Source organism: Pseudoalteromonas rubra (assembly GCF_000967655.1).
Classification (GTDB): Bacteria; Pseudomonadota; Gammaproteobacteria; order Enterobacterales; family Alteromonadaceae; genus Pseudoalteromonas; species Pseudoalteromonas rubra_A.
The window spans coordinates 57,672-115,342 of sequence record NZ_JXYA01000016.1; the positions used below are offsets into that span (position 1 = coordinate 57,672).

Consider the following 57,671-nt stretch of genomic DNA (forward strand, 5'->3'; position numbering starts at 1 on the left):
ATAAACAGAGCCTACAAACTTAGAAGTAACCACGAACACCCAGTTTGAAGTTACGACCCGGCAGTGGCGCCTGCTCTTTGATAAACGAGCTGTGTACAAAGCCAAGTTCATCTGTGATGTTGTCGACATTCACATAACCAACCAGGTCAACGCCGGACACGCTGAAGTCATAACTAAAGCTGGCATTGAGTAAAGTATAGCTGTCGGTCTTAGTTTCAGACTGTGCTAACTTGTCCTGCGTCATATAATGTATGGCGCTCAGCTCAGTGGCGAAATCTTCCAGTTCAAAACGGTAGCTTGTACCCAGCTTGTTAGCCGGAATACGTGGCAAGTATTCGCCAGAATCAAGCTCAGCTCTCAGGTGATCACCAAACACCTTGATGCGATTACGGGCGTCAATCTGATAGTGGGCATCAAATTCAAAGCCATATAGTTCAGCATCTGCACTTTCGAACTGATAAACAGGTAAAGCACCATCGTGATGATGATCAGCCAGCTCTACACCGTGCTCGCCTGTGTACATATAACCCGTGTTACGCTGGTAATAGTAGTTTGAAACATCATTGTAGAAAAAGTTTACTGTGTAACCAAAGTCGCCAATAAAGCGTCTAAAGCTGATATCCAGGTTCGTCGATCTTTCCTGTTCGATGTTTTCTGGCTCAAAGTGTACTTCATCGCCTTCAATGTGGTAACCAAGACCCAGCTCGTATGTAGAAGTGGCAATATGCAGGCCGTTTGATAGCAGCTCGGCAGTCAGAGGCGCACGCTCAGAGCGAGACAGGTTAATGGCAACATTGTGGCCTTCAGTATAATCATATACCGCACCAATTGAGGCGCTGAAGTTCGTGGTATCCAGCGTATAGTCGATTACCTCGGCCATGTGCTCATCGTCATGACTTTCATGCTCGTGGTCATGCTCGTCGTGACCGTGGTCATCATGATCGTGTTCGTGGTGCTCATCGTGGCCTGACGTAAAGTTGCTAGACAATGCGAAGTCTTCAACACGTGCACCCAGCTCTAACGTTACATCACCAAAACGACGCTCTTCAAGCACGTAAAGGGCGTGCGTTTTTGTATTGGTTGCTGGAGTGAACGCTTCCGCGCCCTCTGCGGCGTAGTCACTGTCAGAGAAGTGATAACCGATAATACCGTGCCACTCGCCCAATCTGTGCTCGATATTAGTTCTCAGCTCAGTGGTTTCGTTGCTGAAGCGCGTGCCTACCGCACCATGTTCAATCTCAGAGTGTTCATAATCGGTGAAACCTGCGCGTACCTGAATAGATTCAATCCAGTTGTTGTGCATTGCATAGGTAAACAGTGCTTGCCATCTGTCTTGTTTAACACGCGCGAAGACTGATTCTTCTTCTGCGCCATGTGCATGATCGTGCTCGTCTTCACTATGCTCATCATGGTCGTCATGAGCATGTTCGTCGTGGTCATGGTCATGCTCGTCGCCATGGTCGTGATGTTCATGAGAGTGGGCAGGGATCCCATAGTCTGTTTCAATGCGACCGTAAGATAAGCCAACCGTCAGGTGATCGCCAACGAAGCTGGTACCAATATTAAATTGCTCAGAGTCGATGAAGGTATTAGCTACACGCTCTGCGTATTCAGTCTCGCCATGTGACTCTTCACCATGTTCTTCTTCTGCATGCTCATCGTGACCGTGTTCCTCATGCTCATCATGATGCGCTTCATCGTGGTCATGATCTTCATGGTCTTCGCCCGGCAGAGCAAAGCGCGGTGTGTCATAGTCGCCACCTTTACGCGTTACGCCATCAAAGTGGAAGTTGAAACCGTTGTTACCGGCTTCAAATAACGCGGCCACTGTATTGGTGTTTGAGTTAGTGTCGTGGCTGAATTCAGCTGCGCCCTGAACTCCCTCGATCACATCAGTGGGGATGCGGTTATCAACCACATTAACAACACCACCAATGGCGCCTGAGCCATAAAGCAAAGTAGCAGGGCCACGTAGTACTTCAATTTGCTGTGCTGCCAGAGAGTCATTGGTATTCGCATGATCAGGACCAACACGAGAAGCATCACTGCTGTCCAGACCGTTTTGGGTGACCTTAACGCGCGGACCGTCTAAACCACGAATGATCGGGCTAGAGGAAACAGGTCCAAAGTAGCTGGCGTTAATACCTGGCAGTTGTTTTAGCGTTTCACCAAGCGTAGGCTTGGCACTGTTTTTCAGCTCATCACCACCGAGTACGGCTACAGGTGATGCCATTTCGATGTTACTCTTGTGCAGCGCAGAGGCATACACAACAACGCTTTCAACCGAGCTGGGTGCCAGCTTTACGGTAACGTATGGAGAGTCCGGGGAGACGTCAATACGCTCATTGATAAAGTTGTCTTTGCTGACATGCAGCTGTGAATCCTGATCGACATTAATGCTAAACTGACCGTTAATATCGGTTTTAACGGACTGCGACTTACCGTGTAAATGTACGGTGGCATTAGGAACAGGTTGATTATTGGTATCCAGCACTTTACCTTTCAGTTGTGCGGCAGAGGCGTGAGAGGAAAAAATTGCGCTGGTAATGGCAAATGTGATTAAAGACTGCTTAAACATAACACTCATTCTGGATTGTTTATACTTGCAATAATATAACACTGCATTATTGCGGTTTCAATGATGTTATACTATCTCTTTAAGTTTGCATTATTTTGACGGCTTCATATAGTTAAAGTAATAGGTTCAGGTACACATATCATGGCTGATCTCTTTGTTTTTAAAGTGCGGATGAACATTGCAGACTTGTTTCATCATGCGCATCATCAGGAAGTGTTCACCGCAGCGTTGCAAAAAGCCGAAACGCTGGAGCACTTTGTGTTGAAGCTAATCGGTTTCTGTGGCTTATCGTACCTGGATAACGTGCACTGGCTGGGGGTGAGAGAGAAAAATCAGCCCGATGTCTGGCTTGAAAATGCGCTCGGGCAAATCGACGTTGCGCTGTATGTTGGGGAGCCTAGCCTGAGTGAGCTGCAAAAGTATCGTAAGCATGCCAATAAAGTGGTCTGTCTGGTGGCCGACGCAGACGCTTGGTACAAAGACCTTGCCCCCCACCTGATAGCGATGCAGGACATCCGTATTTTTTCTTTATCGGCGGACTTTGTGAGTCAGCTGGCTGGTGCACTGTCACGCAGTCTGCACTGGGATGTGGTGATTGATAATGGCGTGATAAGCGTCAGTGATAAAGCAGACTACTATCAAAGTGAGATCATTAAACTACACTAGCTTAATGATCACATCGGTCACGGGCTTGCTGCAACAAAGTAAAATTTCTCCGTCACGCACAAACGCGAGTGGTTCCTGATTGTAGGCTATCTTTCCCCGGCAAAGCTTGGCACGGCAGGCACCACAAAACCCCTCGCGGCATTGATAGGCAACTTCAACTTGATTCGCTTCTAGTGTAGCAAGGAGTGAAGGGGAGTGAGCCGCATGTAACAGCGGCTCCTTTTCTGGGTCAAGAAAGATTTTTTTGACTGGCCTGTCCGTCATTACAGGTCAAAATCACCAAAGTCTGAGGCATCGACTTCTGAGTCAATCTGACCAACCAGATATGAACTAATCTCGGCTTCTTGTGGGGCAACCTGAACATTGTCAGACACCAGCCAGGCATTGATCCAGGGGATAGGGTTGCTGTTACTTTCAAATTGCGCCGGCAAACCCACCGCGGTCATACGGACATTGGTAATGTATTCAACATACTGACACAGGATGTCTTTGTTAAGGCCAATCATAGAACCGTCTTTGAACAGGTATTCCGCCCATTCCTTTTCCTGCTCTGCGGCTTCGACAAACATCTGAATTGCCTGCTCCTGACATTGCGCGGCAACGATGGCCATTTCTGGATCGTCTTTGCCGTCTTGCATAATGTTCAGGATGTGCTGAGTACCAGACAAGTGCAGTGCTTCATCGCGGGCGATCAGCTTGATGATTTTAGCATTACCTTCCATCAGCTCACGCTCAGCGAACGCAAATGAACAGGCAAAGCTGACATAAAAGCGAATGGCTTCCAGAATGTTCACTGACATAATGCACAGATAAAGCATTTTTTTCAGCTCAAACAGGTTAATGTGCACTGTCTCGCCGTTGATTTCGTGCTTACCTTCACCGTACAGATTGTACAGAGAAACCTTCTCGATTAACTCGTCATAGTGCTTAGTCACGGCCTCTGCACGCTCACTGATCTTGTCGTTCTCGACGATATCATCGAAAATAAGCTCAGGGGATTTTGTCACATTACGAATAATGTGAGTGTATGAGCGACTGTGAATGGTTTCACTGAATGCCCAGGTCTCAATCCAGGTTTCCAGCTCAGGGATCGATACGATTGGCAACAAAGCCACGTTTGGAGAACGGCCCTGAACACTGTCTAACAGAGTTTGGTACTTCAGGTTACTCAGGAAAATGTGCTTTTCGTGCTCTGGTAGTGCCTGGAAATCCAATCTGTCTTTGCTGACATCGACTTCTTCGGGACGCCAGAAAAAAGACAGTTGCTTTTCGATCAGTTTTTCAAAAATAGGGTATTTTTGCTGATCATAACGGGACACATTAACAGACTGACCGAAAAACATCGGCTCCTGTAATTGATTGTTGTGGGTTCTGTTAAACGTAGAATACGACATAGATAATTCTCGACACCAAAAAAGAGCGGGTAAAATACCCGCTAACCAAGATTAGATTTTACAAGCGCCGCCTGCACAATCATCGTCTTCAGCCTCAGGCTTCATTTCGTCCTGAGCGTCCGATGCACCGTCACGGGTGTTGTGGTAATACAGGGTTTTTACGCCCAGTTTATATGCAGTAAGCAGATCTTTGAGCAACAGCTTCATTGGTACTTTACCGCCTTCAAACTTAGTCGGATCGTAGTTGGTGTTGGCAGAAATTGTTTGGTCAACAAATTTTTGCATAATACCTACCAGACCCAGATAACCATCGTTTGACGGGATATCCCATAATAGCTCGTAGTTATTCTTCAATCGCTCGTACTCAGGTACGACTTGTTTAAGGATACCATCTTTACTGGCCTTAACGCTAATGTGACCACGCGGTGGTTCAATACCATTGGTTGCATTTGAGATCTGAGAAGAGGTCTCAGACGGCATCAGTGCAGACAAGGTTGAGTTACGCATACCGTATTGCATGATGTCCTGACGCAGTGCATCCCAGTCCAAGTGTAGTGGTTCACTACAGATAGTATCGACATCTTTTTTGTAGGTGTCGATTGGCATAATGCCTTTTGCGTAAGTCGTCTCATTAAATTTAGGACATGCACCACGTTCCTGAGCCAGCTTGTTAGACGCTTTCATCAGGTAATACTGGATGGCTTCAAACGTTCTGTGCGTCAGGCCGTTGGCACTGCCATCTGAATATTTCACGCCATTCTTAGCCAGGTAGTAGGCAAAGTTAATGACACCAATACCCAGTGTACGGCGTCCCATAGTGGCATTTTTTGCCGCAGGGACAGGGTAGTCCTGGAAGTCTAGCAGGTTGTCTAGGGCACGAACGGCCAGCTCAGCTAACTCTTCGAGTTCATCCAGGCTGCTGATGGCACCCAGGTTAAATGCAGACAGGGTACACAGTGCAATTTCGCCTTCTTCGTCATTAACATGACTCAGTGGCTTAGTCGGCAACGCAATTTCCAGACACAGGTTAGACTGGCGGATAGGCGCAACTTTGGCATCAAACGGGCTGTGCGTGTTGCAGTGGTCTACGTTTTGCAGATAAATACGACCTGTGCTGGCACGCTCCTGCGCGAACATAGAGAACAGCTCAAGTGCTTTAATGCGTTTCTTACGGATTGACTCGTCCTGCTCGTACTGTACGTACAGGCGCTCAAATTTGTCCTGATCTTCAAAGAAGGCATCATACAGGCCCGGTACATCTGACGGACTGAATAGGGTAATGTAATCATCTTTGATCAGACGCGTGTACATGGTTTTGTTGAACTGTACACCGTAGTCAAGGTGTCTTACCCGGTTCTCTTCAACACCACGGTTATTTTTCAGTACCAGCAGGTTTTCAACTTCCAGGTGCCAAAGCGGGTAAAACAGCGTTGCTGCTCCGCCACGTACGCCACCCTGAGAGCAGCTCTTTACAGCTGTCTGGAAGTGTTTATAAAAAGGAATACATCCTGTGTGGAATGCTTCGCCATTGCGAATAGGGCTACCCAGCGCACGAATTCGACCTGCATTGACACCAATCCCGGCACGCTGACTGACGTATTTTACGATGGCAGACGAGGTGGCGTTAATCGAATCCAGGCTATCTGCCGTTTCGATTAATACACATGAGCTAAACTGACGCGTTGGTGTACGTACGCCCGACATAATAGGTGTCGGTAACGAGATCTTGAACTGAGACACCGCGTCGTAAAAACGCTTGATGTAGTCAAGGCGCGTTTCTTTTGGATAATCAGAGAACAGGCTGGCCGCAACCAGAATATACAAAAACTGTGCACTTTCGTAGATTTCGCCAGTAACGCGGTTCTGAACCAGGTATTTACCTTCCAGCTGTTTTACCGCAGCATAGCTGAACGACATATCACGGTCATGATCAAGGAAGTCGTTTAGTTGCTCATACTCTTCGCGGGTATAATCGGTCAACAGACCGGCATCGTAGCGCTTGTCTTCAACCAATTTAGTCACGTGGTCGTAAAGATGAGGTGGCTCAAACTGGCCATAGGCCTTCTTACGCAAATGGAATACAGCAAGACGCGCCGCAAGATATTGGTAGTCTGGTGTATCTTTTGAGATCAGATCGGCAGCTGCTTTGATGATAGTCTCATGAATGTCTTCTGTGCGAATACCATCATAAAACTGAATGTGAGACTTAAGCTCTACCTGAGAAACCGACACATTATTCAGGCCTTCGGCAGCCCAGTTTATCACTCGATGAATTTTATCTAAATCAAGCGGCTCTTTACGGCCGTTACGTTTACTGACAGATAATTGTTGGTTCATAGCTACGCCTGTATTCCCCCGGAATGCGGTAATTGTCATCGCATATTCATAATTGCTTAGCATTTCACCACTATATATGGTGTCCGCTAGAAAGAGGATCACAAGATAGTGGGGTTATCACCATTTTGCAATAGAACAACTTTCCATGGATTGTGGATAACATAGGGATAATATTTTTATGTTAGCAAACACTAACCTTCTGCTATCCAACATCGCAGTAAGCAAAAAAAAATCAACTCGCGTCAGCCGATTTTTCGCTTTTTTTAAGAAATTTTCGCAAACTGCGCGACTGTTTTTTTTCTGCGCAAGTTTGTTCTCAATATAGTATAAAGCACAACATATAGTGGTGTTTTATTATCATAGGCACTAAATATGAGAAAATAGCGATTCTGGGTTAGTAAGATCCAGATCCGCAGACCAGCTTTGTGCCTCTTTAAGGGATGGAATGAATCCCCATAAGGCTGCCGCTGAGCGCATACCCGCCGCTTTCGCCGCGGTAATATCGCGTGCAGCGTCCCCCACATAAATACAGTGCTCGGGATCCACGCCCAATTTCTCGGCGACGAGTAGCAAAGGTTCTGGGTGTGGTTTGGCAACACTTAAGGTATCGCCGCAGACAACGACCTCAATGTCACTCAGTGCCTCTATCTGTGCCAGCAAAGGCAGAGTCAGAAAAGTCGGCTTGTTGGTCATAATGCCCGTTTTTATCCCTTTATGTGCAAGTGTCTCTAAGAGTGATTCAACGCCTGAAAAACAGCGAGAGTGCACCGCCAGATTTTGCGCATAGTAGTCGAGTACTTGCTGTTTAAGCGTTTCGAAGTCGAATTCGGTCAGCTTATCACCAAAGCCAACTTCCAATAGCGCTTTCACACCATTTGAGATAGCAGGACTATAAACAGCAGGCTCTACTTGTGGCATGCCATGTCTTTGCAGTACATCGTTAAGTGCGGCGCCCAGGTCAGCACGGGTATCGAGCAAGGTACCGTCGAGATCAAAAATTACGGCCTGTGTCATGCGAGTTTCTCGAAGTGGAGGAGGTAATTCACACTGACGTCATTGCTCAGCGTAAAGGTTTTGCCGAAAGGGTTGTAGTTGATCCCGGCAGCGCGGCGTATCTTCAGCCCTTCGGCTTCGGCCCAGCCAATTAAAGTAGAAGGGCGAATGAATTTATTGTGGTCATGGGTACCCGGCGGCACCATCTTCAGTACACGCTCAGCGGCAACAACGGCCAGCAAAAAAGCTTTGTGGGTCTTATTCAGTGTGGAGAAGAACACATCGGCGCCGGGTTTAGCTGCTTTTGCTACTGCGGCCACAATAGAGGCCGGGTCGGGTACGTGCTCAAGCATTTCCATGCAGGTGACGACATCAAATTGTTCACTATGGTGCGCTGCGAACTCTTCGGCTGATACTTTGCGATAGTCAATTGAGACTCCGGCTTCAAGTGCGTGCAATTTGGCTACATTGAGTGGCTCCTGGCCGAGGTCGATACCATGTGCTTTGGCACCCATTTTGGCCATGCTTTCTGTCAGAATGCCGCCGCCACAGCCCACATCCAGTACTTTTTTTTCAAATAAGCCACCACAACGGTCATTGATAAAGTCTAAGCGTAGCGGATTGATGTCATGCAAAGGTTTAAATTCACCGTCGCGGTCCCACCAGCGCTCAGCTATCTCTTCAAACTTGGCAATTTCACTTAAATCTACATTTTGATGTTCGGTCATAAAAAACTTCCTCGTTGAACTGAGGGCATTCTATCGGTATTGGATGAAATTTCCGAGTCATTTAGCCACTGCATTAACCCAGAAACTATGATAGTATCCCCAGTCGAACTAATAATAATTGAGCCTTTTGATGTCCATAGTGTGACACAAAAGGGAAAGACTCTGAAGGAAAGTGGTATTAAATGACTGATCTTGCCAATGAAATCCTCCCGGTCAATATCGAAGACGAATTGAAAAATTCCTACCTTGATTACGCGATGAGCGTTATCGTTGGACGTGCGTTACCGGATGTCCGCGATGGCCTGAAGCCTGTACACCGTCGCGTGTTATTCGCAATGAACGAGTTGCGTAACGACTGGAACAAACCTTATAAAAAATCGGCCCGTGTTGTGGGCGACGTGATCGGTAAATACCACCCGCATGGTGACAGTGCGGTTTACGATACCATTGTTCGTATGGCACAACCGTTTTCACTGCGTTACATGCTGGTAGATGGCCAGGGTAACTTCGGTTCAGTCGATGGTGACTCGGCGGCGGCAATGCGTTATACCGAAGTGCGTATGGCGAAAATGTCTCACGAGCTGTTGGCAGACCTGGAAAAAGAAACCGTTGATTACGTGCCAAACTACGATGGCACAGAACAAATTCCTGATGTGTTACCAACAAAAGTACCTAACCTGTTGGTGAATGGTTCGTCTGGTATCGCGGTTGGTATGGCAACAAACATTCCGCCTCACAACCTGACTGAAGTAATCAACGGCTGTCTGGCTGTGATCCAAAACCCGGATATCACCATCGATGAGCTGATTGATTATATTCCGGGTCCGGATTTCCCGACTGCAGCCATCATCAATGGCAAAAAAGGAATCGAGCAGGCTTATAAAACCGGCCGTGGTAAAGTCTATATCCGTGCCCGTGCTGAAATCGAAACAGATGAGAGAACCGGCAAAGAGACCATCATTGTCAATGAGATCCCATATCAGGTTAACAAAGCGCGTTTGATTGAGAAAATCGCCGAGCTGGTTAAAGACAAAAAGGTAGAAGGGATCAGCGCACTGCGTGACGAATCTGACAAAGACGGTATGCGTATCGTTATTGAGATCAAACGTGGTGAAGTGGGCGAAGTTGTTCTGAACAACCTGTATGCTCAAACTCAGCTACAAACTGTGTTTGGTATCAACATGGTTGCGCTGGATAACAACCAGCCTAAGTGTTTCAACCTTAAAGAAATGCTTGAAGCCTTTATTGTTCACCGCCGTGAAGTGGTAACGCGTCGTACCGTTTATGACTTGCGTAAAGCACGTGATCGTGCTCACACGCTTGAAGGTTTAGCGATTGCGCTGGCGAACATCGACCCTATCATTGAGCTTATCCGCAAGTCACCGACACCAGCAGAAGCCAAAGCGGCGCTGACAGCGCGCCCGTGGGAGCTGGGTTCAGTACGTTCTATGCTGGAGCGTGCTGGCGAAGAGAACGTGGCACGTCCAGACTGGCTTGATGCCGAGCTGGGGATCCGTGATGGCCAGTACTATCTGTCAGAGCAACAGGCTCAGGCCATTCTTGATTTACGCTTACACAAGCTAACAGGCCTTGAGCATGAAAAGATCCTGGCTGAATATCAGGAGCTACTGGATTTAATCGCAGAGCTGTTGTTGATTTTGTCTTCACCTGATCGTCTGATGGAAGTGATCCGTGACGAGCTGGCGGAAATTAAAGAAAACTATGGCGATGAGCGTCGTACTGAGATTTCTGCAGCGGCGCACGACATTAGCCTGGAAGATCTGATAAACGAAGAAGATGTGGTTGTGACCCTGTCTCACGAAGGCTATGTGAAATATCAGCCTCTGTCTGATTACGAAGCGCAGCGTCGTGGTGGTAAAGGTAAAGCCGCTACTAAGATGAAAGATGAAGACTTCATTGAGCGTCTGCTGGTAGCCAACACCCACGATACAATTTTGTGCTTCTCTACCTCTGGTCGTCTTTACTGGTTGAAAGTGTACCAGTTGCCACTGGCATCACGTGCCGCGCGTGGCAAGCCGATTGTTAACTTACTGCCGTTGGAAGCGGATGAGCGAATCACCACGATATTGCCGGTTAAGCAATATGAAGACGATAAGTTTGTCTTGATGGCCACGGCCAATGGTGTGGTGAAGAAGACGCCATTAACTGCATATAGCCGCCAGCGTGCAAGTGGTATTATTGCCATCAACCTCAATGACGGTGATAGCCTGATTGGTGCGGATATCACAGATGGCACTAACGACATCATGCTGTTCACCGATCACGGTAAAGTTGTACGCTTTAACGAGAAGCTGCGCGACGCTGAAACCGGCGAAGTGAAGATTGACGCGGAAACCGGTGAAGAAATGCTGGCATTGCGTCCAATGGGTCGTACTGCGACTGGTGTACGCGGCATTAAGATGCCGGATGACGTTAAAGTGGTTTCACTGATTGTGCCTAAGAACGATGGTGCGATTCTGACCGTCACCGAAAATGGTTATGGTAAGCGCACTCCACTTGACGAGTACCCGGCTAAGAGCCGTGCAACGCAAGGGGTGGTTTCAATCAAGGTAACTGAACGTAACGGCCGTGTAGTGGGTGCTGTTCAGGTTCAGGACAACGACGAGATCATGCTGATTTCGAACCGAGGCACGCTGGTACGCACCCGCGTGAACGAAGTATCGACAGTGGGGCGTAATACTCAGGGCGTTATTCTGATCAGAACGGTTGACGACGAGCAGGTAGTTGGTTTACAACGTATTGAAGAGATCGAAATCGACGACACCCTGGAAGGGGAAGCAGAGCTTGTTGAAACGCCTGACACTGACGAGCAGGCACCGGAGTAATCTGGTTCAAGACAAAAAAGCGGCTTAGGCCGCTTTTTTATTATTTCGACACATATAATTCGGGCGTACAGGCATCACATCCTGTGCGTTCACAAAAATAAGTAAGCACACTGCCTGTGGCAGTATAAAAACTGGAATGAGGAAACTATGCGCGTTTATAACTTTTGTGCGGGCCCGGCGATGTTGCCACCTGCTGTTATGAAAAAAGCCCAACAAGAATTTATTAACTGGCAAAACCTGGGGGTCTCTGTGATGGAGATCAGCCACCGTTCGGCACCGTTTTTAGAACTGGCGCGTGAATGCGAAGCAAGCCTGCGTCGTCTGATGAATATTTCGGATGAATTCGAGGTGCTGTTTATGCACGGTGGTGGTCGCGGCCATTTTGCAGCGGTCCCCCTTAACCTGCACCAGGACGATGCACCTGGGGTATATATCGAAAACGGGATCTGGTCTTGTGGTGCGACCAAAGAAGGTCAAAAGTTCACTCAGGTTGAGGCTATCGATATCCGCCGTGATCAGGATGGCGTGTTCGACGTGTTACCTGTTTCTCAGTGGGCACTACCTGACAACGCCGCATACATTCATTACTGCCCGAATGAAACCATCGACGGGATTGAGTTATTCGATGTGCCAAAACATCCGACGGCGCCAATCGTCGCGGATATGTCGTCCAACATTCTGTCTCGCGAAATGAATGTGGATGATTTTGACTTAATTTACGCAGGTGCACAGAAAAACATTGGTCCATCGGGTTTAAGCATAGCGATTGTGCGCAAAACGCTACTTGAGCGCAAAGGCCTACCGAGACCTGCTATTTTGGATTACGCAATCGAAGCGCAGCAACAAAGCATGTATAACACGCCACCGACGTTTGCCTGGTACCTGGCCGCCGAGGTATTCAAATACCTTGAGTCCATTGGTGGCGTTAAGGCGATGGAAGCACACAATAAAGAAAAAGCCGCGCTGCTGTACGATTACATCGATAGTTCTTCTTTCTACCTTAATAAGGTAGCCAAGCATTGTCGTTCACTGATGAATGTCCCATTTTGGTTGCATGATGAGTCTTTGAATGAGCAATTCCTGGCACAGGCGCAGGAACATGGTCTGATAGCACTGGAAGGCCACCGCTTCGTTGGTGGTATGCGTGCGAGCATTTACAACGCGATGCCCATTGAAGGCATCAAAGCACTGATCGCATTTATGGAAAAATTTGCGCAGGAGAACAGCTGATGGAACAACTGAGGTTAAACGCCATAGACAAGGTTAATGGCAGTGTCACGCTGCCAGGTTCAAAGAGCTTATCAAACCGAGTGTTACTGCTGGCTGCGTTGTGTGACGGCGTCACGCAAGTGAATAATCTACTCGACAGTGATGATATTCATCACATGCTTCAGGCACTTGCTCAGATGGGGGTGGAAGTAGAGCTCAATGAAGATAAAACCTCAGCCCGAGTCTTTGGGCAAGGCGGGCGCTTCAAAACGCCCTCAGAAGCCTTATTCTTGGGCAATGCGGGCACAGCATTCAGGCCGCTGACGGCTGTATTGGCAGCGAGTCAGGGCCAGTTTACGCTGATCGGCGAGCCGCGTATGGAAGAACGGCCCATTGGTCACCTGGTGGATGCTTTACATGCGCTGGGTGCGGACATCCAATATTTGAAAAACCAAGACTACCCGCCGCTACAGGTTAATGGTTGTGCAATTGAAGGGGGTGAAGTTGAAATTGATGGCAGCATATCAAGCCAGTTTCTGACGGCATTGTTGATGGCTGCCCCTTTGTTTGTCAAAGACACCACAATAAGAATAAAAGGGGAGCTGGTTTCCAAACCTTATATTGATATTACTTTGGGCGTGATGGCACAGTTTGGTGTCACCGTCAGCCATGATAATTATCAGGTGTTTCATGTTAAAGGTCAGCAAGGTTATGTGTCTCCGGGCGCCATCATGGTAGAAGGGGATGCATCCTCTGCTTCTTACTTTATTGCCGCCGCTGCCATCGCGGGTGGTGAGATAGAAATTAATGGCGTTGGACGCAAGAGCGTACAGGGCGATATTGGTTTTGCCAAGGTGATGGAGCAGGTGGGCGCAGTGATTGACTGGCATGATGAAAAGCTGGTTGTCCGCAAAGGCGAGCTGAAAGGGGTCGACATTGACGCAAACGCCATACCGGACGCGGCCATGACGCTGGCAACTGTGGCTTTGTTTGCCACAGGTAAAACTGCTATTCGTAATATCTATAACTGGCGCGTGAAAGAAACCGATCGCCTGTATGCCATGGCAACTGAGCTCAGGAAAGTCGGTGCTGAAGTAACTGAAGGGCACGATTTCATCGAAATCACCCCGCCTGATACGTTTAATCTGGCACAGATAGACACCTACAATGACCACCGTATTGCGATGTGCTTTTCCATGGTTGCCGTTGGTGGGGTTGATGTGATCATCAATGACCCTGGTTGTACGGCGAAAACTTTCCCGACTTATTTTGAGGTCTTATCTTCAGTAAGTCAGTAATACCTGTCCGGTTATATCTGTTGTCCTGAACACATCAGTTTAACCGGCTTTGGGCAGTCAGTTTTAATTACTGACTGCCTACCTGGCCCCATATTCCCGCCAACTCACTGTCGTAAATTTAAAATCAAACAAAAAGTTACATGTCAATAAGGATCTATTCAGCAAACTTGCGTATAATACCGGCGTTAATTTTTGGTGTGCATTTCGGGAGGTTTAAATGCAGGCTGTCATGCCAGTAATCACCGTGGACGGTCCAAGCGGCTCGGGTAAAGGAACGGTTTGTCGTTTGTTAGCTGAGAAGCTCGATTGGGACGTTTTGGATAGTGGCGCTATTTATCGCGTATTGTCTTTGGCCGCTATTCATCATCATATTGCACTCGATAACGAAGAGGCCTTAGTGCCGCTTGCCGCGAATTTGGATGTTCAGTTTCCAATCGATGGCGCTACAAAAAAAATAAAAGTGATCCTTGAAGGTGAGGACGTAACACATACGATCCGCAATGAGGAAGTGGGCGCAGCAGCGTCAAAAATCGCCGCATTACCTCGGGTTCGCGAAGCATTACTGCGTCGTCAAAGAGCCTTTCGAAGTGAAAGTGGTCTGATTGCCGATGGCAGAGATATGGGCACGGTTGTTTTCCCAAATGCTGAGTTGAAAATTTATTTAACAGCCAGCGCACAAGAGCGTGCAAAGCGTCGTTATCTGGAGTTGAAGGATAAGGGCCTGGATGTTACACTAGATGGTCTTTTAAGCGAGATTGAAGCTCGTGATGACCGCGATATGAACCGCAAAGTAGCGCCTTTGGTGCCTGCGGACGATGCTGTCGTGGTCGATACGACTGAATTAGATGCAGAACAAGTGTTTGCGAAAGTCATCACTTTAGTTCAAGAGGCGATTGCCGCAGGCAAGTTACCCGCATCAAGCTAAATTTTTTTAACGCGTTGGCAGGAAGCCGACGTTATATTAACCACCCCATGCAGCATGGTTGCTAATTGGAATGTTTATTTATGAGACGTATTTAGTATGTCAGAAAATTTTGCGCAGTTATTTGAAGAAAGCCTAAAGGGTTTTGAAGCAGAGCAAGGCTCTATCGTTAAAGGTACAGTTATCTCTATCGAGAACAACATCGTTCTTGTTGATGCTGGCCTTAAGTCTGAAAGTGCAATCCCTGCAGAGCAATTCAAAAATGCTGCTGGTGAACTAGAAGTTGCTGTTGGCGACGAAGTAGATGTTGCACTAGACGCTATCGAAGATGGTTTCGGTGAAACTATCCTTTCTCGTGAGAAAGCGAAGCGTCACGAAGCTTGGATCCGCCTTGAGAAAGCTTGTGAAGAACAAGAGACTGTTGTTGGTATCATCAACGGTAAAGTTAAAGGTGGTTTCACAGTTGAAGTTGATTCAATCCGTGCATTCCTACCTGGTTCACTTGTTGACGTTCGTCCAGTACGTGACACAACACACCTTGAAGGTAAAGAGCTTGAGTTCAAAGTAATCAAGCTTGACCAGAAGCGTAACAACGTAGTTGTTTCTCGTCGTGCTGTTATCGAGTCTGAAAACTCACAAGAGCGTGAAGAGCTGCTGGCTAACCTTGTTGAAGGTCAAGAAGTTAAAGGTATCGTTAAGAACCTAACAGACTACGGTGCGTTCGTAGATCTGGGCGGTGTTGACGGCCTACTTCACATCACTGACATGGCTTGGAAGCGCGTTAAGCACCCAAGTGAAATCGTAAATGTTGGTGACGAGATCGCAGTTAAAGTACTTAAGTTCGACAAAGAGAAGACACGTGTTTCTCTAGGTCTTAAGCAACTTGGCGAAGATCCTTGGGCAGCTATCGCTGGTCGTTACCCAGAAGGCGCTAAGCTAACTGGTCGTGTTACTAACCTAACTGACTACGGTTGTTTCGTTGAAATCGAAGAAGGCGTAGAAGGTCTGGTACACGTATCTGAAATGGACTGGACTAACAAGAACATCCACCCTTCAAAAGTTGTTTCACTAGGTGACACTGTTGAAGTTATGGTTCTTGAAATCGACGAAGAGCGTCGTCGTATTTCTCTTGGTCTTAAGCAGTGTAAAGCTAACCCTTGGCAGGAATTTGCTCGTCTACAGAACAAAGGCGACCAAGTTACTGGTAAGATCAAGTCTATCACTGATTTCGGTATCTTCATCGGTCTTGACGGTGGTATCGACGGTCTTGTACACCTGTCTGACATTTCTTGGAACACGCCTGGCGAAGAAGCTGTACGTGAATACAAGAAAGGCGACGAGATCTCTGCAATCGTTCTTCAGGTTGACCCAGAGCGTGAGCGTATCTCACTAGGCGTTAAGCAAATCGAAGCTGATCCTTTCAATAACTACCTAGACGCAAACAAAAAAGGTGCTATTGTTAAAGGTAAAGTGACAGACGTTGACGCGAAAGGCGCAACTGTTGAGCTTATCGAAGGCGTTGAAGGCTACATCCGTGTTGCTGACATCGCACAAGAGCGCATCGAAGACGCAACTAGCGTTGTTTCTGCAGGCGACGAAATTGAAGCTAAATTTGTAGGTGTTGATCGTAAGAACCGTACTATCAGCCTATCTGTTAAAGCTATCTTCGAAGCTGAAGAGAAAGAAGCGCTTGAGAAGCTGAAGAAAGAAGAGCCAGCATTTGAAAATGCAATGGCTGCAGCTTTCAAAAACGCTCAAAAAGACTAATATTCAGTCTTGAATAGAAGGGCACTTTTGCCCTTCTTTTTTATCTAAAGGAAACGCTATGACAAAGTCAGAACTAATCGAAAAACTTGCTGAGCAACATATTCACGTTCCAGTCAAAGACGTTGAAAATGCGGTAAAAGAGATTTTAGAGCAAATGGCAGGGTCACTTTCAAGCTCGGATCGCATCGAAATCCGCGGCTTTGGCAGCTTTTCACTCCACTACCGTTCACCCCGTACGGGCCGTAACCCTAAAACTGGTGAAACAGTTGAGTTGGATGGAAAGTACGTACCTCACTTTAAGCCTGGTAAAGAGCTTCGCGATCGCGTCAACGCCAGTCTAGAAAGCTGATTATAGAGGTAACGCTTGATCCAGGTAGTTAGAAAAGGACTATTTTTGATACTGGTGGTAATCGCTTTTGTGCTGGGAACACAAAACCCGGCGTTGGTAAAAGTTGACTATATCATTGCCAGTTCAGAAGTGCCGTTGGCCAGCTTAATGAGCCTATGCGTGGTATTTGGTTTGGTATTAGGGTTGTTGTTGGGCATTGGCAAAATAACGCAGTTAAAAAGGCAAATTCGCCAGCAACAGAGAGTTAATCAATCGACACAGCGCACAGCCGTAAATGATTGAACTACTTTTCCTATTGCTTCCCGTCGCAGCTGCTTATGGCTACGTTATGGGAAAAAACAGCGCCAAGAATCAAGCCCATGAACAAAACCGAAAAATTACCTCGGAGTACAGTAAAGGATTAAAGTTTCTTTTAGATAGAGAAGAAGATCAGGGCCTTGAGCACCTGATAAAATTATTAGAGGTCAGTGCTGACTCCGTTGAGCACTACCTCATACTCGCCACCTTATTCCGCAAAAGAGGTGAGCTCGACCGGGCCATCCGCATTCACGAACTACTTCTAAAGCAGCCAAGTCTGGACATTCAGGTGATTCAATCTTGTAAACTGGCGCTTGCAGAAGATTACATTATGGCTGGTTTACTAGACAGCGCCGAGGAACATCTGGTTGAGCTGGTTAAGGCTGACTATGAAGAGGCATTGATGCCTATTATTCAGCTGTATTCGCAAACCCGGGATTGGCAAAAAGGCGTGAGCATGTACGAAAGCCACGCAGAACTCTTTACCGAGCAAGTCTACTGCGCCGCCATTGCTAATTTTTACTGTGAAGCCGCACTGGAGTATCAGGCTTCAGAAAATCAAAGTACAGATCATTTCACCGATTACCTGGAGCGTGCACTTAAGCTGCCCAAAACGACGATCAGACCCCTCTATGAATTAGGCCATGATGCGCTTGGTAAAGAAGATAACGTGAAAGCCATTTACTATTGGCGTAAATTGGTGTCTCAGTTTCCTTGCGCCATTCCGCTTGTACTGCAAGATCTGCAGGTGTGCTATCAGCGCCTTAGTATTGAGCATGAGTTTCATGCACTGGTCAATGACTTGCTAAAAACCAGTGGTGTACTGGTAAAAATAAAACACTGCGAGGGGCTGGTTGAAGCTGGGCATGCTCAACAGGCGGTAGAGTACCTTACTGACAGCCTGAAACGCGAGCCTTCTATTCGGGGGTTCAGTTTTCTGCTCAAGCTACTGGCCACTAAGCAGGATAAGTTTCAGTCCGTATTAAATGAAGTAGACAATCTGGTATCTGCTTATGTTGCAACTAAGCCAGATTACCAGTGTCGAAATTGTGGCTTTACCAGCCACAAACTCTATTGGTTATGTCCCTCCTGTAAGTCTTGGGAGTCAATCTTGCCAAGTCAGGGCGTGGACGGGTATTAAAATATCGACATTTTACAAGGCGAAATAGGTCAACTATGTCAAATACTGAAATGAAAAAGGTGCTGATCGCACTGGATTACGACAATGAAGCTGCTGCGCTGGCGTTTGTATCCCAGCTTTCTCCGAATGAATGTCGACTCAAGGTCGGAAAGGAAATGTTCACCTACTTTGGCCCTCAGTTTGTCTCTAAACTGATTGATAAAGGGTTTGATGTATTCCTAGATTTAAAGTTTCACGACATTCCAAACACAGTTGCAAAAGCTGTCACAGCAGCAGCTGAGTTGGGTGTATGGATGGTCAACGTGCACGCCAGTGGCGGCACTGAGATGATGAGCAAAGCTAAGCAGGCACTAGAAGCTTACGGCGATAAAGCCCCGTTGCTGATTGCGGTTACAGTGTTGACCAGTATGGATCAGGCGCAGCTCAGCAAGCTGGGCGTAGACAAAACACCGCAAGAACAGGTGCTTTACTTAGCAAAGCTGGCAAAAGAATCCGGGCTGGATGGTGTCGTGTGCTCAGCTCAGGAAGCGCAGTCCCTTAAAGCAGAATTAGGTGACGACTTTTGTTTGGTTACTCCGGGGATCCGTCCTGCCGGAAGTGATGCCGGAGATCAGAAACGTATCATGACGCCTGAGCTGGCAATAAAGTCGGGCAGCGATTACCTTGTAGTGGGCAGACCTATCACCCAGGCGGCCGATCCGGTTCAGGCCCTCGGCGCCATCAACGAGTCAATTAAGGGTCTTTAAACCCAAACCGAATACCACTTTTCAGACCGGCTAACTTCAGGTAGCTGGTCTTGTTGCGCTAACTCAATGGGCTAGAGCGACTATCGCACCTCCTATTACACCAATTTTACTTTATACCCGTTCAATTTATATGTAGATGTCTCTGCGGTAGCATGACGCGTTGAGCATATTTTATCGCCTTTAAAGCGCACATTGAATAGGCAATTCGCTATCAACCCGTGCCCACATTAAGTTGGTTGCTCAGTTAAGTTTAGAAAAAACGACCCAATATCTATTAGCCTGCTACACTAATATTGTTACAGGAAGTTTATATTATGGCATCAGTATCACTATCAAGGAGCAGATATGGACCAACAACAAGTGGCCAGCATAGTGCATGGCCTGGCTAATGGCATTGACCCCATCACCGGAGAAATCCTGCCCGAACACTCGCCCTATAACCACCCTGATGTGATCAGGGCGCTTTTCCAGTCGTTACAATGGCAGCCAAAAGTGAAAAAAGTAAAGAAAACCCAGGCTCAAAAGCAGCAGGAAAACCTCGAGAAAGGGTTGCCGAAAAATTACGGTTTACCCTGGTCAGACACAGATATAGAACAGGTTATAGCGCTGTATAAAGGCAATACAGAGATTGACAGGATAGCAGGGGAGCTCGCTCGAAAGCCCGGTTCAATTATTGCCGTTTTAAACAAGCAAGGGTTTATCGACGATATACAGGCCCAGCAACTTAACCAGCAGTACAGATATCAGGCGCAGCGCTGAGCCATTTATTTACTGGCGTTAGAAGCATATTCGTCCTAATTAGATTATTCTTATTTTGTCCTCAATTGCGTGCTAGTTTGAACGCAATTGAGGATACAGGGTCTTCAATATGCAGTAATCAATATCAGGAGTGCAACCATGGATAAGTTTTTAGCCGCGGCGATTGACGAAGCGAAAAAAGGGCTCGATGAAGGCGGGATCCCGATTGGATCTGTACTGGTCCACAAAGGAGAAATAATCGGCCGGGGTCATAACCAGAGAGTGCAAAAGGGCAGTACGGTTTTACATGGCGAAATGGATGCACTGGAAAATGCCGGGCGCCTGAGTGCTTCAGTATACAAAGAGTGTACTTTATATACCACGCTGTCTCCTTGTCCTATGTGTTCCGGAACCATTATGTTATACGGCATTCCCAATGTGGTAATCGGCGAAAACAAGAACTTTATGGGCAGCGAGGCATTACTTCGCGAGCACGGCGTCAATCTGGAAGTGCGTCAGGACGCAGAGTGTATCTCCATGATGGATGAGTTTATTAAATCTCGCCCTGATCTGTGGAATGAGGACATTGGCGAGTAGGCTTGTACATACCTCTATTGTTTTGCCCTCAAGGGGTTGCCATTATTGTTGAGCTGAGTGTCGACGGCTATAACTTAGTGCTCAGTAATTAAAATAGGAACTTGGTCCTGGAATTATTCGTTCTACGGTTGTTTTGTGACCTGATTGTTTGTTAGGCTAAAGCTTAGCAGTCTCAGAGCACAATTATAAGAAGAATAGTCATGGGCAATCTATTTTTAAAAGAGCGGGAGAATTGGTGGACCTGGATTGTCTGGGGTGTATTAGGGTGTATTTCAACGGGCGTTATACTGCCGCATATCAGTGAGGCTTGGTTGGCACTCGTATCACCAGTGTGTTTCTTACTCGTGTTAACCAGCTGGATGAATTACAGTCGACGGTTTGATTTCAGCCGGGCGTTTAAGGTACTCAGTTGCGTTGCCGTCATGTCCGTTATCCCAGTATTGTTAGAACAACTGTACCCAGCGATGGACCCCAAGCAGGGGATCATTGATATGGCGTTGGTGGTTGTTATGTGTATTGTGTTGAGCATTATCGGTGCCTGGGTTGCAAGAAGACCTAAACAGTATTACTAGCGCTGCGTTATTATGTGAGCACAGGATCGTTTAAAGTTTGCCCATTCAGGCAAAGAGTTTTGCAAAAAACTGAATTAGGGCTTTACTTTCGTTCCTCGTCACCATAAAATGCGCGCCAACAACGGAGAGATGGCTGAGTGGTTGAAAGCACCGGTCTTGAAAACCGGCATACGTTAATAGCGTATCTAGGGTTCAAATCCCTATCTCTCCGCCACCTCATTCCCAAAACCGCCTATACGGCGGTTTTTTTCGTTCGGAGGCAGTGATGACTAAGCAAGTTGTTATTCATAGTTCGTTATGGGTGATTTTTAGTTTCTTTTATTTGAGTGGTCTGCAGGCTGCTTTAGTATTGGCAATTGACGGGCAGGCGTACCCCAGTATCGGTATCACCTTGCTATACACTTTCATATTCAACTTGCTTGTCGGACACATCATCACTAAGTATGAAAAGCTGTTTCCTATGATTGCCAGTGTGGTCATTGCTACGTTTGGCGTCGTTGGCTTCGGCTGTTATTTTACTGAGCGCCTGGCGGGGTACAGTAACGAGTTAATCATAGGTTTGACGCTCAGTTTGCCATTTGCCACTTTCATCGTCAGAGAGTTCAAACAGAAAAGTTACAGCAAAACGCAATAGGCGCAAGCCACTCACAAGATTCGCAGGCAGGCAGTCAGGCTGCCTGCACATTACCTCAATCCAGCGGTTTCTATAAAGTTACCCGCCTCCCTGTTAGTCATCTGTGTGCTGTGATACACTGCCGCTTCTTTTAAACTGATAAATAAGTGGATCTAATATGTCAGATTTATTCAACACAGATGCTGAAAAGGCAAGTTATGGTATTGGTTTGCAAATGGGTGAGCAGCTTAAGTCTAACCCGTTTGAAGGTTTGAACCTGAACTCGGTATTTGAAGGTATGAAAGATGCCTACGCCGGTGAAGCATTCCGTGTCGAGATCCCTGAGATCCAGGCTGCATTCGAAAAAATCAATGCAGAAATTCAACAGCGTCGTGAAGAAGAAGCTAAAGTATTGGCTGCTGAAGGCACTGCATTCCTGGAAGAAAATGCCAAGCGCGCTGAAATCACAGTAACTGAGTCTGGTCTGCAGTACGAAGTAATCGAAACAGGTGAAGGCGACAAGCCAGCAGCTGATTCAACTGTTCGTGTTCATTACCACGGTACTCTGATCAACGGTAACGTATTCGACAGCTCTTACGAGCGTGGTCAGCCTGCTGAATTCCCAGTAAACGGCGTTATCAAAGGCTGGACTGAAGCACTACAGCTTATGCCTGCTGGCTCTAAATGGCGTCTGTATGTACCGCATGACCTTGCCTACGGTGAGCGTGGTGCCGGTGCATCAATCGCACCTTTCTCAACATTGATCTTCGATGTTGAGCTGTTAGAAGTACTATAATCTAACACCAGAGGCCGTTTAGCGTAAGCGGCCTTACCATTTCTTGTCACCTCAAGCTTGCAAACTATTCATCAAAAAATGCATATAACTGGTTCAGTACTCGCTCTTGTTCTGTGTTGCTAATGGTAAATTCCAACCCATAGTAGGCATGCTCGTCTGTACGATCTTCTCTACGAATAACTCTGGCGGCCAGCTCAAGTGGGGTCTGTTCCATGTACTCAGAGTAATTTTTCTTGGGCCTGAATAAAGTCAGAGTAACTGTGCTGTTAATATCCAGCTCCTGATTCAATTGCTGACTTAAAATCACGCCACAGCCGACACAACTGAGTTCTCTTGTGATGGTAGAATAGATCTGATCACCGGTATCTATGTTCATCTTTATTTTTGCTTCTACTCGGTCAGAGCGCCTTTGTTCATGCTGTTGTTGAATGTACGTGTCTTTGTCTTCATCGAAGAAAAAGCCGTCCATCAGATTGTTCACAAGCTCTGAGGTCTGATATAAATCGCCTCCAATCATGGAGACCATCTGGGCTTTTTCTGCGTTTTGTTGAAGAGACGCAAATAAGTGCTGGAGCTTGAGCTGCATTTCTACCATCTGTTCACTTTGGTGATTTGAACGCTCGGCGATCTGCTCGTTGGCAGATACTATCCGGTCAATGGTTTGAGTCATGGCTTTGAGTGCCTGACCACTTTCGTCAGAACGCACCTTACTAATATTAACTTGGTCAATGATATTGCTCATTAAACTGATGACATCAGAAACCTTCGAAATTAACTGTGTAATAACCAGTCTGATCTCATCGGTTGACGCCGCGGTGCGCTTAGCCAGGCTTCTGACTTCGTCTGCAACCACAGCGAAGCCTCTGCCTTGTTCTCCTGCTCTGGCTGCTTCAATAGCGGCATTCAGTGCTATCAAAGCTGTCTGATCTGCGACTGTAGATATTGCATCTGTTACGGTCTCGATTTGTTCACTTGCCGCTTGCAACTCCTGGACTTCTTTGGAGGCGGCTTCGACAACTTCAACGGTTCTGTTCATTTCCTCCAGATTACTGTTAACGGCTGCGATACCTGAATCGGCTTCTAGTCTGGCCTGATTGAGAACGCCCTTACTTTGGTCAATTGCATTACTGGATTCATGCAGCAAATCCATAAAGCAATCAATAACCAGCATGACTTCGCTGTAACTGTCATTTTCACTTTTAGCGACGGAACTGATCTCAGTGGCAATGGCTGCCACCTGATGTGCTGAATGTCCAACTTGCCGCGACTGTCTTCTTACCGTAGAGATAGTTGCGGAAAGAGACAGGGTCATGTGATTGAAACTTTCAGACAGTTGGTTCAGTTCGTCCCTGTGACCTATCGAGAAGTAGCTTTCTTCAGTTTGAAAATTGCCAACGGAAATATTCTTTGCCCGATTGAGTAAAAGTTGAACACGTTGCTTGAGTTTGTTGCTGAAAAGCAGGCTGATTGAGCTAGCTATAGTCACCGTGATCAGAGAGGCTACAATAATCACGATAAACATATCGCTAAGTGAATTTTCCACCATTGAAATCCCATCAGCAGAAACTTGGCCAACATGCACATTTAACTCACTGAGCAGACTAAAGATTTGTTTGGTCAAGGGTGAAATAACCTCTCGCAGGTGTTTGGTGGCGAAATTCGCATCCGGACTTGCTTGTTTTTCAAAGGCTAAAATCGTTAGTGGCGCTATTTTCTCCCGCTCTTCACTATAGGACGCCCATAGTGTCATTTGCTCATCGCTGAACAGTTCCTCGTAATCATCCAAGATAGCAACAAAGGCGTCACTATTAGCAAACCAGGCTTGATCAAAGCCGTCGATGTTCTTTTGCTCTCTCGTCAACAAGTATGCGCGTAGTTCAGAAATTGCTGTGGCAAAACTTATCTTTGAATCTACCAGCAACTTGAACAACTCTATACGCTCTTCATCCGAGTCCTGTTCGAGTTCCGCATCTATGAGTTCTGACAAAAGTCTGACCATAGACTCGGCTAACGGAATAGCCTGGGTTACAAGTATTTTCACGGCAGGTTCGTTATCGACTGTATTACTGATGTCAGACACCACTTGTTGTTCGGACTTCAGTTGGTCTAAGTGTTGTTCAATGGTATTCAAAGTGTGATTATCAAAGCCTGTTTTCTGAGCTAGCTGCTGCAGCTGGGTAAAGTGTCTGTTGATGTCATCCCAAGCTGCAAGTCTGGCTGAAATAGAGTTGAGCCTTTCTTGCGGGTTGTTCCCTGTAATGATTTGTTCTTTTAAAGATATTTGGGTCTCGAGTATGGCCATTCTTAAGTCTGAGTTTGCTTTCACCAGCGGTAAGGAAACGGATGAGTATTGGGTGAAGCTTTGCCCAATAGAACCTGTATTTAGGTAGACAAAAAAATTACTGAAGATACCAAGAGAAGTAATGATACCAAAAGCGATTAACATTTGTATGGCGATACTTGGAGCGATACGTGATATATCCATCTGTTCTCACTTAATAAACTAGCACGGAAGAACCGCCTAAGCTGGTAAGGCAGTATTTATTTAACAAGTTGTATGTCGACGTAATTTATTTTTTGCATTATCGAAAAATATAGTCAATCCTTGCAGTAGGTCAAAAAACAATCCGGTTTTTGTCATTGAAGGGGGTAAAATGAAGATAGTGCGACTGTTGGCTGTATTTGCACTGTATGCTTTGAGTATGCAGATATTGGCTAACAGCACGAGCGACTTGGGGAGTTTGGGTACGCCGGATATAGACGATATTGAATACCCTGATGATGAGGAGCCAAGTGAAAGAGAACTAGAGCTTGGCAAAATCTTGTTTTTTGACACACGCCTTTCAAGACACCAAAATCAGTCATGTGCCACTTGCCATAATCCGGAGCTTGGATTTAGTGACGGGCTTGCCAATGGCATCGGTAGTGGCGGGGCAATCTTAGGCCGAAATGCACCGCATCTTTATAATCTGGCCTGGTCAGTTTCTTTTTTCTGGGATGGCCGAGCTGGCTCACTGGAAGAACAAGCTTTGGGGCCGCTAGTCTCTGAATTAGAAATGCAGATGACACCCAAGGATGTGGTTAAACGGTTAGAAGAAGTCAAATTCTATAGAGATGAATTTACTCATATATACGGCGAAATTTCATTCGAAAATGTAGGCAAGGCCATCGCGGCTTTTGAAAGAACAATTGTCAGCGATAACTCTGCATTTGACCAGTATCTTGCGGGCAATAAATCAGCCATGTCTCCGTCAGCAATACGCGGCTTAAACGTGTTTGTTGGCAAAGGGAGGTGCACAAAATGCCATGATGGTGCAAACTTTACAGATGACAGTTTTCACAATATTGGCATTGATAATCAGGATGATGGCCGATTCGAGTTTGATAAAAGTGTACAGTTTAAAGGGGCTTTCAAAACACCTGGATTGAGAAACATCATTATGAGTGCACCTTATATGCATGATGGTTCACTTGGCACACTTGAAGAGGTGGTAGAACACTATAACCAGGGTGCTGCCGGTGTTAAAAATGTAAGCCCGCTGATTGTCCCGCTTAATTTATCAATTCAGGAAAAGGCTGATTTGGTTGCCTTTATGGCAGCCCTGACTGACCCCGTTGTTGTCCAACGGCCAAGCATTCCAAAATAGAGGTAATACCATGATTAAACGCACGCTACTCACGTTCGGCCTTTGCATGGTTTTCGATGTACAAGCCGCAACACTAACGGGGGAGTTATCCTTTGTGAAAAAGCCACCCTTTGTAGGTATTCTTTATGCAAAAGGAGGTCAAGGGCCTAAAGCCGCAGAACTAGATCAGGCGAATAAGGTCTTCGATAAAAAAGTGGTTATTGTTGGTCAGAATGGAGAAATTACGTTCAAGAATTCAGACGAATTTCAGCATAATATTTTTGCTAATGACCCGAACTCAGGCGTTAAGTTTGATGTGGGTTTGATGAATCAGGGGCAGACAACGAAAATAGCGGCTAATTGGTCCGAAAATACGCTGACCCGCATTGGGTGCAAAATTCACCCTAAAATGCGCAGCTATATTGCCAATGTAAATTCAGATGCCTATCAGGTTTTGCCTTTTACGAAAAAACAAAAATCTTATTCAATCGAATTAGATGCAGGGTCTGCCACCACATTTGTCCTACAAATCCCTAAGTATGATCCCGTTGAAGTAACGCTGTCACCCGGAGAGGTAAAGTCAGTAGAGGTATTGTATAAAGGAAAGCTAAGAGCAAATCTATCTTTGACTCTAAAATAAGGCGCAGTGTATGAAACGGGTATTGCTATCGATGGCGGGAAGTCTGATCGCTATTTCGAGTCAAGTTACAGCAGATCCATTTGGCGTATATCCATTTAAAATCCCAGAGCAGTATCGGGCAGAGCTGAAAGGGTATCGCACACAATGGAAACGTGTAACAGGGTTTGAACACTCTGGGTTACATTGGCAACAATTTATCGTTGTATTTCTTAATAAGGACGCGCGAGTATACGAAAGCAACTATCTGGAGTACCTGCGACTCTATCAGGATTATGATGAGGATGAAGACGAAGAAGAGCCTGTGCCTAATTTTAAGTCATACTCTGAAGGCACGATTGTGTTGAAGGAAAACTTTTCCGCGCAGTCAGGTTCTCCTCACGAGGCCCTGACCATTACTATGATGATTAAGCGCCAGCCTGGTTATTCACCCACACATGGAGATTGGGAATACGTGCAGTTTGATAATCAAGGGAAAGTGCTACTGGCTGGCAAGGGCTCAGACAGTGCAATCCAAAAAGTCTGTGCCAGCTGTCACGAAAGCATCAAAGAGCGGGATTATATCTTTGCCAATTTCTATTCAAAAAGTAAATAAGGATTCGAATCTTTTATTTTCAGGGGTATAGAAAAGAGTGAGCATAGCAGGCGCTATGCGACACTATTATAAATCTTCAATTTTAAATTTTTTGTTAACGTGATATTTGTTGTGTTTAATATTTATACAACATGGAGCGCGTTATGTTTAAGAAAACCTGTCTTACTTTAGCTGTGGCTATATCCGGCCTGTCAATGCAGTCGGCATGGGCACAAGATGCCTATTGTCCACGAGTTGAAGGCTTTTATTCTACCTGGGATCACCCGGCGGGTGGTCAACTGGATGTTCAGGACCTGGCTACCGATAAACTCACCCATATTATAGTGGCATTTGCCTATCCCAATGCCGATGGCACGCTGAATACACTTGAAGCTGATCGCTATATCGATGACATTGTGGCACATGCTCATGCTAACAACACAGGCGTCATGATCTCAGTGGGCGGTGCCGGCGTCGATTTTCTGTCTATGGATGAGCAGGCACGGACCAATCTGGTAAAAAACCTGGTTGCTTATGCCGAGTTACACAAGTTAGACGGTATTGATGTCGACTGGGAAGACTGGAGCACATACAACCAGCCAAACCCAGTGGAAAGTGGTTATCTGCTGGACCTGGTAAAAGATTTGAGAGCAGCTTTACCTGCGCACCTGGAGGTGAGTGTTGATGTTCAGGCAGGTGGCTGGTCCGGGATTAACTTCCACCCGGACTTAGATGAGCATGCCGATTACATACGTTTCATGGCCTATGACTATACCGGCGGCTGGGGTGGCTCACCGAAAAACCACCATGCTGCCTGGTCTTATATCCACGATGGCTTGGTTAATCCTGCCCAATGGAGCCAGAGCATGATCACTAAGTATGACGTGCGCAAAACCAGCTTAGGTATTCCTTTTTACAATAAGTCCTTCCCGGATGGGGTGAGTGGCCCTGTGATGACTTATACGGCGCGAGACATTGTAGAAACCTTTGTTGACGGGCTCGGCGTAGATTACAACGCGGGCTTTTATGAGCTGGATAACTACCTGCATTTTTGGGAGACACCGGAGCTGGTGCGTACCAAGTCACAGTTTGTTGCCGACAATGGTTATCCGGGCATTTTTATCTGGGAGCTGCATCAGGACGCGCGCGGTGAGAATAAGTTGCTGGATGCCATTGGTGAAGTCTTACCTAAATGTCAGCCTTGTGCCGAGTCCTGGCAAGCTTATCCGAGTGTGTATCACACAGGGGACGTCGTGAGCTTTGCTGGAAAAAACTGGCACGTTAATGGAGGGCCTTTGCATGGGGTTGCGCCTATGACCGAAGGACATGCGCACAGATACAGCGAATTGGGTGCGTGCCAGAATTATGTTGCAGCGCAATAAATAAGTCCAACAGGCATAAAAAAAGCCCCAAAACGGGGCTTTTCAAAACTAAATTAGATTAGTAAGTTGCACTACCTTTGGTGCGCGGGAAGGCGATAACGTCACGGACGTTGCCCATACCGGTTACATATGCAACCAGGCGCTCAAAGCCCAGACCGAAGCCTGAGTGCGGTACGGTGCCGTATTTACGCAGGTCGCGGTACCAGCTGTAGTCTTCTTTATCCAGACCCATTTCTTCCAGTCGCTTATCAAGCACATCCAGACGCTCTTCACGCTGAGAGCCACCGATGATCTCACCGATGCCCGGTGCAACAACGTCCATTGCGGCAACGGTTTTGCCGTCTTCGTTCTGGCGCATGTAGAAAGCTTTGATGTCACGCGGGTAGTTTTTGATAACAACCGGCGCATTAAAGTGCTCTTCTGCCAGGTAACGCTCGTGCTCGGATTGCAGATCTACGCCCCAGTCAACCGGGAATTCAAACTTCTTACCACAGTTTTTCAGGATCTCGACGGCATCGGTGTAATCAACCTGTGCGAAGTCTTTGTCGATAAAGGACTCCAGACGCGTGATTGCCTGTTTTTCGATGCGTTGTGCGAAGAACTCCATGTCGTCACGGCGCTCTTCCAATACCGCTTTAAAGGCATATTTCAGCATGTCTTCAGCAAGGGCCGCAATGTCGTCCAGATCGGCAAACGCTACTTCCGGCTCAACCATCCAGAATTCCGCCAGGTGACGCGAGGTATTCGAGTTTTCTGCGCGGAATGTTGGGCCAAACGTATAGATTTTTGACATGGCGCTGGCATACGTTTCGCCGTTCAGCTGACCAGATACGGTCAGGAAAGCTTCTTTGCCAAAAAAGTCTTCGCTGTAATCAATGTCGCCCTTGTCTGTGCGCGGCAGGTTTTGCATATCCAGTGTAGAAACACGGAACATTTCGCCCGCACCTTCACAGTCACTTGCTGTGATGATAGGGGTGCTGATCCACATGTAGCCTCTTTCGTGGAAGAAACGGTGGATTGCTTGCGACAAACAGTTACGAACGCGAGTAACCGCGCCAATAACGTTGGTGCGTGGACGCAGGTGTGCATGCTCACGCAGATATTCGATGCTGTGACGCTTTGCTGCCATCGGATAAGTATCCGGATTCTCAACCCAGCCCAGTACTTCTACTTTGTTAGCCTGAATTTCAAAAGCCTGGCCCTGACCTTCAGAGGCCACCAGAACACCGGTCACGGCCACAGAGCAGCCAGCGGTAAGACGAGTCACTTCTTCATAATTATTAAGCGAATTAGGGACTACGGCTTGAATAGGATCGAAACAAGAACCGTCATGGACGGCTAGGAATGAAATACCCGCTTTTGAATCGCGTCGTGTACGGATCCAGCCTTTTACAGTAACCTGGCTGTCTACCGCAACGGTGCCTGCTAGTAGCTCCGTTATCGCTGTGTGGCTCATCTTTACTCCAAAATGATTATTTATAATTAGTCTGTTGCGTGTGTTGTTTAACTCACTGCCATGACCACGCTTTTTGCGCAGTCAGCTATGTCGTATCTTACCTGCGATAGACGCATAAAAAAACCATCAAATGCGGGTGCAGGGTAATTTCTTTGGGCTTTTTTGCACTTGGCCGCAGTCAGTGCAAAACTATTGGCTGATATTTGCGCAATATGACATTTTTTTGTGGAAAAGTGTGGCCAGGTTGAGGGGCTGACACTAAAAAAGCGCGGCCATTTGCCTGATGAATTACTTAAATGCAAAATTTATGGCATTATATCTGCCTACTACTAAGAAAAACTGGATATAAGTCGTTCAATAGATGAAACAGGCATTTATATTACGGGGATTACCTGGCTCTGGGAAAACACATTACGCTTACGCACTGGCAGACGAGCTGGTCGCAGGCGATGAAACGCAATTCATCATTTGCTCTACCGATGATTACTTTCATAATGAGCAGGGCGAATATCATTTTGAAAAGTTCAGACTGCCGGAATACCATAATCTGAACCTGGCACGCTTTATCAATGCGCTGGCTGAGGGGATCCCGCTGGTGATAGCTGATAACACCAATATCAAACGCTGGGAGTTTGTTGCTTACACCAGTGCAGCACAGGCGATGGGGTATCAGGTCAAAGAAGTGATAGTCGGCGAAGTGAAAGATAAGTCAATGCAGCACTTATATGCTAAACGTAACACGCATGGTGTGGCACTGAGAACTATTAGTAAAATGGCCTATATGTTTGAGTGGTAGTTGCAATAAGCTATTATCTGAAAAGAAAAAGCCGACAATGTTGTCGGCTTTCTTGTAACTTGAACCCTTACATGGCTTCGTATTCGTCCTGCCAGAAGAATTTTTCCTCACCAAATGCCGGCTTAAGGCCATCCAGCCAGGTCGCTTCTTCATCGTATTTTGCAAAGAAAGGCCTTTGCACCCAGTCCGGGTTACGGGCCTGAATAAAGCGTAATACAAACACTTTTTCGCCGTTGATTTCTGTCACACCCGAGACTTCAACCTTACCCGGCCCGGCACTCATGGAAGGTCCACGCACCGTACGGCTCACACCCGATACCTCTTTATAGGCATCGCGGAAGATTTCCCAGGTCTTGTAAAGCGGCAATTCAAAGTAACGTTTAGCACCGGTATCACGCTCTATGAACATGTAGTAGGGGATCATGCCCATTTGTGTTTGCTCTTTCCACATCTCAGACCACATTTTAGGGTCTGTGTTGAGGTGGTTAAGCAAAGGCGCCTGAGTACGGATCTGTACACCAGTCTTGCGCAGCAATTTAATCGCTTCTTTGGCAATGTCAGTGCGTAGCTCTTGCTTGTGATTAACGTGCGCCATAATAGACACGTGCTTACCAGCGTCAACCAGCTCTTTAAGCAGGGCTAACAAGTCTTGTGCGTCCGGATCGGTCACATAACGGAATGGCCAGAAAGTCAGAGACTTAGTACCGATACGGATCGTACGAATATGATCAAAGCGCGGCTCTTTCAGCGCTTCCAGGTATTTACGTAGCTTAACAGTACGCATAACCATAGGGTCACCGCCTGTCATAAGCAGATCGGTCACTTCTGTGTGCTCTTCCAGATAGCTGTGTAGCAGATCTTCGTCGTTGTTGTTAAAGCGGGTTGCTTTGCCAACGAACTGTGCCCAGCGGAAACAGAAAGTACAGTAAGAGTGGCAGTACTGGCCCTGTGCCGGGAAAAACAGCACGGTTTCTTTGTATTTGTGCTGAATGCCTTCAACGCGCTCACCGTCAAAGGTGGGGACGTTTTTGTCCATCTGACCGGCTGGATGCGGATTAAGCTTTTGTCTTAACTTGGTTGATAGCTCAAAAAGTTCTTCTGGCGTGTGTTCACGCTTAAGCAGCGCGGCCATTTCTTCGTAAGACTCGTCGTCCAGCATGCCACGCTGAGGGAAAGTAAGCTGAAAAACGGGGTCGTTAGGTACCTTGTCCCAGTCAATCAGTTCATCAATAACATAGTTGTTCACGCGGAAAGGGAAAACGTTTGCAACCACCTTCATCTGGAAGCGCAGGTGCTCAGGCAGTTTTTCAAGTTGCTCAATTTTGTCAATCTGACGGTGTTGATAAACAGTAAAGCGCGGTGGCTGATAAGCTTCAGCTGGCTGCAATTTGACGGTTTGTTGCATAGTTACTCGATTCTCAACTCTATTTCGAAATTTACAATCAAAGTCGCCTAGTCTAACAAAGCCGTGAAATGATTTCAGGTACAAACGATGAAATATCTTAAATAATTGCAAAATTGGCAAAAAAAGTGCCAATTTTGCTTTTATTATCGCACTTTTTAGCTGTGCTGAGGAAAGCTAGTACGCGTTCTGTGCGATGGCGTCATAAATTCCATCAGCCAGCTGCGCGATATCGTCATCCGGTGTGATATACGGAGGCATCAGATAAATCAGCCTGCCAAACGGGCGGATCCACAAGCCTTTTTCAATAAAAAAGCGCTGTATCTTTGCCACGTCTATGGTGCGGTTTACTTCAACCACCCCGATTGCACCCAGCACTCTGACATCCTGCACTGCGTCCAGTGATCTACAGCGCTCGAGCAACGTTAAACTGTTTGCCAGGCGTTGGACTTGTTGTTGCCAGGCATTAGTTTGCAACAGGGTCAGGCTTGCATTTGCAGCAGCGCAGGCCAGCGGATTACCCATAAAAGTAGGGCCGTGCATCAGTACTTTGGCTTCGCCCTGACTGATCCCAATGGCTATCTCATCTGTGGTGAGCGTTGCCGACAGTGTCATGGTGCCGCCGGTCAGGGCTTTACCCAGACATAGGATATCCGGGCTAATGTCGGCGTGCTCGCAGGCAAATAATTTTCCGGTACGGCCAAAGCCGGTCGCTATCTCATCGAGGATCAGCAAAACATCATATTGGTCGCACAGTGCGCGGAGCTTTTTCAGGTAATCCGGGTGATAGAAGTTCATCCCGCCGGCGTTTTGCACTATGGGCTCAATGATGAACGCGGCAACTTCCTGATGATGGGCTGCAAATGACGCTTCAAGTTGCGCAAGCTCTTCTTCACATGCCTGTTCATGAAAACGCCCGGAGGGTGCTGGCACAAAAATATGCTCCGGCAGAAAGCCCTGATACATGCTGTGCATAGAATTCACCGGATCGCACACGCTCATGGCGGCAAAGGTGTCGCCATGATAGCCTTTTTGCGCTGTCATCAGTTTAGTTTTGCGTGTATGGCCCTGGCTCAGCCAGTACTGCAGCGCCATTTTAATCGCCACTTCAACGCTAACCGAACCGCTGTCTGCCAAAAACACTTTATTGAGGGGAGCCGGGGTCATGGCAACCAGCTTTTTACACAACTCAACCGCCGGGGCATGGGTCAGTCCGCCAAACATCACATGGCTCATCTTGCCTGCTTGCTCAGTAATTGCAGTGACAATGTCGGGGTGGTTATAGCCATGAATGGCGCTCCACCAGGATGCCATACCATCAATTAATTCTTCGCCTGTTTCCAGGTGGATACGGTTGCCCTGGGTATGGCTGGCCGGGTAAACGGGCAGGGGATCCAGCATGGAGGTATAGGGGTGCCAGATATGCGCTTTATCAAAGGCTAAATCAACTGTGTTATTATTACTCACTTGTAAACCTTGCTTAAGTGGTCCGTGTTGACAATGGTAAAGCAAGAAGTAGACTAAGCCAATCACCGTCATAACAACTGACTAAAAAATGTCAGTCAAAAGAAGAGAATAATTATGGAATTGGGCACAGTACGTCACGATTGGACGCATAAAGAAGTTAAAGCACTATTTGAAATGCCATTCAATGATCTGTTGTTTCATGCTGCGAGCATTCACAGAAAAAACTTTAATCCCAATGAAGTACAGATCTCTACACTCTTATCTATAAAAACTGGTGCGTGCCCGGAAGACTGTAAATACTGCCCTCAGTCGGGTCATTATAAAACCGACCTGGAGCGTGAACGTCTGATGGAAGTAGAAAAAGTGGTAGCTCAGGCCAAAGTGGCCAAAGAAAAGGGCGCAACGCGTTTTTGTATGGGGGCTGCCTGGTCTGATCCGAAAGATCGTGACATGCCTTATATCGAGAAAATGGTGCGCGAAGTCAGAGAGCTGGGCCTGGAGACCTGTATGACGCTGGGCAAGCTCGATAATGACAAAGCCCATGCACTCAGAGAAGCGGGCTTAGATTATTACAACCACAACCTGGATACATCGCCTGAGTACTATGAGCAGATCATCACCACGCGGACTTATCAGGATCGTCTGGATACACTTGATCATGTGCGTGATGCGGGTATGAAAGTCTGTTCCGGTGGTATTGTTGGTATGGGTGAGCAAGCTTCTGACCGTTATGGTCTGCTGATGCAGCTGGCTAACTTGCCAAAACAACCTGAGAGTGTGCCAATTAACATGCTGGTTAAAGTAGCGGGCACACCACTTGAAGACGTAGAAGATCTGGACCATTTTGAGTTTATTCGCACCATTGCCGTTGCACGTATTATGATGCCGTATAGCTATGTACGTTTATCAGCGGGCCGTACTGCCATGAACGAGCAAATGCAGTCGATGTGTTTCTTTGCTGGCGCAAACTCGATTTTCTACGGTGACAAGCTGTTAACCACAGAAAACCCGGAAGCCGATGCAGACATGAATTTGCTAAGAAAACTCGGTATGCAACCGGAGAAGCGTCAGGATTACTCAGACGAAGCCTATGAAGCGTCTCTGAATTCTGCCATTGCAGACAAAGCCACTTCTGAACTGTTTTACGAAGCCAACTAAATGGCCTTTGAGTTCATCGATGCGGCTTTGAATAGCAGAGCCGCTGCCTCTTTGCTGCGCCATCGTCAGTGCATTGATAAGGTCTCTGCCCGTGAAATTGAAGTGGATGGTAAACGTTACCTCAACTTTGCCAGTAACGATTATCTGGCCCTGGCGGACCAGCCACTGAACCTGACAGGCCAACCCGGTAGTCGCAGTTCGGCACTGGTGACCGGGTTTCAGTCTGTGCATGCGGCGTTTGAATCGCAGCTGTGTGAAGCCTTTGGTTATGACAAAGCATTGCTATTTGCTAGTGGTTTTGCTGCCAATACCAGTGTGCTTCAGGCGCTATTTAACGACCCGGCGGTTGGGCGCGAGTCAGAGCTATTTCAGGATAAACTCAACCACGCCAGCTTGCTCGATGGTGCGCTGCATAGTCAGGCCAAGCTGACCCGATTCAACCACAACGATGTGGGCCATTTGCGTGCCCGGCTAGAAAAATCTAAAGCAAAACATAAACTGATTGTGACGGAAGGCGTGTTCTCTATGGACGGCGACTGTGCGCCTTTAGCTGATATTGCTCAGCTTGCAAAAACCCATAACGCCTGGCTGATGGTCGATGACGCTCACGCACTGGGCGTGGTAGGCGACAACGGGCTGGGCAGTATTGAACGTGGCGTAAAACCAGAACTTTTGGTGATCACCTTTGGCAAAGCCATGGCCTGTCAGGGGGCTGCAGTGTTATGCAGTGAACGGGTTCAGCAGTATCTGCTCCAGTTTAGCCGCGAATACATTTACTCCACCGCCATGTCGCCCATGCTGACCGACATTGCCGTCAGCCAGTTTGCTCAGTTACGTGGTGCAGTGTCACAAAGAGCGGCATTAAAAGATAACATTGCCTATTTTACGCAATCCGCTGCGCAATTAGGCATTGCAGTGATGCCTTCAGACACAGCCATTCAGCCTATTGTGCTGGGCTCAGCAGACAATGCACTGGCGGCGCAACAGCAGCTTAAAGAGCGTGGCATTTGGCTCACTGCCATTCGCCCACCCACCGTGCCACAAAACGCAGCCCGGCTGCGTGTGACACTGACTGCGGCGCATACAACACAAGATATAGATGCGTTACTTAATGCACTTAAGGAGGCGATATGAGTGCGTCTGTTAAAGCGCAGGTTGCTTCACGTTTTTCTCGCGCGTCTCAGGTTTATGTACAGCATGCCAATGTCCAGCAACAAGCGGCGGAGATCCTGCTCAGGAAAATCACTCAACCCAGTACAACCTTGTTAGATCTGGGCGCCGGCCCGATGCAGCACTATGACGCGCTAAGTGCACGCTGCGCTCAGCTGGTGGCATTGGACCTCAGTGCTGGCATGTTAGAGCAGGGGCCTCAGGATGCTTTTAAAGTCTGCGCGGATATGGACAATTTACCGCTGGCAGATAACTGTGTAGATGCCATTTTTAGCAACTTTGCTATGCAATGGAGTCAGGATCATCCGGCTTTGTTTAAAGCGCTTAATCGAATATTAAAACCCGGCGGTAAAGCCTATCTGAGTGTTGTTGCCGACGGCTCGCTGTGCGAAATACAGCAGGCCTGGCAGAATGTTGATGCGCACTGTCATGTTAACCGGTTTACACCCTTCGACAGTTTGCTTGCCTATGGCGAAGAAGCTGGGTTTGCGCTCGATGATGCCCAACTGATGTGTCTTAAAGAAACCTTTGCAACTGCGCAGGCTGCTTTTAAATCTGTGAAAGCCATTGGTGCTAACCAGTTGCAACATGAAGGTCAGCGCCGTGGCTTGCTGGGCAAGACACAATATCGTAAATTACTGGCAGGATACCCACTTATCAATGGCCGTGCCCAGTTAAGTTATCAGGTTGCTTTTATGGAGCTAACTAAATTATGAGTGCATTTTTTATCACCGGCACAGACACCGAAGTTGGCAAAACCCATGTGTCTTCTTTGCTGCTAAAACTATTGGCCCAGCGGGGAAAAAAAGCAGTGGGCTTTAAGCCTCTGGCGGCAGGTGCCGAAGAAGCCTTTGGTCAGCTGGTTAATGAAGATGCACTAAGCCTGATGGAAGCGGCCTCTGTGCATGGTAAATACGAGCAGATCAATCCGTTTTGCTTTGAACCGCCCATTGCACCGCATATTGCTGCCCAGCGCGCTGGTGTGACTATTAGCTGTGAAGCCTTAAGTGAAAAGTATCGGGAACTGAGCACGTTAGGCGCAGAGTACACACTGGTGGAAGGCGCCGGTGGCTGGGCATTGCCGATCAACGATACTCAGTTTTTGTATGACTGGATAAAACAAGAGGAATTACCCGTGATCCTGGTGGTGGGCATGAAACTGGGCTGTCTGAATCATGCATTTTTGACCGAGCAGGCAATAGCCGCCGCCGGACTAAACTGTGTTGGTTGGGTGGCCAATCAGGTAGACCCCGAGATGCAGGAATACGACGCTAATCTGGAGACCTTAAAACAGCGGTTAAAAGCACCATTGCTTGCTGTCGCACCATACAGCGAAGGCACACCCAAACTACAGATCCACAGTGCATTGCTTGATTTACTGGGTCTTCAGCACAGTGCCAAAGCTTAATTGGTTTACGCAGACTGCACTCAATTTGGCCCGGGTTAGGTGTTGTTTGCGGGCTTAACACGAGCCACACTTCCTATCATAACTTTGGAAACCAGCACTATGATTAGTTGCAGTGATTACGATTACTTTGAAATTGTCTGCATGTTTCACTACCCGATTACATTGAGCCTGCGAAATGGCGAGGAGCTCACGGGCGTTGCCGTGGACTTATGTCGCGATGAGCAAAAGAATGAATGTATTCAATTAAATGTTGATGGTACAACCAAACAAATACTGCTTACCCAAATTACTAAGCTGACAGTGACCGTCGCCAACCCTCATTTTTATGAAAAACAATTTAATTAGCTCATCGACTTTCTCCTTAAACTAATGAAAAATGTGTCTGAGCGTACCTATTATTGTTTTAAGGAGCAGGCATGACACTCAGGTTTAACGTATTTGGCAAGCGCATGTCCGTGAGCCGTATTGGAGCACAATGGCAGTTGTTTATTGACTCAGATACAGGGATCCGAGCACGCGTGTACGATGTGGTGATCCCGCCTGAGCTTGATGACGGGGAGCTGGCGAAGTATCTGGATGATATTTATCATGAACTGTCTTGTGAACGTTACCCCAGAGTGACACAGGTTGATTAGGAGATCGCTCAGGCAAAAGCCTGCCACTCCTAGCCCGCCATGCTGAGACCACCCAACTAAGGTCGCAGTGCGGTTATTGTTGATTTTGCAGATTTTTGACTATCTTTAGTATCAATAAGGATAGCCAGTCATGGTATATCAGATTGGCGTCATTAAGTGATCACCGGAGAAATCATGAATCTGCTAAAGCGCTTTTCTATCATACAACTATCCATTATCAGCTCTACCGCTTTACTTATTTTCATTCTTATTCTGCTTAGCAAAGTGGTTTTTCAGTACTGGCAGGATATCGAGGCCACCAAAAAGGATATTGCCTATATTGGTTTGCTGGATGCGATGGAAAAAGTAGCGCACCATCATGCCGTTGAGCGCGGGTTAACGGCGGGCTTTTTGGGTAACCCGAATGGACAAACCCGCCAGGCCGTTGCCGCGCAGCGGATAAAAGCTGATGCCTCGGTTGCTGCACTGGAAGATTTATATCGCGGTGAATTTAAAGAAGATAAAAAGGTGCAAAAGTGGCTACCAAACTTGTTCACCTTACTGCGAGAAAAAGGTGCACTGCGCCGTGAGGTGGATCAGCAACAGGGCAAGAATGCCTTCAATTATTACAGCCATGTCAATCAGCTCACACTGAGTACGGCAATGCGGATGCAGGCCTATGTGACTAACCGGGAGTTGGCATCTAATTTGTCTATCGCTTTTCTCATGGCGCAGAGCAAAGAGCGCAAAGGGCAGTTGCGGGGTAAAGTCAATGGCGTACTGGCCAGGCAATCTGTCGATGAAGCCACTAAGCGCGACCTTGCCTATTATCAGCTGCAACTGACATTACTCAAAGAGCAGCTAGAAACCGCCCTTAGTGATGACACACTGAACACCTATAAGCAGATCATGTCAGACAGTCGCGCACAAACTTTGGACAGGGTTATAACGACGGTCTCTACTGCCGATAGTATTGATTTTTCGCAACTGCCAGACAGCGGCCAGTGGTTTGCACAGGCAACCGGGCAAATTCAGGATGTAAAAGCTTTGCTCGATAAGCAATGGGAGCACACGCGTATTATCAGTGAAGCCTATCAGGCCAACCTTATCGAGCAAATGATCTGGCTGTTCGTATTGTTTTTGATCTTTATGCTATTTATCACTGTCATTAATACCCATTTGTTTACGTCATTGCGGGACGAGCTGAACGAGCTGACCGGCATTTTGACCAAAGTGGCCAATAATGGCGACCTGACTCTGGATGTGAGATTAAAAACCAGTGACGAGCTGGGTAAGATCTCTGAGTCTATCCATAACACAGTGTATGCTTTTAAGGACCTGCTGGTGGGGTTATCTAAGTCTATTAATGTGGGTACTAAGCTGGGTAATCAGATGGAAAAAGCAGCCAGTCATGTTACCGAAGATGCGCAGCGCACTCAGAGCCTGGCAACCAATATTGCGGCGGCAATAGAGCAAATGGCCGCAACCAGTGAAGATATCGCCAAAGCTGCCTCAGATACGCTAACGGCCAGCGATCAGCTTAATGACGAATCGAAAAAGTTGCTGGAGGACAATCAACGTAACCTGGATGCCATGAATGTGCTGTCGCAAAACATGGAGCAGGTAAATGAAATGGCGTTGAATATGGAGAAGCAGGTGGAAGAAATTAACACCATACTGGACTCCATCCGCAGTGTGGCCGATCAGACCAACTTACTGGCGCTGAATGCCGCTATTGAAGCGGCCAGGGCCGGTGAGCATGGCCGGGGGTTTGCGGTAGTCGCCGACGAAGTGAGAGGGCTTGCCAATAACAGCAAAGGCTCGTCGGAGCAGATCTCCACCTTACTGCTCAGTCTCAATGACATCAGCCGTAACGTTGTCAGTGCCATCAAGGAAAACACCGGCCTGGCCAGCAGCATTATGAGTGAGGTTGAACAAACCCGTCAGGTCTCAATGCAGGTGAGCGATCACAGTAATCATGTAGAGCAGTTAACTACCTCGGTGGCCACCGCGGCACAGGAGCAATCTGTGGTTGCACAGGATATTTCCAGTAATACCACCGCGGTATTAGATGCGGCGAACGAAGAGCTTAAAACCTCTCAGGCGCTGCAAAAACTCTTTGATGACATGAAATTAAACAGTGATACACTGCAACGCACTATGGACAATTTTAAAATCGACTAACGCGCAGTATCAACACTCAAACTGCGCAGGACGTAGAGTGAGTGCAGGTATGTTAAACAAACTATGGCGCTGGGAAGCGGGAAGACAGGACTCGGGCTACGATAAAATGCTGTTATGCGGCGCAATCTGGCCCATTAAATTCGACTGCTATCTGATCCACTTCCCGGTTGGCAGTGAAATTAAACAGCATGTGGATCAGGTCAACGCTGGCAAACATTACCGGCTCAATATTATCCTCAAACACGCCAAACAAGGTGGAGAGTTTATCTGCCAAAATACCATTGTTAACTGGTCGAGGGTTAAACTGTTCAGACCCGACATAGAAGCCCATGCAGTGAGCAAAATCACACAGGGGAGCCGCTATGTGCTGAGTGTCGGTTGGGTGAGAGAATAAATAGTCATCGTACTTGTAGGTCAGCTTGCCGCCTGGTACTCACATAGATCTAAATCGCTTTAAGCAAAGAGCAATAATTAACTTGCTCAGATGCGTGCCGGTCATAAATATAAACTTCGCGCTCTCAATAAGGAGAATACATGAAAGCAAAACTGATAAGTCGTTTTGTGTTACTCACTTTGTTGCTCAGTACTTCATCCTCCTATGCAGATGAAGTCTATCGGCTCAGACTTTTCTTTGGCCTGTCATTGCCAGGTGGCGGTGGGGTGTCGCTAGAGCAATGGCAAGCGTTTCAAAATGATGAAATCGTGATGACGTTTGATGGTTTCAATGTTGTCGATTCGGTTGGTTACTACAAAGGCAAACCAGAGCGCTCTAAAGTGGTGACTGTGATTGTAGACGATCAGGGCGTTGAAAAGGCCAAGGTGCTGGCGTCTTTATATGCCCGTCGTTTTGGCCAGGACTCGGTAATGCTGGTAAAAGTACCGGTTGCTGAGTGGGATTTTATCGGGCCAGATTACAAGAGTACAACTAAAGAGTAGGGAATGAGCCCGGTATTAGTAGTTACTTGGGCTCATTACCTTGGAGAAGTGCAGGGATCAGGCTTGCTCTTTTTCACGCGCCTGATAATTGGGCAGCAGTTCTTCGACAATAGTCTTTGCCGGGATAGTGTAGCGAACGCCACTGAACATCACCGAGGTGTTTTCTTCAATACCGGTGATCCCGGTCAGTGTCCAGCCTTCGCCTTTTTCCGGGCACCATACTTTGGTGGTGGGTGGAATGACAATATACTCTTCGCTCATCTTAACGACTCCTGACGGCTGTTACTTAAGGCCCGATAGTTTATACTAATTTCGTGTAAAAGAGAGGGCTTTATTGAAAGCTTTTGGATGACGGAACCCGATGCAAATTAAAACCCCCAGATTGCTCTTAAGGCCGGTGAATTATCGTGATGTACCGGCGCTGGTGGCGCTGTTAAACGACCCTTTAGTAAGCCAGTACAATGATTATGGCGATAAGCTAACCCAGCCAGAAGTCAGGGCGATGTTGCAGGCTGATCTTGAGGAATTCTACGAAGGGCGAGGCGGACGCTTTGCCATAGAATACGACAAAGAGTTTATTGGTACGCTCGGGTTGTACGATTACGACACAAATACAAATTACATTCACCTTGGCATTGAGCTTGCTCCCCGGTTTTGGCGCCAAGGCTTGGCCTCTGAGGCACTCAGAGCGGCTTTGCATGCGTTGGATCAACTGGTTCCCGACCGTGAGGTTTCACTCGTATTGGGCAGGATTCAGCACAATAATTTGGCATGTCAGCGTTTGTTGAAGCACTGTGGATTCCGACAAGTCAGAGATGGTGCTGTTGCCATATTCGCATTTTGTCCGTTGAGTGAAAAGGCAGGTTACTTTGATGAGTATGCCGCCTTTGTCAGTTCGTGACTATCATCTATCGATGATAATGCTTTTTAACCTCTCGGGGTTGTTCACTGAAGTACAGCTGAAACTGTCGGCTAAAATAGCTGTGATCGGTAAATCCCACAGAAAATGCAATATCACTTATTGAATCATTGGTCTCTATTAGTAACTTTCTGGCCTGTTCTAGTCTTACCTGGGTTAGAAATTTTTTTGGGGTGGTATTCAAGTGCTTTTTAAATCGCCTCTCTAGCGCGCTGACCGATAAGTGACTGGCCTCGGCGATCTCTGTAAGTTTAAGAGGCTGGGCAAAGTTGGCTCTGATGTATTCTACTGGCGCCTTAAGTGCTTTCATTCCTGGCTGGGTACAGGTATGTGCATGGAGCTTCTTTGACATACCATAAGTACCGATGATCTCGCCTTTTGCAGAATACAAAGGGCACTTGGAGGTAACATACCATGCAATGTCGTCGGAACCATCGGCTTGATTCACTTCGAGCCTTTCTATAACTAATTGACCTTCCATCACTTTTTCATCATCAACCATATATTGGTGGGCGAGGTGAGGTGGTGCGAAAGCAAGATCGGTCTGACCAAGTATCTGGTGCAAAGAAGCCACACCAATGTGCGCAAGGAAGGCTTCATTGCCGTGTACGATTTCACCTTGCGCATTTTTAACCCAAAATAGCGTACCAGTGAGCATGTCGAGCATGGCTAGTAATTGAGAAAAGTGAACAGAGTCAAAAAACGCATCGCTCAGATTTTTATCATTGTCCATTGCCTTGCAGCCCATTCTTTTTTATTTATTTTTATGTATACAATAAAAAGCTATTTAAGTCATTAATTTAAATGAATTAAAATAAGCCTATTAATTTTTTGGATACAATGTTGCCGATTTTCTTGCATTATTGTCCGATTTTGACCTAACGCATAAGTTCACGTCCTATTTACCATTGTTGCGTTATCAGAAAAATAAGACAGCAGAATTAAGTAAATGAAAAAAATTAAGATGGGAATGGTTGGTGGTGGCCCGAACGCCTTCATTGGAGCTATACACCGTATGGCAGCGCAGCTTGATGGCCAAATAGAGCTTGTATGTGGTGTATTCAGCAGCTCGCCGCAACGCTCATATGAGTATGGAAGAACTTTGGGTTTAAAGGCTTCTCGTTGCTATCGGCACTTTAATGACTTGCTGGAGCAAGAGTCATCATTACCAAAGAGCCAAAGAATGGAACTATTAGCCATAGTGACGCCAAACCACTTGCACTTTCAAATGGCCAGCGAAGCGATTAAACATGGCTTTCATGTAATTTCGGACAAACCAGCCACAATCTCATTGGCTCAGGCACTTACACTAGCGCGTCAGTTGGCATGTTCTGATGTGTTATATGCATTGACCTATACCTATACAGGCTATCCGATGGTGAAAGAAGCCAGATATCGGGTGCATGCTGGCGAGCTAGGGACAATTCGAAAAATTATTGTCAGTTATCAGCAGGGCTGGCTGAGTGGTAAAAATGCAGAGAGTACAAAACAAGCTAGCTGGCGACTCGATCCTGAACAGGCTGGGTTGAGTTGTTGCATGGGCGATATTGGTGTTCATGCAGCTAATCTGGCTGAGTACATCAGCGGTCAGTCTATCACCCATGTATGCGCGGATCTTAATACAGCCTACGAGCACAGGGCACTGGATGATGATGGTACAGTGCTGCTCAAATTTGGTGATGAAATCAAAGGTGTGTTGCTGGCCAGTCAGGTGGCAACAGGAGAAGAGAACAATCTTTCTATCAGCGTCTATGGAGACAAAGGAAGCCTAAAGTGGCAGCAGCAAAACCCCAACAGCCTGACACTCAGATATGCTGACAGCTCGATGCGGGTTATCCGCAGTGGGGTTGCTAATGAATCATCTCTTGCTGTGGCAAACACAAGATTACCAGCAGGCCATCCTGAAGGGTATATAGAAGCCTTTGCAAATTTATATCGCAATTTTGCAGCGCAAATCCGGGCGCGGCAATTGGTTCAGCCGCCTTGTGATAAAGCGCTAGACGTTCCAGGGATCAAAGAAGGGATCCGGGGGATGATGTTCATCGATAGTGTCGTTCGGGCCAGCGGATCATCACAAAAGTGGCATGCTGTTCAGGGAGCGCAATTACATGACTGAAATTAGAGGACCAGGTATTTTTCTTGCTCAGTTTATTGGGGATGAAGCGCCTTATAACTCATTGGAAGGGCTTGCACAGTGGGCATCAAGCTTGGGATACAAAGCAATTCAACTGCCCACCCACATTGAATCTCTTTTCGATTTAGCGCGTGCGGCCCAAAGTAAAGATTACTGTGAGCATATCAAGGCATTACTGGGGCGCTACAATCTGGTAATTTCAGAGCTCTCAACACATATACAGGGGCAACTGGTTGCTATAGCACCTTGTTATGTTGAGATGTTTGCCGGGTTTTATCCAAACACCTTGAACAAGGATCCTGACTCAATTTCTTTGTGGGCGAGTGAACAGCTGATGCTCGCCGCTCAGGCCAGTAAAAACCTGGGGCTCAGTGCACATGCCACTTTTTCTGGCGCATTGCTTTGGCCTATGGTTTACCCTTGGCCTCAACGCCCTGCCGGTTTGATAGAGCAAGGGTTCGAAGCACTTGCTCAGCGTTGGCTACCGATCCTTGAGGCTTTTGATATCGCTGGGGTTGATGTTTGTTTTGAGCTGCATCCGGCGGAAGACTTACATGACGGAGCGAGTTTTGAAGCGTTTCTCAGGCAGGTCAATCATCACCCCCGAGCCAATATATTATATGACCCAAGCCATCTGCATCTGCAAAAAATGGATTATCTTGCCTTTATTGATTTGTATCACGACAGAATCAAGGCATTTCACGTCAAGGATGCGGAATATCGCGTCAATGGACGAACCGGTGTATATGGCGGATATCTTAACTGGAAAGACAGAGCGGGGCGTTTTCGCTCCCTTGGCGACGGTCAAATCGATTTTAACGCGATATTCAGCAAACTCACACAATATGGCTTCGATGGCTGGGCTGTGATGGAGTGGGAATGTTGTATAAAGGATCCCTATATAGGCGCACTGCAAGGGGCCCAGATCATTAAAGACCTGATCATTAAACCGACTGCAAAAGCATTTGACGATTTTGCTGGCAGAGCCAGTTGTGAGATGACAAACAGGCGTCTCCTTGGACTAGGGGAGCGTGAAATATGAACAGGCGAATTGAACATTGGGCCTTTATTACTGCATGTATCGCTCTGACAGTGACAGCGATGACGTTTGCTATCCGTGCAGGCATGTTGTCGCAGCTTAGTCAGGAACTTGAGTTAACGGACAGCCAGCTTGGCTGGGTCAACGCAATGGCATTTTTCGGCTTCCCTGTAGCAACAATCGTTGGAGGTGCTCTTTACAAAGTGCTGGGTGCAAGACGATTACTCATTATTGCGTTTACCGGTCATATATTAGGTTTGCTGTGCACCATATTTGCCTCAGGATTCTATAGCCTGATGTTTGCAACCTTTTTAATTGGTTTGGCGAATGGCGCTGTAGAAGCCGGTTGCAACCCAATGGTTACCCGTTTATTTCCTACCAAACAAACCACCATGTTAAACCGGTTTCATGTCTGGTTTCCGGGCGGTATCGTGTTAGGTTCGCTGGTTTCAATATCAATGACCTATTTGGGTCTTGGCTGGCAGTTTCAGTTTGCCTGCCTGCTTGTTCCAACTTTGCTATATGGCGCATTGCTTATTCGTCTGCCTGACGACCTTGTCGAAGAACAGGCACCTGATGATCCGCAGCATGGCGTATTGAAGGCTCTGCTTTCACCTCTTTTTTTGTTCATGCTGTTGTGTATGACACTTACGGCGAGTACCGAGCTGCTAACCCAACAATGGATTGAACGCATACTCCGAGAATCCGGAGCGTCTGCCATGTTCACTCTGGCGCTGATCACCGGGGTGATGGCAATCGGGCGTTATTTTTCAGGGCCAGTTATTAAGCAATTAAACCCACTGGGTGTGCTGCTAATGTCTTCTATAACGGCTTATATAGGGATCCGCTTTATGTCTGTTGCACAGGGCGCAGAGGTGTATTACGCGGCGATTATTTTCGCTTTAGGGGTCACATACTTTTGGCCCACTATGCTTGGATTTGTGGCTGAAAAGTTACCTGAAACAGGAGCAATTGGCCTGGGAGTCATGGGGGCTGCTGGTATGTTTGCTGTCAGTATTTGGAACCCGATAATCGGCCAGCTAGTTGAGCGAGGGCAGGCGATAGGTACTCACAATGCTTCTAACGCCTTAGTCGCTCTAAGTTACTTCCCACTTAGTCTGGTTGGAGCATTTGGACTGCTTTTGTTGGGCAGCTTTTATAAAGCCAGACGCCAAACTCTTAAAGGGGTGTGCCATGACAGCTGAACACATGAATCAATCCAGAAGACGATTTTTGCAGGGCGTACTCATCAGTTTAGGGGCCGGTTTAAGTAACGGGTTTATTGGTGAGAATGCTTTGGCTGCCGCGTTGAGCTATCGGGCAGTACCTGACGGTGAGCCCTATCAGACCAAGGTGTTGAGTAATGAACAGCTGATGATGCTGAAAAAAGTATGCAATACCATTATCCCGACGACTGAAACGCCTGGCGCCGGTGACATAGGCGTTCATGGTTTTATTGATCATCAGTTGTATCACTGCTACGACCTGAATGTACATTCCCGTATGCGGGCAATACTGAGCGTGATTGAAACAAGTAGCCTGCGTATATATGGGTACCCATTCACAGAGCTTGATAGCGAGCGGCAGGTTGTTCATTTAACCCGATTAGAAACCGCAGCTGAGCCTTTCTCAGAGCAGCAGCGTGCTGACTTTAAACAGCTTAAGGCACTGGTTTGCTTTGGTTACTACACGTCAGAAACCGGTGCCAGTCAGGAGCTTGTCTATCAGGCTTATCCTGGTGGATTCAAAGGTCAGATAGCCTATCGCGGGCAAGCTGGCTATGGCTCTTTGGCCTACTACTAAGGAGCTGTGATGTACATCAAAGAATCAAAACAAGAGTATGATGCCATTGTGATTGGCTCAGGGATAACGGGCGGATGGGCTGCAAAGGAATTCAGTGAAAAAGGATTTAAGACGCTGCTCGTTGAGAGGGGACGGGTGGTTGAGCATCGTAAAGATTACGTTGGCGAAGGCATACCGCCATGGGAACAGCCGCTTCGTAGCAAAGTGTCACTGGCTGAGGTAGAGCAGCAGTATCATGTTCAAAAAAATTGCTATGCGTTTAATGACAGTACCAAACACTTTTTTGGTAATGACAGAGATTTACCTTTTGAGACCACAAAGGGCACTGATTTTTGGTGGATCCGTGCCAACCAGTTGGGTGGTAAATCATTACTTTGGCATCGCTTTTCATATCGCTGGAGTGACTTTGACTTTAATGCAAATAAATTGGATGGATTTGGCAATGACTGGCCAATTCGATACCAAGACCTGGCTCACTGGTATTCCTATGTAGAGCGTCATGTGGGTATTTGCGGACAGAAAGAGTCATTACCACAACTTCCCGACAGTGAGTTTTTACCTCCGTTTGATATGACGGCGCCTGAGTTACACATAAAACAACGGCTTGAAGCTACCTTTCCTGACAGAAAGCTGATCCACGGCAGGCAGGCACATTTGACCAAACCCAGCGCACATCACCTAGCTCAGGGCCGGGGACAGTGCCAGGCGCGTAACGAATGCCAAAAAGGCTGCTCCTTCGGTGCATATTTCTCGACGCAAAGCTCAACACTTCCAGATGCAGCTAAAACCGGAAACTTGCACATAGCACCCAATAGCGTGGTGCACAGCCTGATCTACGATGGTATTAGCAATCGCGTTAAAGGTGTCCGAGTCATAGATAATGAGGACCTTTCACAACGCGAGTATTTTGGCAAAGTGGTATTTTTGTGTGCATCTACGCTGGGTTCAACACAAATATTGCTTAATTCTCGCAACAAGACTTTTCCCAACGGTCTTGCCAATCGCTCCGGTGTACTTGGCCACTACCTCATGGATCATAACTATAACGCCTGGGCCAGAGCAGAGATCCCCGGATTTGAAGACGCTTTTTATTCCGGCAGGCGGCCAGGTGGATTGTACGTACCTAACTTTTACTTCAAGCCTGATCCAAAAAGGCCATTTTTACGTGGATATGGCATGTCTGCCGGGGCTTATCGAGAGGACTGGAAGGCATTGCAACACAAGGATGGCATTGGTATCGCATTCAAACAACAGTTACAGAAGCCCGGAAAGTGGCAGTTCTGGCTGGGGGCGCAGGGAGAGATGTTACCCAGGTTTGAAAACAGTGTGCAATTGCACGCATTTAAAAAAGACAAATGGGGGATACCGCAACTTGAGATCAACTGCCGCTTCTCCGAAAACGAACGATTGATGATGCTCGATGCCGCCGAGCAGGGCCAGTTAATGTTGGAAAAGATAGGTCTGGAAAATGTCTCTTCTGGCCAGCACGACAAACCGCCCGGCTCAGGGATCCACGAACTGGGTACTGCCAGAATGGGCAGGGATCCGAAAGACTCTGTGCTCAACGGCTTTAACCAGAGTCATGATATTCCAAATTTATTTGTTACTGATGGAGCGAGCTTTTGCTCTAGCGCAGTGCAAAACCCCAGTCTGACATTTATGGCATTAACAGTCAGAGCTGTGAACTATGCGGTGAAAGAAGTCGCCGCCAGACGTATTTAAAATAATAAGGGTACTTACTATGACGTTTTTTAAACGCTTTCTCTCAACGCTGGTATGCGCTGGGTTGCTAACAGCATGTAACGGACAACCAGGCACTCGCGACGAAGACAATCAAAGGGCATTGCGGCTTGAGCGATCACAGATCCCCGCAATCAGTGTGCAGTTATGGTCGGTCAATCATACGCTGAAAAAAGACTTTAAGGGCACTTTAGAAGCAATCTCGGCAATGGGATTTGATGCGGTTGAGTTTGCTGGTGACTTTGGCCCATATCGTGAAGATCCTAAGGGATTGAAACATTATCTGGACAGCCTGGATCTGCAAGTCAGCGGGGCGCACGTCAAAATGCGTGAATTAACGGATGAAAAGTTTGAACAGACAGTGACTTTTTATCAACAGCTGGGCAGCCCTATGTTGATAGTGCCGAGTGATAAACGAGCAGAGCAGGCCGAGACCATAGAAGCATTTGTGATGGAGTTAAACAAAGTTTCAGCAAAAATGCGTGCTAAAGGTATGCGTTTTGGCTTCCACAATCATGACCGGGAGCTGGTGCCTTACAAAAACAGCACGTACTGGGATTACATTGCTGCAAATACACCTGAAGACTTTGTGCTGCAGCTGGATGTGGGTTGGGCCCAGTACGCTGGAAAAGATCCTGTGACTTATATTAATCGCTATCCGAACAGAACCATTACTACACATTTTAAAGCCAAATACCCCGCGGGAACATACAACAAGAAGCCTTTGATCGGTCGGGACATTACAGATTGGCCTGCTGTTATTTACGCTAATGTGAAAAAAGGTGGGACACAATGGCTAGTGCTGGAGCAGGAAGAATACCCGGACGGATTAACCCAGCTAGAGGCGGTTCAGGTTTCAAAAAAAGGATTAGATAACATCATTACCCAACTGACCAATTAGGTCAGCGCACAACGACATAAATTAGGCCTTTTTCATTGTTCATGCCACGAAGATGGCATAGCAGTCGGGTGCGAATTGCACCCAAAGTTACACCAAAATAACAAAGAATATTAGCCCGTACCGGCAATCAGAGGGCGGGCTGTACAAAGCACTACATATCAACAACAAGGATACAACAAGATGAAGAAACGCATTATTGCGGGGCTATGCTCGTTTAGTGCCTGTATTGCACCATTAGCAGTGCACGCAAGCGCCAAACATGCCAACACCGAGACGAGTGCAGTTGAAGCGAAACTTGTGCACAATGAGTGGCCTCAGGATCCCCTCGTACCCAGCTGTGGCGCAGATCACAACGGTCAGGACTGGGCAAAACTGCAAAAGTCTGCTGCTCGGCAACCTGTGGGGTTGATGGCTCCATTTGCACAGCCCATGATGGCAGCAACACAAAGTGCACCATTGTCGGCCGAGCTATTAAGCAACAGTGCTGCTGTAGCGGGGCGCTACTATATTCCAGTCGTGTTCCATGTATACGGTGACGCCTACAACTGCAGCGATGACAGTCAGAAGTGCCTGACCGACGAGAAAATACAGGATGCACTGACCAGGTTAAACAATGACTTTCAGGGACTGTCGGTTGACTCACCTGAGGTCTCTCCTCAGTTTCAGGCGATCCGTGAAAATTTGAATATCGAATTTGTGCTGGCGGGTAAAGACCCACAGGGCAAGCCAACTAATGGCATTGTCCGTTATAGCCACGACCAGAGGGGCTATGGTAATCATGATGATGAAACGCTGGCGAAAATACAGGCCGATGCCTGGGACAACTTCAGTTATATGAATGTGTATCTCATGCATGACTTGTATGATGATGGTAAGGAGACTAATTCTGGTGTTGCCTGGTACCCTGAGTTAGCGATGACGGAGGAAAATTCGGCACGAGTCGTTTATAACGGCCATTATGTGGGTAACAACACCAGTGAGAATTTCCGCTCAGTACTGACTCATGAGTTTGGTCATTGGCTTAACCTGATCCACACCTTCGAAACTAAGCAATGTTCGATTACCAACGAAGCGTTTTGTCATTCAACTGGCGACCGTAGCTGTGATACACCCCAGATGTCTATGCCCGGTGAAATGCAGAATAACGCGCCTAACTGCCTGGGACAGCCGACCAACACCGAAAACTTTATGCACTACTCAGACAACTACGCTATGTTCACACAAGTGCAGGTTGCACGTATGACCGCTGCGCTCCATAATCCAGCACGCAGCACACTATGGTCGAACGAGAACCTGATCAGAACGGGTCTGTCGCAGTACGTCAGTGATGCGGGTCATCCCTGGGATGGTAATTCGGGGTTAGATGTGGAACCACAGGGTGAGGTATTGGCCAGTTATCAGATCCCTCTTGCCGCCAAAGGGTCGGTGGAGACCTTTGAGATAAACCTGCCGGATACCGCACACAATATCCTGTTTTATCTTAATGGTCACAGTGAAGACCCGGATTTATATGTGTCAAAAGGTCAGATCCCGACACCACCGGCCAATGCTGATGAGCAATGGATAGCCGATCTTATCTCATTTAACAGTCCTGGAGACAGTGAAGCTGTTACGGTGGATACACCGGATGCGAACTTTCCCTATTTTGCTTCTGTTCACGCGTTTACAGCGTACAGTGACACTACGCTGAGCGTCATCCAGGGTGAGGATCCCTATCTTAATGACGGTGAGCAGCGTTATACCTTGTTTAAACTCGATGGTCTTTGGGCGAATAAGAAAAATGCATCCTGGCCAGACCGTGCCGGTAAAACCTTTGACTTCCAGTTCAGTGTACCGCAAGACGCAAGCCGTACCGTAATTGTCGTACCTGGTGGTTATCAGGGGCCCAAGATGGCTGATGGGTCGATCAAGAGAAATGGCGACTTAGATATGTACGTGGCCAAAGACAGGGCAGTATCAAAAACACAGTTTGATTGCCGACCTTTCACCTGGAAAGGGATCACGGAATACTGTGAGTTTGAGGGCGGAGGCGATTTTGAAGTGATCATCGACCCCTTTGAAACTTACACCAATGCGAGCATTCAGGTGTATTACGAAATAGCAGACACGCAAAACCAATTACCGTTCGCGAATATCAACGGCCAGACGCGTGCAGAAGCGGTAGGCCACGTACTGGCGTTTTCAAGCGCCGGGTCTAACGATCCAGATGGTGAGATAGTCTCATTCCTGTGGGATTTTGGTGATGGTACGCAAAGCACACAAGCAGAGGTTGACCATATTTATACAATGACCGGTACTTATCCGGTTAGCCTTACGGTTACCGACAATGCTGGGAATCAAAGCACAGCACATGGCAGCGCTGTGATCACTGAGCTATCTCCTGAAGATGCCCCTTTATGTGAAGACTGTGAGCGTATTTACCTGGCGGACGAGCTAAACCTGGCAGCCAGTGCAGGTGGGCAGACTTATAACTATGAGTTTGCAGTACCGGATGCGGCGTCTCTGGTAACCTTTGAGCTGGTCGAGCTTTACAATGGGGACCCGGATATTCATGTTAGTCGAAATCAGGCTGTGTCTAAATCTCAGTATGACTGTCGCCCCTGGGAGGCGCCAAATCAGACCGAATTGTGTCAGTTTGAACAAGGTGGTGTGTTTAACGTGATGATTGACCCGTTCAAGGATTATGAATCGCTGCGTTTCAAGGCGTACTATGATATCCATCGTGATGCCGACCGTTCCGCACCAAACCGTTTACCGATAGCCAACGCAGGCGGTAACCAAACCGTCAGAGCCGGGGAGCAGGTCTTACTGGATGGACGTCAGTCGAGCGATCAGGACGGCGAGCTTATTACCTATCTGTGGGATCTTGGGCATGGCACGACTCAGGTGGGTGAAACTATCAGTCATCACTTCGAACGTGCTGGCAGTTATCCCGTTAGCCTTACTGTGACCGATGATAAAGACGCGAGCAGCAGCACACAGGTGATCATTCGGGTACTTCCGATTGGCGATTTTGATGAAGATGGCAATGTTGACAGTGATGATATCAGTGCGATGCGCGCCGCCATTGCTGCAAACCTGCCACTGGACAGCTCGTTTGATATCAATGGCGATGGCGTGATTGACAATGCTGATGTCACCGAGATGACTGCTTTATGTAGCTTTGCAAATTGCTTGAACATTCCACCGCCTCCTCAGCCTCCGCTTGCACAGGCCAGTGTATTGACGAGCGACATTCAAATCGGCCAGTCCGTGGCGTTCAGTAGTGCGGGTTCGGACGATGAGTACGGTCAGATCACCGCTTTCCACTGGGACTTTGGCGATGGCACACAAAGTGACTTTGCTAACCCAAATCACAGTTACGCACAAGCAGGCGTATATCAGGCAACTTTAACGGTCACCGACAATGACAATATGACAGCCAGCGCAGTTGTCACAGTAGTCGTTGACCATCCGCCCCTGACTAACGCATGCGAGAGCTCAGATGGTTCAGCGGCGAGACGTCTGACTCCAAGTCAACCGCACTGCATCAACAGCACCCGAGGCTATTCATTTGCAGAAATGGATCGCGGTCCAAAAACAGTTGCTATTACCTTGATTAATGCGCCCGCCGATACCCGTATTTACTTTGGTGATGGTCACTGGCCCAAAGCAGATGGCAGCGATCATGACGCGGTGTCAGTGGCAGACGCTGATCAGCAGTGCCTGTTTTATGAAATCACAGACCAATCTCGTTACTGGGGCTATCTGGTGATGTCAGGTAACCCGGTCGGCGCCACCATAGTCGTTGATTATGACGTTGCAGGCTGTCGCCCACACTAATCCCTGAAGACCATAAGCCACACCCTGTGTGGCTTATTTATTGTTACACCTATCGGGCACTGTCTTGAGGGTTAACTGTGCCCGCAATATAACAACACAACTAAATGAGACAACAACATGTATAAAGTAATCAAGATGACACCTCTGGTCATCGCGCTAAGCTCAGCCCCTGGCTGGGCGCATGGTGACAGAGAAACCGCCACACCCATAAATGACTTTAACGATGCCGACGTTGCGCATATCCATGCCGGTACTGAGTATAAAGCGGACGCAATGCACAGTAACAGTCAAATCACACCGAAATCAGAACTGCCTTTTGCAAGCCGTGCCTTTATGTCTTTCAGTAATGTACTTTCGACTTCAACCAGCTGCCCCGATGAGGTATTCAGTCATCTCAGTGGTTCAGTTTTTCTGGAGGCGATAAGACGTCATGGTAAAGTCTGTATCGATACCTTATTTAACGACAGGCCTGAAACCCTGACTCTGGGGGCCTACACAGATGCTAATTTTGCAACCGTTATCAATGAACTGAATACCCGCTTGGTTAGCTACGATGGTCAGTCTGATGTTACCTATCTTAGCGATCTGTTTTACTGGCTAAAAGCTTATTCGTATTACGATTTCAGACGTTTTGTGAACCCGACGACACAGCAAGCTATGGTTAGTGCTATCAATACTCTCTACGCCAATGAGCACTTCTTTGATAAAACTGAAACCAACGCACAATTGATCCGCAGTGCGACGGGCATCATTAAAAATGCACAAATAGGTCAGTTTCTGGTGCCACTGACGCGTGGCTTGTTAGCCAGGTATGATGAATCCTACGAGCATATTAATGACTGGGGTCGCTCAGCAACCCCTTTATTCTGGCAAGTTCTGAATGACTGCGCGCGTGATTTAAGCTGTCGTTCGCAACAGCATACACACGATCTGATAGATGCAATTACGGGTTTCATTAATGACAATCTGGATTGGCTGAGTAAGTCAGCCAACGATTACCACCTGTTCAATCTGGGGTATCAACTGGTTAATTTTTATCGTGGAGAACAAGAACCTCACTTTGCCCAGTTAGAACCCAAATTACGGAATGAAATCATACGCATACTGAACAGTTACGGACCGCTCAAAACGGACCGCGAACGGACTCTTTATCTGGCTGTACTCGAATCGATCAATTATAACCGTCAGTGTGATACTTACTCAGTGTGTGACAAGCCGCAGGAAATCATTACCCAGGTACTTGGTAATCGCCTAATATGTCCGTCAGGTAACCTGTTCATCTGGGCACAGGATATGACTTCGGAGCAGCTGACATGGACCTGTAATTCGCTCAAGGTCCATGAAGATCACTTTCATCAACTATTGCGCACTGATCGGGTCCCGGTTACACCGGATGATAATGACTCGCTCAGAATGGTGATATTCAATGATAAAAAAGAGTGGGTTACATACGGTGGCGTGCTGTTCAATGTCAGTACCAGCAATGGAGGGACCTATCGAGAGGGGGATCCGTCCAAGCCGGGCGACCAGGCCACCTTTTATGCTTATGAACACGTATCTGAGCGCCCGATTTTTGATATCTGGAACCTGCGCCATGAATATGTTCATTATCTGGAAGGGCGTTATATCTCACAAGGCGACTTCAATGACAGCAATAGTGCAGGCCGTACAGTCTGGTTCGGTGAAGGGATTGCGGAATATAGCTCGCTGAAGAACTGTAACCCTTATGCTGTTGAGGAGGCCAGAAAGGGGACTTATTCACTTTCCACTATATTCAGCAACGAGTATGGAGTGGGGCAAACACGGATCTACGACTGGGGCTACCTGGCAACACGCTTTATGTACGAGCAACAAAACGCCGCGTTCTTCGATATGCTGGCGTTGTTTAAGGACGGTGATTTTGCGGGGTACCGTTCTGAACTGGTAGACAAATGGGTCGCTCAGAAGTTGTATGACGACCAGTTTTCAAACTGGCTGACACAAGTAGAGTCGACAGGGTGTGTTATTGATACTACGCGTCCTCCCTCACCAGTGGAGCCTGTGAATGTTGATGACATTCAGGGGAGTGACCAGGTTGGCATCAATGCCTGTGGGATGCAGTTAGCATCTGACAGAACACAGGCGGGTCAGGCCAGGTGTTTGTCAGGTACAGATACCCGACAACTTAAAGAGTACCCCATTTACGTGCCCGAGGGGCTACAAAACGTTTCTCTGGAGATCACGCTACGCCATGGCACGGGCAATGCGGATCTTTATTATGAGTATGGCCGTCCGGATAACGGCTGGCGTTATACCCATGAATCTACAGGGCCCGATAACGATGAAACCCTGGTTTTAGATAACATCGAAAAAGGTTGGCACTATATTGCGGTTGGCACCGAAACGGGCTATCAAGATGCCACTTTGTTAGTCAGATATATTCAGCAGCCTATTGCGGGTGAAAACGAGCTGCAAAATGGGGTCGCTGTCCCCGTCAATGTGTCTGATAGTGGTCAACTGATGTATACCATGGCAGTGCCTGCTGGCGCGACTAATGTTACCTTCAGCACCACAGGCGGAACAGGGGAGCTGGACTTGCATGTGAAGTTTGGTAGCGAGGCAAGTAAAACAGACTATGACTGTCGCCCCTGGAAAGTCGGTAACCGTGAAACCTGTCATTTTAGTACAACGAGTGGCGGCGTTTACTATATCCTGCTGAGCGCCGACCCCATGTTTAGCGGAGCTACGCTGACGGGGCGTTATGATGTTAACTAGATCAGTCAGCTAAAACTCACCATTGGCAAGAATCGCAAGTGCAGCGATTTAGTTGCTTCCCTGATGAGGGCATATGAGCGTTACCTGTATGCCCTTGTTTTGAGAACTTGTTTATCAATGCCAGTGTTATTGCGTCTGGAATCAAGGACAGATTTAAGCCAATTAATAGCATCTTTTTTGTAATGCACGAACTTGACTTCAACCTCTATACTCCAGCTGCAATTGTCAACATTTGCAAAAGCGACACACCCAAGTGACAGGGCTCAGGAAAGTTGGTGAGCGCTGTATAAAAGTCGATTGTGGCTGATTCAGCGCATTGATTTAGGGGTCAATGCCTTGCTTGAGTGTTTCCGAAGGGAGCTCACCAAAGCGGTTTTTATACGCAAGTGACATTCTGCCCAAATGGGTCAACCCAACAGACATGGAGAGGTCCAGTATTTTTGCATCAGACTTAGCCGTTAATAATGCTTTTCTTAGCCGCATGAGCCTGAGATCAAGCAAGTAACTCATTGGTGTCTTTTGAGTATGTTTCTTGAAGTTGTAGGTCAGACTTCTTGAACTGACTCTTGTTACCTGTATTAGGTCTGCCATGGTAATCTTTTTGTTTATATTTTCATGCATATAGGTATCAGCACATTTTAAAACTTTAGGTAAAGGCGGGTGATTAGAAGTGTTGATTAATGCTTGTGCGCTGTTATCTAACACCGTCAGAAGTAGTGTTTTAAGATACTGATCTGCGTCTTTGGCGTATTGAGCTCGCAAATCAGCGCTTTTTATCGTTTGCAAACTTTGTATTATTGCGCCTAATGCTGTTTTAACACACTCCACAGCAGCCCGGTTCTCAATAGAGACGGGAAAACACAACCCTTTTTCAGTTTTAAAACCCATCATCTTGCTAAGTGCTGATTCTAAATGTTCAGCACGGACCTGCAACACCAGTGCAGTTATGCCCTCAGGCAAAGTAAAGTGGGGTTTTATGCCTGGAGAAGTGATGAACACACCTTGATTTGTCACTTTTGTTATCTGTTCTTTGGACTCGATTAGAAAATAGCCTTCCATTGGAAAATCGAATTCATAGTTGTCAGGGTTTTTATAGTGCTTTACTTCGGTGGAACCCGTGATACTGATTTCAATCAGTTGAAAATCCCCAAATTGATAGACC

The 57,671-nt window shown here is 47.2% G+C and carries 51 protein-coding genes and 1 tRNA gene (1 of these 52 only partly in view); 39 read left to right on the forward strand and 13 right to left on the reverse strand.

Annotated elements, in window-relative coordinates; genetic code table 11:
* Nucleotides 1-19: 19 nt before the first annotated feature.
* Nucleotides 20-2,578, reverse strand: a complete 2,559-nt coding sequence (locus TW77_RS07545; protein ID WP_046004360.1) for a TonB-dependent receptor — start codon at nt 2,576-2,578, stop codon at nt 20-22.
* 141 nt (nt 2,579-2,719) lie between these two features.
* Here TW77_RS07545 and TW77_RS07550 point away from each other — a divergent pair, with 141 nt between their 5' ends.
* Nucleotides 2,720-3,244 (forward strand): YaeQ family protein, encoded by a 525-nt coding sequence (locus tag TW77_RS07550; protein ID WP_046004361.1) that lies wholly within the window; start codon nt 2,720-2,722, stop codon nt 3,242-3,244.
* On the opposite strand, the gene yfaE is transcribed toward TW77_RS07550, so the two are convergent.
* From yfaE to ubiG, 5 genes are all read right to left on the reverse strand, one after another.
* Entirely contained in the window at nt 3,236-3,508 is a 273-nt protein-coding gene (yfaE, locus tag TW77_RS07555; RefSeq protein WP_046004362.1) for a class I ribonucleotide reductase maintenance protein YfaE, read from the reverse strand. The genes TW77_RS07550 and yfaE overlap by 9 nt on opposite strands.
* Nucleotides 3,508-4,638 carry a class Ia ribonucleoside-diphosphate reductase subunit beta gene (gene nrdB, locus TW77_RS07560; RefSeq protein ID WP_046004363.1) on the reverse strand — a complete coding sequence of 377 codons (1,131 nt, stop codon included), beginning with the start codon at nt 4,636-4,638 and terminating at the stop codon, nt 3,508-3,510. Before nrdB ends, yfaE begins: the two co-directional genes overlap by 1 nt.
* Nucleotides 4,639-4,689: 51 nt before the next feature.
* Entirely contained in the window at nt 4,690-6,975 is a 2,286-nt protein-coding gene (gene nrdA, locus TW77_RS07565; protein WP_046004364.1) for a class 1a ribonucleoside-diphosphate reductase subunit alpha, read from the reverse strand.
* Nucleotides 6,976-7,341: 366 nt separating this feature from the next.
* Entirely contained in the window at nt 7,342-7,989 is a 648-nt protein-coding gene (locus TW77_RS07570; RefSeq protein WP_046004365.1) for an HAD family hydrolase, read from the reverse strand.
* Entirely contained in the window at nt 7,986-8,696 is a 711-nt protein-coding gene (gene ubiG / locus TW77_RS07575; RefSeq protein ID WP_046004366.1) for a bifunctional 2-polyprenyl-6-hydroxyphenol methylase/3-demethylubiquinol 3-O-methyltransferase UbiG, read from the reverse strand. Before ubiG ends, TW77_RS07570 begins: the two co-directional genes overlap by 4 nt.
* A 182-nt stretch (nt 8,697-8,878) precedes the next feature.
* Between ubiG and gyrA the strand changes: the two genes are divergently transcribed.
* The 15 genes from gyrA to TW77_RS07650 all read left to right on the forward strand — a co-directional run bounded on the left by gyrA (nt 8,879) and on the right by TW77_RS07650 (nt 22,587).
* A complete protein-coding gene (gene gyrA / locus TW77_RS07580) occupies nt 8,879-11,542 on the forward strand; it encodes a DNA topoisomerase (ATP-hydrolyzing) subunit A (RefSeq protein WP_046004367.1) in 2,664 nt (887 codons plus the stop codon).
* A 147-nt stretch (nt 11,543-11,689) separates the two neighbouring features.
* Complete coding sequence (serC, locus tag TW77_RS07585; RefSeq protein ID WP_046004368.1) at nt 11,690-12,772, forward strand: 3-phosphoserine/phosphohydroxythreonine transaminase; 1,083 nt, start codon at nt 11,690-11,692, stop codon at nt 12,770-12,772.
* Complete coding sequence (gene aroA, locus TW77_RS07590) at nt 12,772-14,049, forward strand: 3-phosphoshikimate 1-carboxyvinyltransferase (protein ID WP_046004369.1); 1,278 nt, start codon at nt 12,772-12,774, stop codon at nt 14,047-14,049. Before serC ends, aroA begins: the two co-directional genes overlap by 1 nt.
* A gap of 217 nt (nt 14,050-14,266) precedes the next feature.
* On the forward strand, nt 14,267-14,974 hold the full coding sequence (cmk, locus tag TW77_RS07595) for a (d)CMP kinase (RefSeq protein WP_046004370.1): 708 nt from the start codon (nt 14,267-14,269) through the stop codon (nt 14,972-14,974).
* Nucleotides 14,975-15,070: 96 nt separating this feature from the next.
* Nucleotides 15,071-16,738, forward strand: a complete 1,668-nt coding sequence (rpsA, locus tag TW77_RS07600; RefSeq protein ID WP_010384522.1) for a 30S ribosomal protein S1 — start codon at nt 15,071-15,073, stop codon at nt 16,736-16,738.
* A 58-nt stretch (nt 16,739-16,796) separates the two neighbouring features.
* Entirely contained in the window at nt 16,797-17,087 is a 291-nt protein-coding gene (ihfB, locus tag TW77_RS07605) for an integration host factor subunit beta (protein ID WP_046004371.1), read from the forward strand.
* Between the two features lie 69 nt (nt 17,088-17,156).
* Nucleotides 17,157-17,369 carry a lipopolysaccharide assembly protein LapA domain-containing protein gene (locus TW77_RS26035; RefSeq protein WP_428838742.1) on the forward strand — a complete coding sequence of 71 codons (213 nt, stop codon included), beginning with the start codon at nt 17,157-17,159 and terminating at the stop codon, nt 17,367-17,369.
* Complete coding sequence (lapB, locus tag TW77_RS07615; protein WP_046004373.1) at nt 17,362-18,525, forward strand: lipopolysaccharide assembly protein LapB; 1,164 nt, start codon at nt 17,362-17,364, stop codon at nt 18,523-18,525. The genes TW77_RS26035 and lapB overlap by 8 nt, the downstream gene beginning before the upstream one ends.
* 35 nt (nt 18,526-18,560) lie before the next feature.
* Nucleotides 18,561-19,271: an orotidine-5'-phosphate decarboxylase gene (gene pyrF / locus TW77_RS07620; RefSeq protein ID WP_046004374.1), complete on the forward strand. Its 711-nt coding sequence runs from the start codon at nt 18,561-18,563 to the stop codon at nt 19,269-19,271.
* A 345-nt stretch (nt 19,272-19,616) separates the two neighbouring features.
* Entirely contained in the window at nt 19,617-20,030 is a 414-nt protein-coding gene (locus TW77_RS07625) for a hypothetical protein (protein WP_046004375.1), read from the forward strand.
* Between the two features lie 138 nt (nt 20,031-20,168).
* On the forward strand, nt 20,169-20,606 hold the full coding sequence (locus TW77_RS07630) for a nucleoside deaminase (protein WP_046004376.1): 438 nt from the start codon (nt 20,169-20,171) through the stop codon (nt 20,604-20,606).
* Nucleotides 20,607-20,806: 200 nt separating this feature from the next.
* A complete protein-coding gene (locus tag TW77_RS07635; protein ID WP_046004377.1) occupies nt 20,807-21,178 on the forward strand; it encodes a hypothetical protein in 372 nt (123 codons plus the stop codon).
* Nucleotides 21,179-21,301: 123 nt separating this feature from the next.
* Nucleotides 21,302-21,392: transfer RNA gene (locus tag TW77_RS07640), tRNA-Ser, on the forward strand.
* Between the two features lie 51 nt (nt 21,393-21,443).
* The gene (locus TW77_RS07645; RefSeq protein WP_046004378.1) at nt 21,444-21,812 is read left to right on the forward strand and encodes a hypothetical protein; all 369 of its coding nucleotides are present in this window, start codon (nt 21,444-21,446) and stop codon (nt 21,810-21,812) included.
* Between the two features lie 157 nt (nt 21,813-21,969).
* Entirely contained in the window at nt 21,970-22,587 is a 618-nt protein-coding gene (locus TW77_RS07650) for an FKBP-type peptidyl-prolyl cis-trans isomerase (RefSeq protein ID WP_046004379.1), read from the forward strand.
* 64 nt (nt 22,588-22,651) lie between these two features.
* Here the strand turns inward: TW77_RS07650 and TW77_RS07655 are convergent, their stop codons facing one another.
* Complete coding sequence (locus tag TW77_RS07655) at nt 22,652-25,072, reverse strand: methyl-accepting chemotaxis protein (protein ID WP_046004380.1); 2,421 nt, start codon at nt 25,070-25,072, stop codon at nt 22,652-22,654.
* A 169-nt stretch (nt 25,073-25,241) separates the two neighbouring features.
* On the opposite strand from TW77_RS07655, the gene TW77_RS07660 reads away from it, so the two are divergent.
* The 4 genes from TW77_RS07660 (at nt 25,242) to TW77_RS07675 (ending at nt 28,806) form a co-directional block, all read left to right on the forward strand.
* Complete coding sequence (locus TW77_RS07660) at nt 25,242-26,234, forward strand: cytochrome-c peroxidase (protein WP_046004381.1); 993 nt, start codon at nt 25,242-25,244, stop codon at nt 26,232-26,234.
* A 10-nt stretch (nt 26,235-26,244) separates the two neighbouring features.
* Entirely contained in the window at nt 26,245-26,853 is a 609-nt protein-coding gene (locus TW77_RS07665) for a hypothetical protein (protein WP_046004382.1), read from the forward strand.
* Between the two features lie 10 nt (nt 26,854-26,863).
* On the forward strand, nt 26,864-27,445 hold the full coding sequence (locus TW77_RS07670) for a cytochrome P460 family protein (protein ID WP_046004383.1): 582 nt from the start codon (nt 26,864-26,866) through the stop codon (nt 27,443-27,445).
* Nucleotides 27,446-27,588: 143 nt separating this feature from the next.
* Complete coding sequence (locus TW77_RS07675; RefSeq protein ID WP_046004384.1) at nt 27,589-28,806, forward strand: glycoside hydrolase family 18 protein; 1,218 nt, start codon at nt 27,589-27,591, stop codon at nt 28,804-28,806.
* A 58-nt stretch (nt 28,807-28,864) separates the two neighbouring features.
* Here TW77_RS07675 and asnS read toward each other — a convergent pair whose 3' ends face one another.
* Complete coding sequence (asnS, locus tag TW77_RS07680; protein ID WP_046004385.1) at nt 28,865-30,262, reverse strand: asparagine--tRNA ligase; 1,398 nt, start codon at nt 30,260-30,262, stop codon at nt 28,865-28,867.
* A 361-nt stretch (nt 30,263-30,623) separates the two neighbouring features.
* On the opposite strand from asnS, the gene TW77_RS07685 reads away from it, so the two are divergent.
* The gene (locus TW77_RS07685) at nt 30,624-31,058 is read left to right on the forward strand and encodes an AAA family ATPase (protein WP_046004386.1); all 435 of its coding nucleotides are present in this window, start codon (nt 30,624-30,626) and stop codon (nt 31,056-31,058) included.
* 67 nt (nt 31,059-31,125) lie between these two features.
* Here TW77_RS07685 and TW77_RS07690 read toward each other — a convergent pair whose 3' ends face one another.
* Together TW77_RS07690 and bioA are read right to left on the reverse strand one after the other, a co-directional pair.
* On the reverse strand, nt 31,126-32,463 hold the full coding sequence (locus TW77_RS07690; RefSeq protein ID WP_046004387.1) for a KamA family radical SAM protein: 1,338 nt from the start codon (nt 32,461-32,463) through the stop codon (nt 31,126-31,128).
* A 174-nt stretch (nt 32,464-32,637) separates the two neighbouring features.
* Entirely contained in the window at nt 32,638-33,927 is a 1,290-nt protein-coding gene (gene bioA / locus TW77_RS07695) for an adenosylmethionine--8-amino-7-oxononanoate transaminase (RefSeq protein ID WP_046004388.1), read from the reverse strand.
* Nucleotides 33,928-34,041: 114 nt separating this feature from the next.
* On the opposite strand from bioA, the gene bioB reads away from it, so the two are divergent.
* From bioB to TW77_RS07740, 9 genes are all read left to right on the forward strand, one after another.
* Nucleotides 34,042-35,085, forward strand: coding sequence for a biotin synthase BioB (gene bioB / locus TW77_RS07700; RefSeq protein ID WP_046004389.1), 1,044 nt, complete (start codon nt 34,042-34,044; stop codon nt 35,083-35,085).
* Entirely contained in the window at nt 35,086-36,219 is a 1,134-nt protein-coding gene (locus TW77_RS07705) for an aminotransferase class I/II-fold pyridoxal phosphate-dependent enzyme (protein WP_046004390.1), read from the forward strand.
* Nucleotides 36,216-36,971 carry a methyltransferase domain-containing protein gene (locus TW77_RS07710; RefSeq protein ID WP_046004391.1) on the forward strand — a complete coding sequence of 252 codons (756 nt, stop codon included), beginning with the start codon at nt 36,216-36,218 and terminating at the stop codon, nt 36,969-36,971. The genes TW77_RS07705 and TW77_RS07710 overlap by 4 nt, the downstream gene beginning before the upstream one ends.
* Entirely contained in the window at nt 36,968-37,663 is a 696-nt protein-coding gene (gene bioD / locus TW77_RS07715; RefSeq protein ID WP_046004392.1) for a dethiobiotin synthase, read from the forward strand. Before TW77_RS07710 ends, bioD begins: the two co-directional genes overlap by 4 nt.
* Nucleotides 37,664-37,762: 99 nt before the next feature.
* Nucleotides 37,763-38,008, forward strand: coding sequence for a Rho-binding antiterminator (locus TW77_RS07720; protein WP_046004393.1), 246 nt, complete (start codon nt 37,763-37,765; stop codon nt 38,006-38,008).
* A 71-nt stretch (nt 38,009-38,079) separates the two neighbouring features.
* The gene (locus TW77_RS07725; protein WP_046004394.1) at nt 38,080-38,298 is read left to right on the forward strand and encodes a DUF7661 family protein; all 219 of its coding nucleotides are present in this window, start codon (nt 38,080-38,082) and stop codon (nt 38,296-38,298) included.
* 174 nt (nt 38,299-38,472) lie between these two features.
* The gene (locus tag TW77_RS07730; RefSeq protein ID WP_046004395.1) at nt 38,473-40,461 is read left to right on the forward strand and encodes a methyl-accepting chemotaxis protein; all 1,989 of its coding nucleotides are present in this window, start codon (nt 38,473-38,475) and stop codon (nt 40,459-40,461) included.
* 49 nt (nt 40,462-40,510) lie between these two features.
* On the forward strand, nt 40,511-40,855 hold the full coding sequence (locus TW77_RS07735) for a hypothetical protein (protein WP_046004568.1): 345 nt from the start codon (nt 40,511-40,513) through the stop codon (nt 40,853-40,855).
* Nucleotides 40,856-40,995: 140 nt separating this feature from the next.
* On the forward strand, nt 40,996-41,397 hold the full coding sequence (locus TW77_RS07740) for a DUF3574 domain-containing protein (protein WP_046004396.1): 402 nt from the start codon (nt 40,996-40,998) through the stop codon (nt 41,395-41,397).
* A gap of 57 nt (nt 41,398-41,454) precedes the next feature.
* Here TW77_RS07740 and TW77_RS07745 read toward each other — a convergent pair whose 3' ends face one another.
* On the reverse strand, nt 41,455-41,658 hold the full coding sequence (locus tag TW77_RS07745) for a hypothetical protein (protein WP_046004397.1): 204 nt from the start codon (nt 41,656-41,658) through the stop codon (nt 41,455-41,457).
* A 100-nt stretch (nt 41,659-41,758) separates the two neighbouring features.
* Here TW77_RS07745 and TW77_RS07750 point away from each other — a divergent pair, with 100 nt between their 5' ends.
* A complete protein-coding gene (locus TW77_RS07750) occupies nt 41,759-42,298 on the forward strand; it encodes a GNAT family N-acetyltransferase (RefSeq protein WP_052713095.1) in 540 nt (179 codons plus the stop codon).
* Between the two features lie 7 nt (nt 42,299-42,305).
* Here TW77_RS07750 and TW77_RS07755 read toward each other — a convergent pair whose 3' ends face one another.
* Nucleotides 42,306-43,049 carry an AraC family transcriptional regulator gene (locus tag TW77_RS07755; protein ID WP_052713096.1) on the reverse strand — a complete coding sequence of 248 codons (744 nt, stop codon included), beginning with the start codon at nt 43,047-43,049 and terminating at the stop codon, nt 42,306-42,308.
* A gap of 216 nt (nt 43,050-43,265) precedes the next feature.
* Between TW77_RS07755 and TW77_RS07760 the strand changes: the two genes are divergently transcribed.
* The 8 genes from TW77_RS07760 to TW77_RS07795 all read left to right on the forward strand — a co-directional run bounded on the left by TW77_RS07760 (nt 43,266) and on the right by TW77_RS07795 (nt 56,509).
* A complete protein-coding gene (locus TW77_RS07760) occupies nt 43,266-44,432 on the forward strand; it encodes a Gfo/Idh/MocA family protein (protein WP_046004399.1) in 1,167 nt (388 codons plus the stop codon).
* A complete protein-coding gene (locus TW77_RS07765) occupies nt 44,425-45,492 on the forward strand; it encodes a sugar phosphate isomerase/epimerase family protein (RefSeq protein ID WP_046004400.1) in 1,068 nt (355 codons plus the stop codon). Before TW77_RS07760 ends, TW77_RS07765 begins: the two co-directional genes overlap by 8 nt.
* Nucleotides 45,489-46,694 carry an MFS transporter gene (locus tag TW77_RS07770; protein ID WP_046004401.1) on the forward strand — a complete coding sequence of 402 codons (1,206 nt, stop codon included), beginning with the start codon at nt 45,489-45,491 and terminating at the stop codon, nt 46,692-46,694. Before TW77_RS07765 ends, TW77_RS07770 begins: the two co-directional genes overlap by 4 nt.
* A complete protein-coding gene (locus TW77_RS07775; RefSeq protein ID WP_046004402.1) occupies nt 46,684-47,292 on the forward strand; it encodes a gluconate 2-dehydrogenase subunit 3 family protein in 609 nt (202 codons plus the stop codon). Before TW77_RS07770 ends, TW77_RS07775 begins: the two co-directional genes overlap by 11 nt.
* A gap of 9 nt (nt 47,293-47,301) precedes the next feature.
* Nucleotides 47,302-49,014, forward strand: coding sequence for a GMC oxidoreductase (locus tag TW77_RS07780; RefSeq protein ID WP_046004403.1), 1,713 nt, complete (start codon nt 47,302-47,304; stop codon nt 49,012-49,014).
* 19 nt (nt 49,015-49,033) lie between these two features.
* Nucleotides 49,034-49,933, forward strand: a complete 900-nt coding sequence (locus tag TW77_RS07785) for a sugar phosphate isomerase/epimerase family protein (RefSeq protein ID WP_052713097.1) — start codon at nt 49,034-49,036, stop codon at nt 49,931-49,933.
* A 180-nt stretch (nt 49,934-50,113) separates the two neighbouring features.
* Nucleotides 50,114-53,755 (forward strand): PKD domain-containing protein, encoded by a 3,642-nt coding sequence (locus tag TW77_RS24190; protein WP_052713098.1) that lies wholly within the window; start codon nt 50,114-50,116, stop codon nt 53,753-53,755.
* Nucleotides 53,756-53,872: 117 nt separating this feature from the next.
* On the forward strand, nt 53,873-56,509 hold the full coding sequence (locus tag TW77_RS07795; protein WP_046004404.1) for a M9 family metallopeptidase: 2,637 nt from the start codon (nt 53,873-53,875) through the stop codon (nt 56,507-56,509).
* Between the two features lie 321 nt (nt 56,510-56,830).
* On the opposite strand, the gene TW77_RS07800 is transcribed toward TW77_RS07795, so the two are convergent.
* On the reverse strand, nt 56,831-57,671 hold the 3' portion of the coding sequence (locus TW77_RS07800; protein ID WP_046004405.1) for a helix-turn-helix domain-containing protein. The gene runs 128 nt beyond the window's last position; the window shows 841 of its 969 coding nt (coding positions 129-969); the start codon falls outside the window, past its right edge — the gene reads right to left on this strand; it ends in the stop codon at nt 56,831-56,833.

What these genes read in the sequence shown, in the direction of transcription:
- cmk (WP_046004370.1), top strand. Translation starts at nt 14,267, where the DNA reads ATGCAGGCTGTCATGCCAGTAATCACCGTGGACGGTCCAAGCGGCTCG.
- TW77_RS07660 (WP_046004381.1), top strand. Translation starts at nt 25,242, where the DNA reads ATGAAGATAGTGCGACTGTTGGCTGTATTTGCACTGTATGCTTTGAGT.
- TW77_RS07635 (WP_046004377.1), top strand. Translation starts at nt 20,807, where the DNA reads ATGGGCAATCTATTTTTAAAAGAGCGGGAGAATTGGTGGACCTGGATT.
- TW77_RS07655 (WP_046004380.1), bottom strand. Translation starts at nt 25,072, where the DNA reads ATGGATATATCACGTATCGCTCCAAGTATCGCCATACAAATGTTAATC.
- TW77_RS07550 (WP_046004361.1), top strand. Translation starts at nt 2,720, where the DNA reads ATGGCTGATCTCTTTGTTTTTAAAGTGCGGATGAACATTGCAGACTTG.
- TW77_RS07720 (WP_046004393.1), top strand. Translation starts at nt 37,763, where the DNA reads ATGATTAGTTGCAGTGATTACGATTACTTTGAAATTGTCTGCATGTTT.
- TW77_RS07770 (WP_046004401.1), top strand. Translation starts at nt 45,489, where the DNA reads ATGAACAGGCGAATTGAACATTGGGCCTTTATTACTGCATGTATCGCT.
- TW77_RS07710 (WP_046004391.1), top strand. Translation starts at nt 36,216, where the DNA reads ATGAGTGCGTCTGTTAAAGCGCAGGTTGCTTCACGTTTTTCTCGCGCG.
- TW77_RS07675 (WP_046004384.1), top strand. Translation starts at nt 27,589, where the DNA reads ATGTTTAAGAAAACCTGTCTTACTTTAGCTGTGGCTATATCCGGCCTG.
- TW77_RS07760 (WP_046004399.1), top strand. Translation starts at nt 43,266, where the DNA reads ATGAAAAAAATTAAGATGGGAATGGTTGGTGGTGGCCCGAACGCCTTC.
- asnS (WP_046004385.1), bottom strand. Translation starts at nt 30,262, where the DNA reads ATGAGCCACACAGCGATAACGGAGCTACTAGCAGGCACCGTTGCGGTA.
- TW77_RS07745 (WP_046004397.1), bottom strand. Translation starts at nt 41,658, where the DNA reads ATGAGCGAAGAGTATATTGTCATTCCACCCACCACCAAAGTATGGTGC.
- TW77_RS07630 (WP_046004376.1), top strand. Translation starts at nt 20,169, where the DNA reads ATGGATAAGTTTTTAGCCGCGGCGATTGACGAAGCGAAAAAAGGGCTC.
- TW77_RS07780 (WP_046004403.1), top strand. Translation starts at nt 47,302, where the DNA reads ATGTACATCAAAGAATCAAAACAAGAGTATGATGCCATTGTGATTGGC.
- TW77_RS07690 (WP_046004387.1), bottom strand. Translation starts at nt 32,463, where the DNA reads ATGCAACAAACCGTCAAATTGCAGCCAGCTGAAGCTTATCAGCCACCG.
- TW77_RS07795 (WP_046004404.1), top strand. Translation starts at nt 53,873, where the DNA reads ATGTATAAAGTAATCAAGATGACACCTCTGGTCATCGCGCTAAGCTCA.
- TW77_RS07650 (WP_046004379.1), top strand. Translation starts at nt 21,970, where the DNA reads ATGTCAGATTTATTCAACACAGATGCTGAAAAGGCAAGTTATGGTATT.
- TW77_RS07775 (WP_046004402.1), top strand. Translation starts at nt 46,684, where the DNA reads ATGACAGCTGAACACATGAATCAATCCAGAAGACGATTTTTGCAGGGC.
- ihfB (WP_046004371.1), top strand. Translation starts at nt 16,797, where the DNA reads ATGACAAAGTCAGAACTAATCGAAAAACTTGCTGAGCAACATATTCAC.
- ubiG (WP_046004366.1), bottom strand. Translation starts at nt 8,696, where the DNA reads ATGACCGAACATCAAAATGTAGATTTAAGTGAAATTGCCAAGTTTGAA.
- yfaE (WP_046004362.1), bottom strand. Translation starts at nt 3,508, where the DNA reads ATGACGGACAGGCCAGTCAAAAAAATCTTTCTTGACCCAGAAAAGGAG.
- TW77_RS07725 (WP_046004394.1), top strand. Translation starts at nt 38,080, where the DNA reads ATGACACTCAGGTTTAACGTATTTGGCAAGCGCATGTCCGTGAGCCGT.
- TW77_RS07570 (WP_046004365.1), bottom strand. Translation starts at nt 7,989, where the DNA reads ATGACACAGGCCGTAATTTTTGATCTCGACGGTACCTTGCTCGATACC.
- bioD (WP_046004392.1), top strand. Translation starts at nt 36,968, where the DNA reads ATGAGTGCATTTTTTATCACCGGCACAGACACCGAAGTTGGCAAAACC.
- bioB (WP_046004389.1), top strand. Translation starts at nt 34,042, where the DNA reads ATGGAATTGGGCACAGTACGTCACGATTGGACGCATAAAGAAGTTAAA.
- TW77_RS07670 (WP_046004383.1), top strand. Translation starts at nt 26,864, where the DNA reads ATGAAACGGGTATTGCTATCGATGGCGGGAAGTCTGATCGCTATTTCG.
- pyrF (WP_046004374.1), top strand. Translation starts at nt 18,561, where the DNA reads ATGTCAAATACTGAAATGAAAAAGGTGCTGATCGCACTGGATTACGAC.
- nrdB (WP_046004363.1), bottom strand. Translation starts at nt 4,638, where the DNA reads ATGTCGTATTCTACGTTTAACAGAACCCACAACAATCAATTACAGGAG.
- TW77_RS07735 (WP_046004568.1), top strand. Translation starts at nt 40,511, where the DNA reads ATGTTAAACAAACTATGGCGCTGGGAAGCGGGAAGACAGGACTCGGGC.
- TW77_RS07545 (WP_046004360.1), bottom strand. Translation starts at nt 2,578, where the DNA reads ATGTTTAAGCAGTCTTTAATCACATTTGCCATTACCAGCGCAATTTTT.
- lapB (WP_046004373.1), top strand. Translation starts at nt 17,362, where the DNA reads ATGATTGAACTACTTTTCCTATTGCTTCCCGTCGCAGCTGCTTATGGC.
- serC (WP_046004368.1), top strand. Translation starts at nt 11,690, where the DNA reads ATGCGCGTTTATAACTTTTGTGCGGGCCCGGCGATGTTGCCACCTGCT.
- TW77_RS07740 (WP_046004396.1), top strand. Translation starts at nt 40,996, where the DNA reads ATGAAAGCAAAACTGATAAGTCGTTTTGTGTTACTCACTTTGTTGCTC.
- TW77_RS07665 (WP_046004382.1), top strand. Translation starts at nt 26,245, where the DNA reads ATGATTAAACGCACGCTACTCACGTTCGGCCTTTGCATGGTTTTCGAT.
- TW77_RS07705 (WP_046004390.1), top strand. Translation starts at nt 35,086, where the DNA reads ATGGCCTTTGAGTTCATCGATGCGGCTTTGAATAGCAGAGCCGCTGCC.
- TW77_RS07645 (WP_046004378.1), top strand. Translation starts at nt 21,444, where the DNA reads ATGACTAAGCAAGTTGTTATTCATAGTTCGTTATGGGTGATTTTTAGT.
- aroA (WP_046004369.1), top strand. Translation starts at nt 12,772, where the DNA reads ATGGAACAACTGAGGTTAAACGCCATAGACAAGGTTAATGGCAGTGTC.
- TW77_RS07750 (WP_052713095.1), top strand. Translation starts at nt 41,759, where the DNA reads ATGCAAATTAAAACCCCCAGATTGCTCTTAAGGCCGGTGAATTATCGT.
- TW77_RS07755 (WP_052713096.1), bottom strand. Translation starts at nt 43,049, where the DNA reads ATGGACAATGATAAAAATCTGAGCGATGCGTTTTTTGACTCTGTTCAC.
- TW77_RS24190 (WP_052713098.1), top strand. Translation starts at nt 50,114, where the DNA reads ATGAAGAAACGCATTATTGCGGGGCTATGCTCGTTTAGTGCCTGTATT.
- TW77_RS07730 (WP_046004395.1), top strand. Translation starts at nt 38,473, where the DNA reads ATGAATCTGCTAAAGCGCTTTTCTATCATACAACTATCCATTATCAGC.
- gyrA (WP_046004367.1), top strand. Translation starts at nt 8,879, where the DNA reads ATGACTGATCTTGCCAATGAAATCCTCCCGGTCAATATCGAAGACGAA.
- TW77_RS07765 (WP_046004400.1), top strand. Translation starts at nt 44,425, where the DNA reads ATGACTGAAATTAGAGGACCAGGTATTTTTCTTGCTCAGTTTATTGGG.
- TW77_RS07685 (WP_046004386.1), top strand. Translation starts at nt 30,624, where the DNA reads ATGAAACAGGCATTTATATTACGGGGATTACCTGGCTCTGGGAAAACA.
- rpsA (WP_010384522.1), top strand. Translation starts at nt 15,071, where the DNA reads ATGTCAGAAAATTTTGCGCAGTTATTTGAAGAAAGCCTAAAGGGTTTT.
- TW77_RS07625 (WP_046004375.1), top strand. Translation starts at nt 19,617, where the DNA reads ATGGACCAACAACAAGTGGCCAGCATAGTGCATGGCCTGGCTAATGGC.
- TW77_RS07785 (WP_052713097.1), top strand. Translation starts at nt 49,034, where the DNA reads ATGACGTTTTTTAAACGCTTTCTCTCAACGCTGGTATGCGCTGGGTTG.
- nrdA (WP_046004364.1), bottom strand. Translation starts at nt 6,975, where the DNA reads ATGAACCAACAATTATCTGTCAGTAAACGTAACGGCCGTAAAGAGCCG.